The following is a 57,671-nucleotide window of genomic DNA, read 5'->3' as shown; positions in this document are numbered from 1 at the left end:
GTCGCGTCGAACACGGCGTCCAGCCGGTTGGACGCGGTCTCGTCCGCGCCCATGATGCGGAAATTGGACGGGTTGGCCCGGACGACGTCGCGGAGGAAGACCCCGAGCCGCCGGGTCGGCTCGGTGACCGCCGTGCCGGGCGCCTCCACCGGGACGGCGTAGTCGCGGAAGTCGGGCAGGACCAGCGGTTTCAGCAGCAGCCCGCCGTTGGCGTGCGGGTTCGCGCTCATCCGCCGCCCGCCCTCGGGGGCCTGCGCGCGGACCTCCTCGACCGGGCGGCCCGCGGCGTCGAACAGCTCGTCCGGACGGTACGACCGCAGCCACTCCTCAAGCTGTGCGAGGTGCTCGGGGTCGTCGCGGACGCCCGACAGCGGCACCTGGTGGGCGCGCCAGGTGTTCTCGACCGGGAGGCCGTCGACCTCCTTCGGGCCCGTCCAGCCCTTCGGGGTCCGCAGGACGATCATCGGCCAGCGCCGCCGCCCCGCCGTCCGGCCGGAGCGGGCGCCCTGCTGGATCTCGGCGATCTCGTCCAGCGCCTGGTCGAGCGCGGCGGCCATCTTGTGGTGCATGGACGCGGGGTCGTCCCCGCTCACCAGGAACGGCCGGTACCCGTACCCGTCGAGGAGCTGGACGAGCTCCTCCTCTGGGATCCGCGCCAGCACCGTCGGGTTCGCGATCTTGTATCCGTTGAGGTGCAGGACGGGCAGGACCGCGCCGTCCTTCACCGGGTCCAGGAACTTGCCGGAATGCCAGCTCGCCGCGAGCGGGCCGGTCTCGGCCTCCCCGTCCCCGACGATGCACGCCACCACCAGATCCGGATTGTCGAAGGCCGCGCCGAAGGCGTGCGCGAGCGAATAGCCGAGCTCGCCGCCCTCGTGAATGGAGCCGGGCGTCTCCGGCGCGACATGGCTCGGGATCCCGCCGGGGAACGAGAACTGCCGGAACAGGCGGCGCATGCCCGCCTCGTCGTACGACACGTCCGGGTAGACCTCGCTGTAGGTCCCCTCAAGCCACGCGTTCGCGACCGCCGCCGGACCGCCGTGCCCCGGGCCCATGACGTAGATCATGTCCAGGTCGCGCTTCTTGATCACCCGGTTGAGGTGCGCGTAGCAGAAGTTCAGGCCGGGCGTCGTGCCCCAGTGGCCGAGCAGGCGCGGCTTGATGTCGTCGCGCGTGAGCGGCTCGCGGAGCAGCGGGTTGCCGAGGAGGTAGATCTGGCCCACCGAAAGGTAGTTCGCGGCTCGCCAGTACGTGTCGATCCGTCGCGTTTCTTCGTCGGTCACGACGTATGCACGTCCCCGCGATCGGCGGTCTCAACCGTCCGGCGAGGGCGACGGAGCCACGGCGGCGTGGGTGCGCCTTACGCCGCCGTGGCTCGCTCCCCACCTGGTCGAGGACGTCACCGGTTACAGGGGCGGTCGCCGCGCCGAGCGGCGGCGCGGCCTCCGCCCCGCCCCCCAGCGAACCGGTGGGAGCGTCTCACTAGGTGCGTTGAAGCCTGCCGCCTACCGGCGCGTAGGTATCGGGGTCCGGGCGTGCGGTCGACCGGCGGTCGAGTCCGTGCGACGATCGGCTCACGCTCCGCGACGAGCGGGCGACACAGCGCGACCGGCGGCCCGCCCGCCGGGGCGCCCGTCCGGACCGGGCGTTCTGTCATGCTACGCAGCACAGCCAGGTCGTACACAGGGTCGTATACAAGCGTCGTATACAAGGGTCGTACACAGGGAGATGGCATGGGCGGGTTCTTCACCGGCCGGACGCTGACGGAGCTCGGCCGCGCGCTGCGGTCCGGGGACGAGTCGGCGGCCGGGCTCCTCGCGGGCGCGCTGGAGTCGGTCGATCCGGAGCTGAACGCCTTCGTGACCGTCGACTGCGCGGGGGCGGAGGCGGCGGCGCGGCGGGCGGACGGGGAACTCGCGTCCGGCGCCGACCGGGGCCCGCTGCACGGGATCCCCGTCGCGGTGAAGGACATCATCGACGTCGCCGGGCTGCCGACCGGCATGGGCTCCGCGCACTTCGCCGGGCACGTCGCCGACGCCGACGCCGACTGCGTCCGGCTGCTGCGCGACGCGGGCGCGGTGATCGTCGGCAAGACCGGCACGCACGAGTTCGCCTACGGGGGCAGCGGCGACGTGACGGTGGACGGGCCCGTCCGCAACCCCCACGACCGGGAGCGGATGTCCGGCGGGTCGAGCAGCGGCAGCGCCGTCGCGGTCGCGGCGGGGACCGTTCCGCTCGCCCTCGGCACCGACACCGGCGGGTCGGTGCGGATCCCGGCGGCGTTCTGCGGGATCGCCGGGTTCAAGCCCGCCTTCGGCTCCATCCCGACCGGCGGGGTGTTCCCGCTGTCGACGTCCTTCGACCACGTCGGCCTCCTCGCCGGGTCGGCGGACGACTGCCGCGTCGCCTATGAGGCGCTCGTCGCCCCCATCGACCCGGTGTCGGACGGCGGGCGCGTCGCCTGGATCGAGCCGCAGGCCATCGACCCCGAGGTGGAGGCGGCCGTCCGGGCGCTGTTCCCGGACGCGCCGTCCGAGACGCTCGACTTCGCCGAGCTGCGGCGGGTCTTCCGCTTCATCCAGGACAGCGAGGCGTACGACGTCCACGCCGAGCGCGTCGCCGAGGCGCCGGAGCTGTACCAGCCGCCGACGCTCGAACGGCTCCGGCGCGCGGCCGAGACGCCCGGCTGGCGGTACGTGCGGGCGTTCCGGGAGCGGGACGCGTTCGCCCGCCAGGTCGAGGGGCTGCTCGACCGCTACGACCTGCTCGCCATGCCGACCTTGCCGATCACCGCGCCGAAGATCGGCGAAACGGAGGGGCCGCTCGGACCGCACGTCCCGACGCTGGTCAGCCTCACCTGCGCGTGGAACGTCCTCGGGCTGCCCGCGCTGAGCGTCCCCGCCGGGACGGTCGGCGGCCTCCCGGTCGGCGCGCAGCTCGTCACCCGGCGCGGCGCCGAGAGCCTCCTCTTCGCCGCCGCCGCCCGCCTGACGGTGGTCACGGGCTGACGGTGGTCACGGGCTGACGGTGTCGAGGAGGATCTCGGTGACGAGGGCGGGCGGCACGTCCGTCCTCGACGCGATCCGGACGACCTGGCGCGCCGCCTCCGCCGGACGGGACGCGACGACCCCGGACGCGGCGCGGATCGCGGTCAGCCGCTCCTCCGGCGTGCCGAGCGTCCCGCCCGCGCGGGTGAGCGCGGCGTCGACGACCGCGTCCATCAGTGGTGCGCGGGCGCGGAGCGCCCGGAGGAGGGCCGCGCGCCCCTCCGCCCGGAGGACGTCGGCCGGGTCGCGTCCGAGGGGCAGCGCCGCCAGCTCGACCGGCCCGCCGACGCGGGCGAGCCGCTCCCAGGCGCGAACGGCGCCGGACCGTCCGGCCGGGTCGCCGTCCAGCGCGACGAGGACGCCCGCCCGGTCGAGGTCGGCGGTGTCGGCGAGCGCGCCGAGCTGCGCCGAGGTGAGCGCGAGCCCGCAGGTCGCGACGGCCGCGTACTCGGTGGGGCCCGCGAGCGTCACCGCGATCGCGTCCAGCGGTCCTTCGACCACCACCGGGCGCGCCCCCGCCGCGAGCCGGTCGCGCGCCTCGTGCAGCCCGTACAGCAGTTCGCCCTTGTGGAAGAGGGACGTGTCCGGGCCGTTGAGGTACTTGGGGCCGGGGGCGCGGTCACGGCGGCGTCCGATGAAGCCCGCGACCGCGCCGTCCACGGTGCGGATCGCGAACACCGCGCGGTCGCGGAACGTGTCGCGCACGCGCCCGGCCGGGTCGCGGCGGGCGAGCCCGGCCGCGACGATCGCGTCCTCGGTGTGGCCGCGCGTCCGCAGGTGCTCGGTGAGGGCGCGCCGCCCGGCGGGCGCGTACCCGATCCGCCAGCGCGCCTGCACGCCCGGCGGGAAGCCGCGTTCGGCCAGGTAGGCGGGCACCCAGCTCCCGCCGAGGGCGGCGCGGAAGAAGCGCTCGGCGTCGGCGGTGATCCCGTCCCGCGACGCTCCCGACGCCCGGCCGTACACGCGGCGCGCCGTCCGCAGGATGCGGTCGCCCAGGCCGGGCCCGGCCCAGAACGCGCGGTCCGGGAAGGCGGGCATCTCCGGTTCGAGGCCGAGCCAGGACGCGACGAGAAACGCTACCGAGTCGGCCTCCACCCGCCGGACCACCCCGCCCGTCTCAGGGGGTGCGGGGGGTCGTCCCCCCGCAGGAGACTCGCCCGGGGCGTTCACCGTCAGCGCCGCGACGTGGCGTTCGGCGCCGGGCGGCGGCGGGCCGGGCGCGGGGAGCGGCAGGCCCTCGGTCTGCGTCACGTCGAACACGGCGCGCGGCGCGCCCGTCCGGCCGAGGACGCGGATGCCCGTCTCGCCCTTCCTGACCTGGCGTCCCGCCGACCGCCACTCCTCGTAGGAGCGGACGTCGGCCGCGCCCCGCCACTGCGCGCCGATCAGCAGGATGCCGGTGTAGTCGTGGCGGCGGCCGTGCACCGCCGCCTGGTCGAGCCAGCGGGACCAGGGGAGCGTCCCGTCCCGGAGCCGGGCCGTCTCCCGGTCGGCGACACCGCGCAGCAGCCGCTCGTCGCGGCCCATGGAAGCCTCCTCGCCGTCGGCGGGCGGGGAAGCCATCTCAGGTCATACCCAGTCAGAGGTACAAACCGAAGAATTCCTCCGGGTGTTCGAGCAGCGGCGGCAGGTCCTCGGCGGTGAGGGTGATCAGTTCCCTCTTCGTCGGCGGCTTGACGGGCTTGCCGCCCTTGCCCTGCGGGGTGATCCGCTTCGCCGCGACGGCGACGGACGCGACCCGGTCGGCCTGGTTCGCGACGGCCACGTCCAGCATGTTGCGCATCAGCCGGCCGTTGCCGAACGACGGGCCGCGCGGGGCGCGGCGCAGCATCGCGCGCAGGACGTCCTCGGTGCCGTCCGCGAGCCGGAACCCGTCCGCGGCGGCGAGCTGCCCGAACACGGTGATCAGCTCGTCGTCGGAGTAGTCCGGGAAGTGGATCTGCTTCGGGAACCGCGAGTCGAGGCCCGGGTTGGCGGCGAGGAACTCGGCCATCTCCTGCTGGTAGCCCGCGACGATCACCACGAGGTCGTCGCGGTGGTCCTCCATCAGCTTGACCAGCTCGGCGATCGCCTCGTGCCCGTAGTCGCCCTTCAGCGGCGACTGCGTCAGCGTGTACGCCTCGTCGATGAACAGGACGCCGCCGAGCGCCCGCTCCACCAGGCGGCGGGTGCGCGGCGCGGTCTGCCCGATGTACTCGCCGACGAGGTGCGCGCGGGACGCCTCCACCAGATGCCCGGACGACAGCACCCCGAGCCGCTTGTAGATGCGTCCGAGCAGCCGCGCCACCATCGTCTTGCCGGTGCCGGGGTTGCCGGTGAACACCATGTGCCGGGTCGGCGGCGTGATCCGCAGCCCGGACTCGGCGCGCAGCCGCGCCGCGTGCGTCCCCGCGACGAGCAGCGCGATCTCGTGCTTGACCGTGTCGAGCCCGGTGAGGTCGTGCAGCTCGGCGAGCGGGTTCCCGGCGGCGCGGGACGTGTCGAGCGTCTCCGGGATGTCCTGCTTGCGGACGACCAGCTCGGCCGTGCCGTTCTTCGCGGCCCGCTCCGCCGCGACCGCGACGACCTGGTCGGCGAGGTGCGGCGCGAGCCGGGCGTTGCGGAGCGTCTGCATCGGCGGCGTCGCGGCGAGCAGCTCGCCCGCCGCGGCCACGGCCTGCCGGGTGGCGCGGGCGCCGCGCGCGTCCAGCGCCCGGCGGAACAGCTCCGCGTGCCCCTCGGCGGTGAACGGGTGCGTCCGCACGACCCGGAACCGGTGCGGCAGGACGGGGTTGATCTCGCGGATCCGCTCGTCCCCGCCCGTGTCGCACAGCGCCACGAGGTGCAGGTCGGGGTGGACGGCGAGCAGCCGGTGCAGCTCGGCGGCGATGGCCTCGCCGTTGCCGGGGTCGGTGACGATGCCGTCCAGGCCCTCGATGACGAGCAGCCGGTCGCCCGCGCAGTCGCGGGCGTCGGCGTGCAGCTTCGCGACCGCGTCCGACAGGCGCTGGCCGGTGAACAGGTTGTCCGACACCCAGTGCGGGTCGCGGCCGAGGGACAGCGCCTTCGCCAGCTCCTGCGCCGCGTCCCGCTTGCCGGTGCCGTCCGGGCCCGCGACCAGCAGCCGGACCGGCGCGTCGCCGCGGGTCAGCTCGTCCAGCGCGGCGACCAGCTCGGCCTGCTCCACCAGCGACGTCGCGATCTCCGATCGGCCGCCCCGCTCGGGACGGGCCTCGGCGGCGTCCGCCGGGACGCTCTTCAACGTCTCGGTCAGCGGGTTCACGACCCGGCGGCGCGGCGCGTACAGGCGGCGCAGGTCGGTCTGGAACTGGCCGACCGGGATCCACTCGGCCTTCGGGAACCACGGGTCGCCCGGCAGCCCCTGCACGATCGCGATGAACCGCATCGCCATGTCGAGCCAGCCCCGGCAGGCGTCCGCGGCCCCGGCGACCAGCGCGCGGACGAGCCACGCCCGCGTCCGCTCCTGCCACGCGCCCGGCTTGAACCCGCGCCGCTCGGCCGGGAACCGGCGCTGCAGCTCGCGGTAGCGGTCCTCGCCGAGCGCGACCGACAGCTCCGCCGGGACGTGCTCCATGCTCCCCTGCAGGAGGAGCTGGCTCAGGTGGACCTCGGCGTTCTCGTCCCTCGGCGCCGCCTCCATCAGGTGCTCGAAGGACGACAGCAGCCCCCCGCACACCCACTCCAGGTAGCCGACCGGGCCGAGCAGCTCCGGCACCGCCGTGACGATGTCGTCGCCCGCGTGCGCGTGCCAGTTCTCCCGCAGCTCCATCTTCGGCAGGTTGACGTCGCAGGTCGGCGGGTCGTCGTAGAGGCGCAGCAGCGCCTTGCGGCGCTCCTCCAGCGGCTCGATGCCCTCCAGCGCGGCCAGGCAGTCGCGGGCCAGCTCGATCGCGAGCTCCCGCTCGGGCGCCTCGATCAGCCAGTCGACCGGTGGCCGCCATCGGCCGCCGGGCGCGTCCCAGCGCGTCATCCGGGTGCTGAGCGGGCCCGGGTTCACGAGGTGGCCGTGCAGCAGCCGCTCGGGGAGCTGCGAGTACGAGCCCGCCTTGATCGCGCCGCCGCCCGGCAGGAACGCGAGGATCCCGAAGATCTCGGCCGTGACCAGCGACGCGGGCAGGGTGAGGAGCTTGTGCTCGTCGGTGGTCAGGTCGGCGGCGCGCGGGTCGGCCGCGAGCCCGTCGATCCGCGCCGAGATCTCCTCGAACAGGCCGTCGGGGACGCGCCACGGACCGTACGAGTAGACGTCGAGCACCGGCTCGTCGGTGAGCAGTAGCTCCAGATGCTCCGGCAGCCGCAAAGAAGTCTCCCAAGGACGATCAAAGACGGGGTACAGCCTACGTTTCCGGAGCAGGTGCCGGGTCGACGGCACGGCCAATCGCCGGTATCGGTCTGCCGGGTTCGTGCTATGGAGCGTTACGGACCGCGCAAAGTCTCCACGGCGAGCCGCGCGGCCGTCCCGATCACGGCGTCGGCCTGCGGCAGGACGGCGATCGGCAGCAGCGAGCGGGTGAACACGGCGACGGCGTAGCGGCCGCCGTCCGGGTACTCGACGACGCCGACCTCGTTGCGGAGCGTCGGCAATGTACCGGTCTTGCCGCTCACGAGGACGTCGTCGTAGGGGAACCCGGACGACAGCCGGTGCGGCCACACCTGGAGCCCGAACACGCGGCGCATCGCGGCGCAGCCCTCGGCGGGCGCGGCCTCGTCCCGCCAGATCAGCGACAGCAGGCGGGTCATGTCGCGGGGGGTGCTGCGGCTCGTCCGGAGCGGGTCGAGGACGCGGAGCCCTTCGCGGACGCCCGGCTCGTCCAGCCGCGCCCACACTTCGCCGAAGGTGGCCGCGCCCGCGTCGGCGAGGAGGGACTCGTGCAGCTCGCGGCCGCTGACCTCCACGACCGTGCCCGGCAGGCCGAGCGCCTCGGCGGTCGCGTTGACCGCGCCGCGGCCGACCCTGTCCAGGACGACGTCGGCGGCGGCGTTGTCGCTCACGGTGATCATCAGGAAGGTGAGGTCGCGGAGGGACATGCGGACCTCGTCCAGCATCCCCGACACCCCCGTGGGCCCGGCGGTGCGGTCCTCGGGACGGAGGGTGACCTGCTCGGACGGGTCGAGCAGGCCGGACGCCGCCTGCCGGTGGAACGCGACGAGCAGCGGCACCTTGAACACCGACGCGAGCACCACCGGCTCATCGGCCCCGACCGACACCTCCCGCCCGGTGTCGACGTCCACGGCGTGCAGCCACCCGGCGACCCCGGCCGCCCCGAACTCGTCCTCGATCCGCTCGTTCACGTCGCTCATGCGAGGAACCCGGAAGAGGGGCGCGGGACGACGCGGCGGGCGGGGGCGGCGTCCAGCGGGGTCATGCCCGCCTCGCGGCGCAGGACGGCCGTCGCGACGGCGGTGAAGTCGGCGATCGCGCGGGCGTGCTCGGGGTCGCGGGCACGCCGCCACGCGCACGACGTCCGCCAGGCGAGCGGCTCGCCCACGAGCGGACGCCACGCCGTCCCGGCCGGGACGTCGGCGCGGGGGACGAGCGCCACCGCCGTCCCGGCGAGGACGAGCCCGAGCGCGAACTCCGGGTGCCGCGCCTCGTGGACGGCGCCCGGCGCGTACCCGTGCCTGCGGCAGCTCGCCAGCAGCTCGTCGTGCGCGCCGGGCGCCTCCGCACGCGGCGGCAGGACGAGGTCGCGCCCGGCGAGGTCGGCGAGATGCACCTCGGGGGACGCGGCGAGGTCGGAACCGGCGGGCAGCAGGACGCCGAGCGGGCGGCCGAGCATCGGGCCGAGCTCCAGGTCGCGGGAGTCGCACGGGTGCCGCACGACCGCCGCGTCCAGCGCGCCCTCCGCCAGCGCGCGGACCTGCTCGGCCGTCCCCGCCTCGCGCAGGTCGAGCCGCACGTCCGGGCGGCGCGCCCGGAACGCGGCGATCAGCGCGGCGACGATCGGCCCGCCGAGGTCGCTCGGCACGCCCGCCCGCACGGCGCGGGACTCGCCGAGCCGGGCGCGCTCGGCGACGGAGTAGACGCGGTCCACGCGGGTGAGGATGTCACGGGCCTCGTCCAGCAGGAGGCGTCCGGGCGCGGTCAGCTCGACCTTCCGGCTCGACCGGTCGAACAGCCGGACGCCGAGCTCCCGCTCCAGCCGCTTGATCCGCTGGCTCAGCGGCGGCTGGGCCATGCCGAGGCGCTCCGCCGCGCGGCCGAAGTGCAGCTCCTCCGCGACCATGACGAAGCACCGCAGATGCCCCACGACGTTCACGAGCAGCGATGATATCGAAACGGATATTCATCCGACATAGATATGAATCTTGGACATTTCACGCCGAGCCTGGTCTCCTTGTGCACTCAATCAAGGGGGACCCCTCGTCCGGAGGGGGAAGGGAGAACCGACGATGCGCCGATCCCGTGTGATCGCCGCCGTCGCCGCCGCGGCGGCGGTCGTGCTCGTGGGGGCGGGGGCGGTGTGGTTCCTGCGCGGCGGCGACGACCCGAAGGACACCGCGCGGCGCTACCTCGCGGCCTGGACGAGAGCCGACCACGCCGCGATGAGGGCGCTGACCGACCGTCCGCCCGCCGACTTCGAGCAACGGCTCGCGCGTCAGCGCGACGACCTCGGCCTGACCGGCCAGCGCTACACCGTGGCCTCGGTCGGCAAGGTCGAGGACGGCGCGGCGGGCGGCGCCTACACCGCCGAGCTGACGCTCGCCGGGAACCGCACCTGGACCTATCAGGGGTCGCTCCCGTTCGTGAAGCGGGACGGGAAGTGGCGCGTCCGGTGGTCGCCGGAGCTGCTGTACCCGGGGCTGAAGGAGGGCGAGCGGCTGCGCTCCGCCCGCGCCTGGCCCGACCGGGCGGCCGTCCTCGCGGCCGACGGCAGCGACCTGAGCACCTCGCCGTCCGGGTCCGCGCAGCAGGTCGCCGGGCCGGTCGGGCCCGCGTCCGCGGAGGCCGCGAAGCGGCTCGGCCCGCCCTACCAGAAGGGCGACCCGGTCGGGCTGGACGGCCTCCAGCGGCAGTACGAGCGACGCCTCGCCGGGACCCCGGCCCTCGCCGTGCAGATCGTCGGCGCGGACGGCACGCCGGTGAAGACGCTCAAGCGGTTCGGCGGCGCCGAAGGAAAGCCGCTCCAGACCACCATCGACCCGAAGGCGCAGGCGGCGGCGGGCAAGGCCCTCGGCGCGGCGAGCAAGCCCGCCGCGATGGTCGCGCTGCGGCCGTCCACCGGGGAGATCCTCGCCGTGGCGAACAAGCCCGGCGGCTACAACCGGGCGCTGATGGGCCAGTACGCGCCCGGCTCGACGTTCAAGGTCGTCACGGCGGCGGCGCTCGTCGCGGGCGGCATGGACGCGCGCACCAAGGTCGCCTGCCCGGCCACGACCACGGTCGGCGGCCGCTCGTTCCACAACTACAAGCACGAGGACTTCGGGACGATCCCGCTCCGCGAGGCGTTCGCGCACTCCTGCAACACGACGTTCGCGCGCCTCGCCGTGGACAGGCTCGGGGAGAAGCGGCTCGCGCAGGTCGCCGCCCAGTTCGGCTTCAACGCGCCGATCATCGCCGGGACGCCCGCCGTGCGCGCCGCGTTCCCCGCGAACAAGGACGACACCGCGTTCGCCGCCGCGTCCTTCGGCCAGGGCCGGGTGCTGACCAGCCCGCTCAACATGGCGGCCGTCGCCGCCGCGGCGGCGGACGGCACCTGGCGCTCGCCCCGCCTCGTCGCCGCCGCCGACGCCGCGCGGGCCGCCGACGCGGGCGGCCGCCGGCCCGAGCCGCCGAAGAAGCTCGAACCGGCCGTCGAGCGGGCCCTGCACACGCTGATGCCCGCCGTGGTCAGCGAGGGGACGGCGTCCGGCGTGTCGTTCCCGCCCGGGACGGCGGGCAAGACCGGCACCGCCGAGTTCGGGCAGGGCGACAACCCGCCCACGCACGCCTGGTTCATCGGCTACCGGAAGGACGTCGCGTTCGCCGTCATCGTCGAGGGCGGCGGGACGGGCGCGGAGGCCGCCGCGCCCATCGCCGCGAACTTCCTGAAGGGGCTCTGAGGCATCAGTCGCCGAGGCCGTCCGCGAGGATGCGGGCGGTCTCGGCGACGGCCTTCTCGTCGGCCTCGGCGTCCGCGCGCGGCCGCGTCGTCAGCACCGCCATGACCAGCGGCGCGGCGCCGGGCCTGGGCCACGCGACCGCTACGTCGACGGCGTTGCCGTAGACGCCCGCCGTGCCGGTCTTGTCGCCGACCGTCCAGGTCTTCGGCAGCCCGGCGCGGATGCGCTCGCCCCCGGTCACCGTCGCCTTCAGCCAGCCGACGAGCCGGGTGCGGTCGGGCGGGGCGAGCGCGTCGCCGACCGCCAGGGCCCGCAGGTCACCGGCCCACGCGGCGGGCGTCGTGGTGTCGCGCGGCTCGCCCGGCCGCCAGTGGTTCAGGCCGGGCTCGGCGCGGTCGCTCCTGCTGGACGCGTCGCCCAGCGACCGGAGGAACGCGGTCAGGCCGGGCGGGCCGCCGATCAGCTTCAGCACCAGGTTCCCGGCCGTGTTGTCGCTCCGGGTGATCGTCGCGTGGCACAGGTCGGCGACGGTCATGCCCGTGCCGACGTGCTTCTCCGTCACCGGCGAGAAATCGGCCAGGTCGCTCTTCTCGTAGCGGATGACGCGGTCCATCAGCGCCGGGTCGGAGTCGCGCGCCTTCCGCAGGACCGCGCCGCAGGCCATCGCCTTGAACGACGACGCGAACGGGAACCGCTCGCCGCCCCGGTAGGAGACGGAACGCCCCGTGCCGGTGTCGACGGCGTACGCGCCGACGCGCACGCCGCGGGCCTTCTCCAGCGCGCGGAGCCGCGCCGCGACCTTCCCCTGAGCCGCTGTGGGACCGCTCTTCTCGGACGCGCCGCTCCGCGGCTCCGGGGAGGCGTCGGACGCCGTCCCGCCGCACCCGGTGAGGACGGCGAGCGCGAGGACGGAGGCGCCGAACGACGTCCGGAGCCCGGGAGCGAGTCTCGTCATGCCGGAGAGCAGACCAGGACGGGCGAGGTCATGTCCAATATTGATATCGGGCGCGCTCGATAGGCGTCCCGATATGGATGCCGTTCGACCTGCGCCGACGCGGGGTCACAGCCAGTCGCGCCACTTGAAGATCAGGTACAGGCCGACGCTGCACACGACGATGACGACCGTGCTCGCCACGAACCCCGTGTGGTTCGAGAACCCCGGATACGGGACGTTCTGCCCGTAGAAGCCGGTGACGGCCGTCGGCACCGCGATGATCGCCGCCCAGCTCGTCACCTTCTTCATCACCTCGTTCATCCGGTTGCCCTGGAGCGCCAGCCGCGTGTCGAGCAGGTCGGCGACGAGGTCGCGGAGGCCGTCCGTCCACTCCGCGACGCGGAGGGTGTGGTCGTAGACGTCCTGGAGGTAGGGGACGAGCTTCGGATCGACCAGGCGGTTGTCGCGGCGCAGGAGGGAGTTCAGGACCTCGCGCATCGGCAGCGCGATCCGGCGCAGCCTGGCGAGGTTCCGGCGGAGCTGGTAGCTGCGGTGCTGGATCTCCTTGACCGGGAACTCGTCGCCGAACACCAGGTCCTCGACGGTGTCGGCCTCCTCGTCCAGCGCCTGGACGGCCGCCAGTTGCTGGTCGACGACGAGGTCCAGCATCCCGTACAGCAGGAACGCGGCGCCGGCGCCGTCGAGGTCGGCGGCGGGGCTCTCGTCCCAGCGGCGGATGAGCGCGTCGACGTCCAGGCCGCCGTCCTGCCGGACCGTGACCAGCGCGCCCTTGGCCACGAACGCCGACAGCTCACGCAGCGTCATTTCGGCGCCGTGGACCATCGGGACGTACATGTTGACGAACATGTAGCCGTCGTAGCGGTCGAGCTTCGTCCGCTCGTGCCGGGAGACGGCGTCCTCCACCGCGACGTGGTCGAGGCCCAGTTCGTCGCTGATCACGCGGAGGTCGTCCTGGCGGGGGCCGCACAGGTCGAGCCAGACGACCGTGCCGTCCTGCTCCAGGTAGTCGCTGACCTCGGTGACCGGGAAGCCCTCCGCCACGACCTCCCCGCCGCGCCACGCCCGCGTCCGCGGCGGCGCGGTCCCGATCCGGTTCTCCGGATGCGCCTCGATGTCGGTCTCGGACGGATGAGATCCCATGCGCCGCTGTATACCCGACCCACTACGCGAACGGGACGCGGACCGCCTGATCCGGCGGGATGCACCCCAACACGGACGCGGTCAGCCGGAGGGCGGTGCGGTCGAGTCGCGGGGGACCAGCTCGCCGGGCAGGACGCGGGGGGCGGGGCGGCGGCCGGAGAGGAGGTCGAGCAGCGCCGTCATGCCCTGCGCGCCGAGTTCCTCGGCGGGCAGCCGGACGGTCGTCAGCTCCGGCTCCAGCGCGGTCGCGAGCAGGACGTCGTCGAAGCCGGTCACCGACAGGTCGCCGGGGACGTCCAGGCCGCGCGCCCGCGCCGCCTTGTACGCGCCCGCCGCGATCAGGTCGTCGTCGCAGACCAGCGCGGTCGGCCGGTCGGCACGGTCCAGCAGCCGCCCGGCCGCGTTCTTGGCGGAGGTGACGTCGATCGCGCACATCGACCGGCTCAGCGTCCCGCCCGGCACGGCCGCGACGGCGGCGGCGAGGGCGCGGGCCCGCGCGCGGAACGTCCACTGGTCGACGGCGGCGGCGACGTGCCCGATCCGGCGGTGGCCGAGTCCGGCCAGATGTTCGGCGATGGCCCGCATCCCCTCGGCGACGCCGAAGTCCACCGTGGGGATGCCGCCGTCGGGAGCGCTGGGGCCGCTGTCCAGCATGACGGCGGGCGTCTCCCGGAACCTGGCCAGCGCCTCCACCGCCATCGAGGACGCGAGGACGCCGTCGATCGCCTCGTCCGGCGACGCGAACGGGCCGTCCGGCGGGGTGTAGGACGGCGGGCCCGGGCAGACCTCCCCGGCCGGGCCGTGCGCGTCGTCCGGCCAGGTGGCGACGACCACGCCGAACCCGTGCCGGGCCGCGACCCGCGCCGCGCCCGTGTAGACGGGGCCGAAGAACGGCGCGGTCAGCGTCGGGACCATCAGCAGGACGGTCCGCGTGGTGCCCAGCCGCAGGTTCCGGGCCGCCAGGTTCGGCCGGTAGCCGAGCCGCTCCGCCGCGCTGCGGACGCTGCGCGCGGTGGCGGGGGAGACCCGGCCCGTCCACTTGCCGCCCAGCACGAGCGAGACCGTGGACTGCGAGACGCCCGCCTCCTGGGCCACGTCCTTGCTGGTCGGACGGCCGACTGCGGACACCTGCGCCTCCTCGGGACCGATCGTGGACAAACTCAGACTAGATCGCGGCGCCGTGAAGTGGTACGTATGACCTCAAGGCGGAGTAATACGTATGACTTGATCGTGGAAGTCGGGGGCGCGATGCGCGGTTATGTCGTCTTCCTGCGGAGGCCGTACGCGGGGAGGCTGCTCGGGGCCACCCTGCTCGGCCGCCTCCCCAACGGGATGGGGATGCTCGCCGTCGTGCTGCACATCCGGTCGGACGGCGGCGGCTACCCCCTCGCCGGGACGCTCGCCGCGATCCTCGGCCTGGCCACGGCGGCGGGGCAGCCCGTCCTCGGCCGCGCGATGGACCGGCTCGGCCAGCCCCGCGTGCTGATCCCGGCCGCGTGTGCGTCCGCCGCCGGGTTCGCCGCGCTGGCCGCGACCGGGGCCGACCCGCTGCCGTTCGCCGTCGCCGCCGTGATCGCCGCCGGGTTCGCGACCCCGCCGCTGGAGGCCGGGCTGCGCGCGCTCTGGCCGGACGTCCTGGACGGCCCCGACCAGGTCGACGCCGCCTACGCCCTCGACGCCGCCGCGCAGGAGCTCCTCTTCACCGTGGGGCCGCTGCTCGTCGTCGCGGCGGCCGTCGCGAACACCGAGACCGCGCTGCTGCTCACCGGCGCGCTCGGCATCGCCGGGACGCTGATCGTCGCGCTGTCCGGGCCGTCGCGGCGGTGGCGGGGCGAGCCGCGCGCGTCCGACTGGGCCGGGCCGCTGCGCTCACCGGGGCTGCGGGTGCTGCTGCTGTCGCTCGCCTGCGCCGGGATCGCGCTCGGCGTCTACGCGGTCGCCGTCGTCGCCTACGCCGAGCGGCAGGACAGCGAGGTCGCGTCCGGGCTGCTGCTCGCCTGCATGGCGGGCGGCGCGCTGACCGGCGGGATCGTGTACGGCGCGCGGAGCTGGGCGGGCGCGCCGCACCGGCGGCTGCCGTGGCTGATGGCGGCGCTCGCCGCCGGGTACGTGCCGCTCGTCCTCGCGCCGGGGCTCGCGGTCATGGCGGTGCTGGCGTTCGCCTCGGGCGTGTTCCTCGCGCCCGTGCTGGCGTGCAGCTTCACGCTCGTCGACCGGCTCGCCCCGAGCGGGACGGTCACCGAGGCGTTCGCGTGGGTCGTCGCGGCGGTCGGCGCGGGCGGGTCGCTCGGCTCGTTCGTCTCCGGCGTCGGCCAGGACGTGGCGGGCGTCCCCGGCGCGTTCGCGGGCGCGGGCGCGGGCGGCCTCCTCGCCCTGACCCTCTGCCTCCTAGGCGGCCGAACCTTCCACCCCACCTCCGTCAACGCCGAAGCCCCCGCCTAACCTCACCGCTCAACCCCAAGCCCGCTCAACCTCGCGCGCTCAAGCCCGCGCCCAGTGGTACCGGACCCGTGGGGTGGCTGGGGTGGGGTCAGACCCAGGATTTGAACCAGATGCGTTCTTGCCACTCTGTGTACGGGATCGTCTGGGCGGCCAGGATCGGGTAGAAGTAGGCGAAGTTCGCCAGGACCACCAGCAGGAACGCGCCCGCGGCGGCGGCGCCTATCAGGCGGCGCAGGCTCGCGGTCTGCTGGGCCGCGTGGGCGCCGCCCGGTTCGTAGGGGTCCGGGCCGTACGACGGGACGGGGGCGTTCGGGTAGGAGTCGTGGGCCCCCCGGCCCGGACGCAGGGCATGCGCGCCCGCCGCCCCGGCGGGGGCCGGTCCTATCAGGTAGCCGAGCACCAGCACGATCGCGAGCACCATGAACGGGATCAGCGGCGTCGCGTAGAACAGGAACATCGTCCGCTCGGAGAACGCGGACGGGAACCACGTCAGCCACCCGGCGAGGAAGCCGACCAGGATCGCCCCGGCCCGCCAGTCGCGCAGCATGAGCCAGATGCCCGCGACGACGACCAGCGCGATCAGCGCGCCCCACCACAGCGCGGGCGTGCCGATCCCGAGGATCTCGCGGGAGCAGCGCCTGCCCGCGCCGCAGGCGTCCGCGGGCTGGGTGTAGAAGAACGCGACCGGGCGCCGCAGGATCGGCCAGTCCCACGGCCACGACTGGTACGGGTGCTTGTCGTCCAGGCCGGTGTGGAAGTCGAGCATCTGCTTGTGGTAGCGCCACAGGTCGGGCATGGCCTCGAACGGGCGCCACAGCATGCTGCCGGACGCCTGGCCGCGCCCCCACCCGCCGGGCTTGAAGATCCACCCCCACCAGGTGACGAGGTAGGTCACGAGGCTCACCACGACGAGCTGGACGAACGCGGGCACCGCCTCCAGCAGCATCGTCCCGGCGAACGGCGCCCTGACCCCGGCCGCGCGCCGCGCGCCGTAGTCCCACAGGACGACCATCAGCCCGAACGCCGCGATGTAGAAGACGCCCGTCCACTTGGTGGCGCAGGCGAGGCCGAGGCAGATGCCCGCGCCGTACCGCCAGCCGTGCGCGAGGAACGGCCCGTACTTCTGTGGGGGGACGACCCGCCACGCCCCCCGGAACGGCCCGTGCACCGACCTGTCGCCGCCTTCGATCCGCTCGGCGAGGATGCGCCGGGACCGCTCGCGGTCGTTCACCAGGCACGCGAATCCGGCGAGGATCCAGAACATGACGAAGATGTCGAGCAGCGCGGCCCGGCTGGTGACGAACTGGAGGCCGTCCAGGGCGAGCAGGAGCCCGGCGGCGCAGCCGAGGAGCGTCGAGCCGGTCATCTTCCGCGCGACCCGGCACAGGATCAGCACCGACAGCGTCCCGGCGACGGCGGGCACGAACCGCCATCCGAACGGCGTCGCGCCGAACGCCCATTCGCCGAGCGCGATCATCCATTTGCCGAAGGGCGGGTGCGCGACGAACGCGGGCCCGTCCCCCCAGATGTTCGCGTGCTGGTCGGCGATCAGCATCTTGTCGGCGTTCTGGACGGTGTTGTGCTCCCATCCGAACTTCAGCAGGGCCAGCGCGTCCTTCGCGTAGTAGGTCTCGTCGAAGACCACCGCGTTCGGCGACCCGAGCCGGTGAAAGCGCAGGTAGCCGGCGAAGAGCGTCACGAGCAGCGGGCCGAGCCAGCCGAGCAGGGGACTGCCGGGGAGCGCGGGCGCGAGCCATTCCCGCAGCGGGGGAGGCCGTCGCCGCGAGCCGGGCGCCGCCGCGGGAGCGAGATCCGTCGTCGCCATCTTGCGAGCATATTTGCATTTCCCCCCTCCTTCGGGCCTTGGCGGCCTTTCCCAGGTGAGGGCGCTGGAACAATGGGGCGCGTGATGGGGACCCTCTTGCTCGCGGCCGCGCCGATCGGACGGGCCGACGACGCGTCCGTCCGGCTGCGGGACGCGCTCGCCGCCGCCCCGGTGATCGCCGCCGAGGACACCCGGCGGCTCCGCCGGCTCGCCGCCGACCTCGGCGTGCCGCTCGCCGGGAAGGTCGTCTCCTACCACGACGCGAACGAGCGGACGCGGACCGCCGGGCTGGTCGCCGAGCTGCTCGCCGGACGGGACGTCCTCGTGATCACCGACGCGGGCATGCCCGGCGTGTCGGACCCCGGGTACCGGCTCGTCCAGGCGGCGGTCGCCGAGGGCGCGCCGGTGACGGTGCTGCCCGGGCCGTCCGCCGTCACGACCGCGCTGGTCGCGTCCGGCCTGCCCACCGACCGGTTCTGCTTCGAGGGGTTCCCGCCGCGCAAGCCGGGGGAGCGGGCCCGGCGGCTCGGCGCGCTCGCCGACGAGCCGCGCACGATGGTGTTCTTCGAGTCCCCCCGCCGCCTCGACTCCACCCTCGCCGCGATGGCGGACGCGTTCGGCGCGGACCGTCCGGCCGCCGTCTGCCGGGAGCTGACCAAGACCTACGAGGAGATCCGCCGCGGGACGCTCGCCGACCTGGCCGCCTGGGCCGCGGACGGCGTGCTCGGCGAGATCACCGTCGTCGTCGGCGGCGCGCCCGAGCGGGCGGGCCTCACCGACCCCGCCGACCTGGCCGCCGCCGTCGCCGCCAGGGAGGACGCCGGAACCCCCCGGAAGCAGGCGATCTCGGAGGTCGCGAAGGAGAACGGGGCGCCGAAGCGGGCGGTGTACGACGCGGTCCTGAAGGCCAGGAAATAGTCACCGGCATCGGAAAGGTCCGACCGGTTCTTTCGGGGAATAAGAGGCATCGGTGCGCCTCGGCGAGACGCATCATGGGTAGTGGGTGGACTTCATCGGAAGGGGGTGACAGCCGTGCGCGACACATGGTCGAGCCACGAATCCTGGGTCTTCGAGTGCCTGAACTGCACGACTACCTGGGACGAGGAGCTGGAGGTCCGGCACTGCGGGGACGGGCACGGCAACGAGGCCGTCATCTACGAGTTCGGCGGCCAGCCCTGCACCACGCCCTGGATGGATCGTTCCTGCCCGAAGTGCCAGAGCCAGAACGTCAAGGCGCGGTCGGCGAGCAGGCGCAGGCGGAGCGAGGCGCCGAAGGCGAACGGCAACGGCGACGTGGCGATGGTGTACCACCTCCGCCGCATGCACGCCTGGTGACGGCCACCGGCGGCCGGCGGCCGGCGGCCGACCGGGCGACCGGCGGGCGGAGCGGGTGAGCCGCCGGGCGGGCCGCTAGGCCGGGACCTCCGCCGTGTCGCGCGGCGCGGGGCTCTCCGGGGCGGGGGCGTCCGCCCGCTCCGGATCGTCGCCGCGCCGGCGGAGGCGGCGCGTCCAGCCCCTGACCGTCGCGCGCGACGCGGGCCGGAACGCGATCCCGGCCGCGAGCGCCGCGAGCGGGACGGCGGGCAGCACGTACCGGTAGTCGAACTCGGCGGTGGCGGCGGGCGCGAGCAGCAGCCCGGTCGCGAGCGTCCAGGGCAGCAGCGCCTCGCCGCCGAACCGCCGCCACATCGCGGCGAGCCCGGCGAGGCCGACCAGCAGGACGACGCCGAGCATCGTCCCGCGCAGGTAGAACACGTCCTGGTAGCCGCGGGCGACCCCGGCGAACGGCTCGACGACCCGGGTGCGGGCGTCGCCGCGCTCGTACGCCCTGGCCTCGGCGGACGCGATCGAGTTGCCGTCCATGTGCCAGTCGGGCAGCGGCCTGCTCGTCGTGCGGAACTCGTACTGCGCGTACGTCGCCGGGTCGGGGAAGACCGTCCGGTCCCAGCGGAAGACGCGGAAGAAGTCGTGCGCGACGACGCCGAGGTAGTCGAGCGGCTGCGCGATGATCGCGCGTTTGGCGTAGTCGCTGGCGAGGGCGTTGTTGTCGGGGCTGAACCGCGTCCCGGTGTAGCGGTTCAGCGGGGACTGGACGCTCCAGATGCCGAACTGGGACGTCTTCAGCCGGTTCTCCGGCTCGGTGCACAGCGGGTACTCGCTGACCGGGAGGTCCTTCATCTGGTGGCAGTCGGCGAACTTGTAGACCCGCGCGTACAGGAAGATCCCGTTGCTCTCGGTGAGCGCGAACTTGCCGCTTTCGGCCTTGTACCAGCCCATGTAGCCGATCACCGGCAGCATGCACGCCGCCAGCGTGACCGCGAGCAGCCGCCAGCCGCTGCGCCGGATCAGCATGTAGACGAGCACGCCGACCAGCACCGGCATCCCGACCGAGCGGGTCAGCCACGCCATCCCGACGAGCAGCCCGACCGCCGCCGCGATCTTCCAGGACGGCCGGTCCCGCCACAGCAGCAGCGTGACCGCGCTCATCACGAGGAAGGTGAACATCGTGTCGGACAGGACGAGGTGTTCGAGCTGGAGCTGGTAGGCGTCCAGCAGGACGGGCGCGGCGGCGAGCGCGGCGCCCCAGCCGGGCAGCCGGAACCGGCGGCGCAGCAGCGCGTAGATCATCACGCCCATGCCGAGGCCCATGAGGTGCTGGAGGCCCGCGACGAGCGCGAAGCTGTGGAACGGCTTCAGGAACCACAGCAGGAACGCGTAGCCGTCCGGTCGCAGCGGGTGCGGGTACGGGTCGGTCGCGACGTGGAGGTAGTCGAAGCTGTCGTTGAAGAACATCACCGGCTGGTAGCCGAGCATCGCGACCACGCGGACGAGCGCGGCTGTGGTGATGATCACACTGAACGCGGGGTGGCGGCGGGCGAGGGCCCAGAGGCCGCGTCCGCGTCGGCCGCGCCGCGAACCGGTGGACTCGTCCGGTCCGGCGGCGTCCGCGGACGCGTCTTCCGTCAGTTCGTCATTTTTCGGACGTGCTTCGGTATCGGGTTCCGGGCCGTCGGCAAATACCTCGTCCGGATCCGGGGCGGTGGTCGTCCCGCCGGGCGTGTCGCGCGTGGTCGCAGAGTCGCCCGCCACTGCCGTACCTCCCCTTCCGCGCCGGGCCCCCGGCCCCGCGGCGCCGCCGCCCCCGGTGACACCGAGGTCCCCGTCCCAGCGCGGTTCGCGTTCTCCGGCCAGCGTCACAGCAGACCCACCCCTTCCGGGCCGCCGTGCCCGTATGCTTGACGTCCTAGCCTGCCGCCCGCGACCGTGGCGGTGAGTGCCTTTCGGTTGCAACTGCGCAACACGATACGGGTGCTCTTGACGAGAGCGACCATCATTACCCGTCCCCGGCAGGCATCATGAACGATGACGGGCCGCCGCGCGGAAGAACCGAGACAAACGGACAGCCCCGCAGACGGTCACGAGGGGTAACGAAGGAGATCGCGTGGAACTCTCCGTAGTGATGCCGTGCCTGAACGAGGCCGAGACGGTCGCGACGTGCGTCCGCAAGACGGTCGGCTTCTTCGAGGAGAAGGGCATCGACGGCGAGGTCGTCATCGCCGACAACGGCAGCACCGACGGCAGCCAGCAGCTCGCCCGGGACGCGGGGGCGCGCGTCGTCCCCGTGGTCGACAAGGGGTACGGCAACGCGCTGATGGGCGGCATCCGCGCCGCGCGCGGCCGGTACGTCGCGATGGGCGACGCCGACGACTCCTACGACTTCACCACGCTCGGCCCGTTCCTGGACGAGCTGCGCGACGGCGCCGACCTCGTCATGGGCAACCGGTTCAAGGGCGGCATCGCCGACGGCGCCATGCCGCCGCTGCACCGCTACCTCGGCAACCCGGTGCTGAGCTTCGTCGGGCGGCTGTTCTTCGGCAGCAAGATCGGCGACTTCCACTGCGGGCTGCGCGCCTTCGACCGGGACGCGATCCTGCGCCTCGGCCTGCAGACCGGCGGCATGGAGTTCGCCAGCGAGATGGTCGTCAAGGCGACCCTGCAGGGCTACGACATCCGCGAGGTGCCGACCACCCTGTCCCCGGACGGGCGGTCGCGTCCTCCGCACCTGAACACCTGGCGTGACGGTTGGCGTCATCTCCGCTTCCTCATGCTCTTCAGCCCCCGGTGGCTGTTCCTCATCCCGGGCCTCGTATTCATGACGCTCGGACTGCTCGCCGGGATCGCACTCTCCACCGGTCCGGTCACCGTCGGGGAGATCGCGTTCGACGTCGACACGCTCGTCGGGGCGGGCGCCGCGCTGGTCATCGGCTTCCAGGCGGTGCTGTTCGCGCTGCTCACCAAGGTGTACGCGATGCAGGAGGGGTTCCTCCCGCACGACCGCCGGGTCCAGAAGGTCATCGACTGGTGGAGCCTCGAACGCGGGCTGCTGCTCGGCGGGCTGCTCGCCGTCGCCGGTCTCGGCGGGCTCGTCGCGTCGCTGCTGCACTGGCGGGTCAACAGCTTCGGCGAACTCGACCCGCGGCACTCGCTGCGCATCGTCGTCCCGGCCGCGACCGCGCTGGTGATGAGCCTCCAGGCGATCTTCGCGTCGCTGTTCGTCAGCATCCTCGGCATCCGCCGCCGCCAGCACCCGCCGCTCACCGACGCGGCCGAGGAGGCCGCGGGCGTGGTGGACGCCGCCGCCCGCAAGGCCGCCAAGGACGGCGCCGCCAAGGACGGCGCGGGCCAGGACGGCGCGGGCAAGGACGGCGGGAAGGTCGCCGCGGGCAACGTGGACGCGGCGGCGGCCGAGCGCGACGGCGAGGACGGCACGTCAGAGGGCTGATCACCGGCGAGCCCCGGACCCGCCGTCCGGCGGCACTGTGACAGTCTTGACCGGCAATGGATCATCGCTCTCAGCCCGCCCGCGCCCGGGAAGCCGCACGCAGATGAGCACGCGCATCCCGGCGGGCTCCGACACCCCGCCCCTGGGCGTCGCACGCCCGCCGGTCGCCGTTCCGGACCGGGACGCCCCGCCACCGCGCCGCCGCGGCGGCGGCCGCTGGACCTGGCTGTTCGTGCTCGGCTGGCTGGCGCAGGTCGCCGTCCGGCTGTGGCTCGGGTCGGGGCAGGCGGTGCCGGTCGCGACGCCGGACGAGTCCGGCTACCTGTTCGCGGCCCGCGTCCTGACCGGCGGCCCCGACGCGGACATGTCCTACGGGACGGTCTACCGGGGCGGCTACCCGCTCCTGCTGACCCCGGCGTTCTGGCTCACCGACGACCCGGTGTCGGTGTACCGGTTCGCGCTGGTCGTCAACGCGCTGCTCAGCGCGGCGATGCTGCCGCTGGCGTTCCTGCTGCTGCGCCTGCTCCAGGTGCGCGGGCGCTGGGCGTACGTCTTCGCGCACGTGACGGTCGCGCTGCCGTGCGTGCTGTTCTACTCCGAGTTCGCGCTGACCGACGCGATCCTGCCGGTGATCCTGGTGGGCTGGCTGCTGCTCGTCCACCGCTGGCTGACCGCGCCGCCCCCGGACGGGCGGGACGCGGCCGTCCGGGTCCACCTCGCCGGAGCGGGGGCGTCGCTGCTCGTCGCGTACGCCTACGCCTGCCATTCGCGGGGCGCGGTGCTGCTCGTCGCGCACGGCGCGCTGGTCGCGGCCGCGGTGGCGTGCCGGTGGCGGTCCTGGCGCGCGGCGGCGCTCGCGCTGCTCACCGCCGCCGCGGGCACGGCGGGCGCGATGCTGCTGAACGCGTCGCTGCTGCCGCACATGTACCCGGCGGGCGACAACAATCTGAGCGGGAACGTCGTCCAGCGGCTCTCCGACGCGCGGGGCTGGGCGTGGATGCTGTCGCTCGGCACCGGCCAGGTCTGGTACCAGTCGGTCGCCACCGGCGGCGTCGCGGCGATCGGGCTGGTCGCGGTGGCGTACGCCGCCGTCCGGCCGGGCGGGGCGCTGGCGTGCCCGGCCGGGCGGACGCGCGCGCTCGCCCTCGCGGTCGTCGGGATCGTCGCGGCCATCGCGCTCGCCACGTCGGCGGCGCTGCCCGTCGAGTACCGGGTCGGCAACTACGTCTACGGCCGCTACCTCGCCACCATCACGCCGGTGCTGTTCGCGGTGGGCGTCGCGGTGCTGCTGCGCGGCGCCGGACGGGTCCCGGCGGCGGCCGCCGCGGCGGCGGCGCTGACGGTCGGGGCGGCGTGCGTCGTCCAGTGGTACGCGGGCGACCTGCTCACCCAGTACACCTACACGGGCTACGACTTCCCCGAGACGTCGTTCCTCACCTGGGACTGGACGTCCTTCCGGCTGTGGCACGCCACGCTGACGGGCCTCGCGCTGCTCGCGGCGGCGGTCGCGGCCGTCCGGCTGCGGCGGCGCGGCCCGCTGCTGCTCGCGGTGGTGCTGACGGCGGTCGCGCTCGGCATGAGCGTCACCGCGACGGAGCGGATCGCGCGTCCGCTGGTACGGGACGAGACCGCGCACACCGACATCCGCGAGAGCGTCGACCTGAGGGCGCAGCGGTCCATCGCGGTCGACTGGAACGTCCCGTGGACGATCCGGCTGTCCCACTACTACTGGGCCTGGTGGAGCGACGGCAGCGTGTTCGACGCCCGCTGGACGCCCCCGCCCCAGAACGTCGACCTGGTGGTGCTGGCCTGGCCGAAGGACCTTCCGGCCGAGCGGTCCTGGCCCGCGGGCGCGCCGCCCGGCTGGCACGTCGTCGACAGCCGCCGCACGATCGAGGGCGACTGGGTCGCCTGGACCCGCTCCTAGCCCCTAGCCCTCGGGCGGGAGCGGCGGCGGGTTCCAGAGCTGCAGGACGCCGTCCGACGACCGCCACATCAGCCGCCACCCCTGCGCGGGCGACGGCCGCCAGCCGCCGCCGATCTGCGACTCCATGCCGCGCCAGCGCGTGTAGAGCATCGGGCCCTCGGTCGCGTCGCGCGGCACCTGGCCGAGGTAGTGCGGGAAGTCGCGGATCTCGCCGCGCCAGACCGGGTCGCCCCACACGTCCCGCGTGTAGAAGGTGAGGGTCTGCGCGAGCCGCCGGTCCGCGCAGATCAGCGTGATGTCGCGGTGCCCGGCGAGGTAGCCGCGCAGCTGCCGCCACGCGTCGTCGCGCGGCAGGTCGGGGACGGCCCGGACGGCCGCCGTCGCGTACGTCGCGCCGAGCGCGACCGCGACCACCGGGACGACCAGCGTCCGGAGCCGGAGCCGGGACGGCAGCATCCGCGCCATCAGGGTCAGCGACCCGAACCCGCCCGCGAGCAGCGCGGGCAGCACCGCGAACCAGTACCGCTGGAGCCAGGCCCGCAGCGAGATGTCGTTCGGGTCGAGGACGCCGGAGAACAGCGTCAGCGGCACGGCGAGCGCGAGGAACCACACGAGGACGAGCGCGAGGCGCCGGTCGCGGGTGACGGCCCAGCCGGCGATCGTCAGCCCGAGCGCGGCGGTGAACACGAGGCCGAGCGGGTTCCAGTCGTGCATGGCGCGCAGGAACGAGCGGGCGGCGAGCTCGCGGGTCACGTAGTCGCGGGACTGGCCGCCGTGCTCGGCGGCGGACATCAGCCCGGCGAGCGGGCTGCCCCACACGAGCTGGTTGTGCGCGAAGCTGGCGAGCAGGATCGCGAGCATCGGCGCGCCGACCGTGACGTTGCGCCGCCACGGGATGCGCAGCAGCGCCAGGTAGACGGGGATGGGCAGGAACAGGAACGCCAGGAACTCGCGGACGAGGAACGACGCGCCGAGGAACGTTCCGGCGGCGAGCAGCATGCGGGTCTGGGCCCGTCCGGTGCGGCGGCTCGCGACGACGAGGCCCGCCATGCCGATCGCGAACAGCCCGGCGCCGGGCATGTCCGGCAGCATGACCCCGGTCGACCAGGTGATCTCGTGGCCGAACGGGTTCGTCATGGTGAAGAACGGGTGGACGATCAGGACGCCCGCCGACAGCAGGCCCGCCACGTCCCCGAACAGCGACCGGACGACCAGGTACGTCCCGACGAAGAACGCGCAGCCGCCGAGCGCGGCGACGGTGAAGTAGGCGGCCTGGCCGTCCCCGAGGAGCTCCTGGACGAGCCGCGCCGGAAGCACCAGCCCGATGCGGGTGACCTGGTGCGGGACCTCGTCGAACGGCCACTGGGTGAGCGGGATGTCGGGCCAGTCGCGGGCGGCGAGCCACACGTAGTAGGAGTCGAAGTACAGCGGCGGCGTCATCAGCACGGACTGGGCGGTCACGGCCGCGACCGCGACGAGCAGGGACAGCCACACCACGCGCCGCGTCCGCCGTACCCGGCCGAGGACCGCGCCGAGGAACGCGCCGAGCGGGCGGCCTTTCGGCCCCGGCCCGGCGCCGGTCTCCGGCGCGCCGACGACCGCCTGGTCGGACGTGGTCTGGGCCATGCCTGGGCTCCCCGCCTCCGCTGCTCTCGCGCGACCACCGACCGTGGTGCCCGCACCGCTCTCCGCTCGTCCCCGCGACGCCGGACAGGTTACTCCGCGCGAGCGCGCACCGCCCGGCGGGCGACGTCGGCCCGGCGGGCGATGTCGCCCAGGTCGGCGGCGAAGGCGCGGACCCGGGCGGTCTCGTGGTCGCGGCGCCAGACGAGCTCCAGCGTGGAGTCGGGCAGGCCGGTCACCGGCACGTAGGTGACGGGCCCCCGGTCGTGGTCCTCGGCGGTGGCCCGGCACAGCAGCATCAGCGCCCGTCCGGCCGCCGCCAGCGCGAGCCCCTCCTGGAGGGTGCCGACCACCGGCCCGGCCCCGATCGGACGGCCCCCGGGCGTGACCGACGGGGAGAAGCTCTCCCGCCAGTAGTCCGGCGCCGAGCCGCCGACCCGGACCAGCGCCCGCCCGGCCAGCTCCTCGGCCGCCAGCGAGTCGCGCGCGGCCAGCGGATCCCGCACCGACAGCGCCACCGTCTGCGGCTCCCGCGAGAAGGTCGCGCCGACGACCAGGTCGTCCTCCAGGACGGGGCCGAGCACGATCGCGGCGTCGAGGCCGCCGTCCCGCAGCGCCCCGAACGGGTCGTGCAGCGGCACCTCGGCCAGCTCGACGACGCAGGCCGGATACCGCTCCTGGAACCGCGCCACGGCTTCGGTCACCTGGTCGTTCGCCGTGCACTGGAAGCCCAGCCGCAGCGTCCCCTCGACGCCGCGCGCGGCGCGGCGCGCCTCGTCGACCGCCCGGTGCAGCCCGTCGTAGGCCGGACGCAGGCTCCGCCGGAACTCCTCCCCGAGCGGGGTGAGCCGGACGCGGCGGCTCGTCCGCTCCACCAGCCGGGCCCCGACGCGGGCCTCCAGTGAGCGGAGCAGCTGGCTGACCCTGCCCTGCGAGACGTACAGCCGTTCACCGGTGCGTCCGAAATGCAGTTCCTCGGCCAGGACGAGGAAGGCTTCGAGTTCGCGCAGTTCCAGACCGGGCATCCCGCCTCCGTGATCGATGAGCGCCTAATCGATGAGCGACACTGATGAGCGTCACTAATGCAGCGGTGAGCGGCCCGCCGTTGTTCCGGCCGCCCCGCCGCCGTTGACTCGGACCATGAGAAACACGACCTCCTCGGACGGCGGCGGCCCCGCCGCGTGGGCGGCGGTCGCGTCCGTCGCCGCCGCCACGTTCACCGTCGTCACCTCCGAGATGCTCCCGGTGGGCCTGCTCACCCCGATCGGGCGGACGCTCGGCGTCAGCGAGGGCGTCGCCGGGCTGGCCCTCACGGTCACCGGCCTCGTCGCCGCCGTGGCCGCGCCGCTGATCGTCCCCGCGCTGCGCCGGGCGGACCGGCGGCCCGTCGTGGTGGGGCTGCTGCTGACGCTCGCCCTCGGGAACGCCGTCGCGGCCTGGTCGCCGAACGCCTGGGCGCTGATGGCCGGGCGCGTCCTCGTCGGCGCGGGCATGGGCGGGGTGTGGGCGCTGGCCGCGTCGCTGGCGGCGCGGCTCGTCCCCGAGCGGTCCAGGGGCGCCGCCATCGCGGTCGCGTTCAGCGGCGTCGCGGTCGCGTCGGTGCTGGGCGTGCCCGCCGGGACGCTGCTCGGCGAGGCGGCGGGCTGGCGCGCGGCGTTCGCGGCGGCCGGCGGGTTCGCCGTCGTCCTCGCGGCGGTCATGGCGGTGCTGCTGCCGCCGCTGCCCGTGGAACGATCCACGAACCTGCGGGGCCTGGCCGGGCTCGCCGCCGAACCGCGCGTCCGCGCGGGCCTGGTCGCGACCGCGCTGCTGGTCGGCGGCCATTTCGCCGCGTACACCTACGTCCGTCCCGTGCTGGAGGACGTCTCCGGCGCGGACGCCGGGCAGATCGGCGTCCTGCTCCTCGGGTACGGCGTCGCGGGCGTCGCCGGGAACTTCGCGAGCGGCGCCCGGGCCGTCCGCTCGCCCCGCGCGACCCTGCTGGTGCTCGGCGCGGCGCTGGCCGTGACGGTGCTGCTCGTCCCGCTGCTCGGCCGGTCCCTCGGCGGCGGCGCGGCCCTGCTGGCGCTCTGGGGCCTCGCCTACGGCGGCGTGTCGGTGACCGTGCAGAACTGGCTGCTTGCGGCGGCCCCGCACGCCGAGGAGGCGGCCTCCGGACTGCTCGTCGCCGTCTTCAACGCGGCGATCGCGCTCGGCGCCCTGCTGGGCGGGCGCGCCGCCGACGGCCTCGGCACCGTCTCGGTCATGTGGCTCGCCGGGCTCCTGGCGGCGGCGGCCGTCGTCCAGGTCGTCCTGGCGCCCGCGCCCGCGCGGGCGACCGGGCGGGCGACCGAGCGGGAGGCCGGGGCGCCGAGCGTCGCGAGATCAGGCGCGGACGCCGACGGGCGTTGATCGCGTCGGGGCCTTATCCGGTGCCGGGGGCGGCGCCGCGCGACTACCCTTGATTGCATGTCCTCGTCAAGCCGTCACATCTTGACCGCGCCCGCCTGGCCGTACGCCAACGGGCCCCGTCACATCGGGCACGTCTCCGGTTTCGCGCTGCCCGCCGACATGTTCAGCCGCTACCAGCGGATGGCGGGCAACCAGGTCCTGATGGTCAGCGGCACCGACGAGCACGGCACCCCGATCCAGGTGCAGGCCGACAAGGAGGGCGTCACCGCCCGCGAGCTGGCCGACCGGTACAACGGCGTGATCGCCGAAGACCTGCACGGCCTCGGGATGTCCTACGACCTGTTCACCCGGACGACGACGCTGAACCACTACGCGGTCGTCCAGGAGATCTTCAAGGGCCTGTACGACAACGGCTACATCTTCCCGCAGAAGACGATGGGCGCGATCTCGCCGTCCACCGGCCGGACGCTCCCCGACCGCTACATCGAGGGCACCTGCCCGATCTGCGGGTACGACGGGGCGCGCGGCGACCAGTGCGACAACTGCGGCAACCAGCTCGACCCGGTCGACCTGATAAACCCCGTGTCGCGGATCAACGGGGAGACGCCGAAGTTCGTCGAGACCGAGCACTTCATGCTCGACCTGCCCGCGTTCACCGACGTCCTCGGCCGGTACCTGCGCGGCAAGCAGAACGGCGCGCTCGCCTGGCGGCCGAACGTGCTGAAGTTCGCGCTGAACCTGCTGGACGACATGCAGCCCCGCGCGATCAGCCGCGACCTCGACTGGGGCGTGCCGATCCCGCTGGACGGCTGGCGCGACAACCCGGCGAAGAAGCTGTACGTGTGGTTCGACGCGGTGATCGGCTACTTCTCGGCGTCGGTCGAGTGGGCCCGCAGGCAGGGCGACCCGGAGGCGTGGCGCGCCTGGTGGCAGGACCCGGACGCCCTGTCCTACTACTTCATGGGCAAGGACAACATCGTCTTCCACGCCGAGATCTGGCCCGCGATGCTGCTCGGCTACAGCGGCCAGGGCGACAAGGGCGGCACGCCGGGCTCGCTCGGCGCGCTGAACGTCCCGAGCGAGGTCGTGTCGTCGGAGTTCCTGACGATGGAGGGCAGGAAGTTCTCCTCGTCCCGCCAGGTCGTCATCTACGTGCAGGACTTCCTCGCCCGCTACGACGTGGACGCCCTGCGCTACTACATCGCGGTCGCCGGTCCCGAGAACCAGGACACCGACTTCACCTGGGCGGAGTTCGTCCGGCGCAACAACGACGAGCTGGTCGCCGCGTGGGGCAACCTCGTCAACCGGTCGGTGAACATGGCGGCGAAGAACTTCGGCGCGATCCCGGAGGCGGGCGAGCTCACCGACGCCGACCGGGCGCTGCTGGAGCGCAGCCGCCGCGCGTTCCCGGCCGTGGGCGCCGAGCTCGAACGGTCCCGGTTCAAGAACTCGATCACCGAGGCGCTGGACGTCGTCCGCGACGCGAACAAGTACCTGTCCGACCAGGCGCCCTGGAAGCTGAAGGACGACCCGGCCCGCGTGAAGTCGATCCTGCACACCGCGCTGCAGGTCGTCGACGACGCCAAGACGCTGCTGACGCCGTTCCTGCCGCGCTCGTCGCAGAAGGTGTACGAGATGCTCGGCGGGGAAGGCGTGTGGAGCGGCATGCCGGAACTGAAGACGGTCTCCGAGGAGGGCGGGCCCGACTACCGCGTCCTCACCGGCGACTACGCGACCGAGGCGCGCTGGGAGTCGGTGCCGATCAAGCCGGGCGTGCCGCTGGCCAAGCCCGTCCCGCTGTTCAAGAAGCTCGACTCGTCCGTGGTGGACGAGGAGCTCGCCCGGCTGGAGAACACGTGAGCCGAGACGCCGACGGGCAGGCCTCCAGGTCCTACCCGCCGCTTCCAGAGCGCCTGCCCGTCGACGTCTTCGACAGCCACTGCCATCTCGACGTCGTCGAGACGCCGGTGGACGAGCAGCTCAAGTCCGCGAAGGCGGCCGGGGTCACGCGGATCGTGACGATCGGCTGCGACCTGCCGTCGTCGCGCTTCGCGGTGGACGCGGCCGCCGAGTTCGACGACGTGTACGCGGCGGTCGCGATCCACCCGAACGAGACGACCGGGATCTCCGACGCCGTCCTGAACGACGTCGCGCTGCTGGCCGCGCACCCGAAGGTCCGCGCGATCGGCGAGACCGGCCTCGACTACTACCGCGACTGGGCGCCGAAGGACGACCAGCACCGCGCGTTCCGCGGCCACATCGAGATCGCCAAGCGGACCGGCAAGGCCCTCGTCATCCACGACCGGGACGCCCACGACGACGTCCTCCGCGTCCTCGCCGAGGAGGGCGCCCCGGAGACGGTCGTGTTCCACTGCTACTCGGGCGACGCCCGGATGGCGGAGACGTGCGCCGAGCACGGCTACCTGATGAGCTTCGCGGGCAACGTCACGTTCAAGAACGCCGAGCCGCTCCGGGACGCGCTGCGCGTCGCGCCGCTCGACCTCCTCCTGGTGGAGACGGACGCGCCGTTCCTGACGCCGATCCCGCACCGGGGCAAGCCGAACGCGTCGTACCTGATCCCGCACACCGTCCGCGCCATGGCCGAGGTCAAGGGCGTGGACGTGGCGGAGCTGTGCGCGGCGATCGCCGCGAACGGGGAGCGCGCCTTCGGCCCCTGGTGACGCCGGTACCGCCCGGGGCGGGGGCGGCGGATGTGGGCGATGCGGTGGCGGAGGCACGACGGGTGGCCTTAATGTCTGGCCTCTGAGCGGGCGCCCCCGAGCCCGGCCCCCCTGGAGGAACCCCCGTGCCTCGCCATCACGCGCGCCGATCGTCCGCGCCCTCCGCCGTCCTTCTCGTCGCCGCCCTCCTCGCGGCCGGCTGCGGGGGAGGGGGCGGCTCGACCGGGCCGCAGAAGGCCGCCGCCGCGGACGCGCCCCGCACCAGCGCCGCGCCGCGCAAGATCGTGATCGTGGTGGACGGCAGGCGGACGGAGGCGATGACCACCGGGACGACCGTCCGGCAGGTGCTCGACCAGGCCCGGGTCGCGCTCGGCCCGCACGACCTCGTCAAGCCGCTCGCCGACCAGCCGCCCGGCGACGTCGTCTACGTGCTGCGGCTGCTGTCGGCGCCGAAGCTCGCGATGGTCAAGGTGCCGCAGAAGACGGTCCGCAAGAACAGCTCGTCCGTCCCGCCGTGGAGCGAGAAGGTGCTGCGGGAGGGGCGTCCCGGCGTGCTGATCGTGCAGTGGGCGTACGTCCGGCGGAAGGGCAAGAAGGTCAAGAAGGTCATCGCGAAGCGGGTGAAGAGCAGGCCCGTCACGCGGGTCCTCGCGGTCGGGCCGAAGTCGGCGGGGTCCGGCGCGGCGGCCCGGCTGAACTGGACGGCGCTGGCCCGCTGCGAGTCCCACAACAACCCGAAGGCCGTGAACCCGGCCGGGTACTACGGGCTCTACCAGTTCTCGCTGGCGTCGTGGGCGTCGGTCGGCGGCAAGGGCAAGCCGTCGGACGCGCCCGCGGCGGAGCAGACCTACCGGGCTCAGATGCTCTACAACAAGGTCAACGGCCGCTGGCAGGGGCAGTGGCCGAACTGCGGAAGCAACCTGTTCTCCTAGCTGGGACAATCGGGGCGTGGGGGATTCACGAGGGCTGCTCGGCCCCGCCGACGTGCGGGAGCTCGCGGCGCGGCTCGGCATCAGGCCGACGAAGACGCTCGGGCAGAACTTCGTCATCGACGCGAACACGGTGCGGCGGATCGTCCGGACGGCGAGCCTCGATCCGGACGACGTCGTGGTCGAGGTGGGGCCGGGGCTCGGGTCGCTGACCCTGGCGCTGCTGCCGGAGGCGCGCCGGGTCGTCGCCGTGGAGATCGATGCCGCGCTCGCCGCCGAGCTGCCCGGCACGGTCGCCGCGCGGGCCCCCGACCTCGCCGGACGCCTGGACGTCGTGCACGCCGACGCGATGCGCGTCGAGGGGGTGCCAGGCCCGGCGCCCACGGCGCTCGTCGCGAACCTGCCCTACAACGTGGCGGTGCCGGTCGTCCTGCACCTGCTGGCCGTGCTGCCGTCGCTGCGGACGGCGCTCGTCATGGTCCAGGCGGAGGTCGCCGACCGGATGGTCGCCCGGCCCGGCGGCCGGATCTACGGCGTGCCGTCGGTGAAGCTCGCCTGGTACGGGGAGGCGCGCCGCGCGGGCGCGGTCGGCCGGGCCGTGTTCTGGCCGGCGCCGAACGTCGACTCGGGGCTCGTGGCGTTCACCCGCCGCGAGCCGCCGCCGACGAAGGCGTCCCGCGCGGAGGTGTTCGCCGTGGTGGACGCCGCGTTCGCGCAGCGCCGCAAGACGCTGCGGGCGGCGCTCGCGGGCTGGGCCGGGTCCCCGGCGGCGGCGGAGGACGCCGTGCGCGCCGCCGGAGTCGACCCGAGGGCCAGGGGCGAAGCGCTGGACGTGGCCGCCTTCGCCAGAATTGCCGAGTATGGTCCAACACGCCGGGGAGATCGGCTCCCACTCCCCTGAGGCGTGCACGGGGTGCGGGCTGCCGCCTGCCCGGGGAGATGGACTCACACCAGGACGACCGGAGGTCGATGTGAAGGCGCGTTCGCGGACGGCGCGGGCGAGGTTGCCGATCGTGGGGACGGCGCTCCTCGCCACCGCGGCGGTGGTCGCGACGGTGGCGGCGGGCTGCGGGGGCGGCGCGGGCGCCGCGCCCAAGATCACGACGACGGCGCGGGCCGGGGTGGCGCCCGTCCCGCCGAAGGACGGGGCGTACTTCGGGGCCTGGGTGCCGCCGGAGCGCGGCGGCAAGCCGTCCGGGTCGCCCTCGGGCACGGGGACGGGCACGCCGTCGGGGTCGGGTGCGCCGTCGGGGTCGGGTGCGCCGTCGGGGTCGGCGACGCCCGGGAAGGACGCCGGGAAGCCGGGCATGGGGCCGGTCGCCGACTTCGAGCGCGAGCTCGGACGGCGGCTCGACATCGTGCAGAGCTACCGCTCCTGGACGGCCGACTTCCCCGCCGGACTGGACCGGTCCGCCGCCGACGGCAACCGCTACCTGCTGCTGACCTGGGCGGGCGCCGACACGCGCAAGATCGTCCGGGGCGAGTACGACGACCTCGTCGCGCGCCGCGCCCGCGCGATCAAGGCGCTCGGGAAGCCGGTGTTCCTGCGCTGGTCGCGGGACATGGACACGGCGTCGGCCCGCAAGCGCGTCCACTCCGCCGAGGACTTCGTCGCCGCCTGGAAGCACCTGCGGACGATCTTCAAGCGGCAGGGCGTCGACAACGTCGCCTGGGTGTGGTGCCCCACCGCCCGCGGCTTCGGCGGCGCGCACGCGGGCTCCTACTACCCGGGCGACGACCAGGTCGACTGGATCTGCGCGGACGTCCCGCCGCGCGGCGACGCCGAGTACCGCGACCTGTCGGAGGAGCTGAAGCTGTTCCTGCAGTGGTCCCGCGACCGGCACAAGCCGATCATGATCGCCGAGTTCGGGGTGCCCGCGGCCTACGGGGAGCGGCGCGCCGAATGGCTCAGGGAGGCGTCCAAGACCCTCCAGGACCCGCAGGTCAAGGCCGTCGTCTACTTCAACTCGAACGAGCTGGCCGCGAACGCCAGGGACAAGCGGCGCGCGCTCGCGGTGACCGGCGACAAGCACGCCCTCTCGGCGCTGCGCGGGCTCGCGACGACGCCCTACTTCAACCCGCGCAACCTGCCGGTGACGAGCGGCGGCTGATCGCCTGCGCGTCCGGGGTCCGGAATGGCCGTAGGGTTTTTACCGTGAGCGCAGTGACCGTACGCGTCCCCGCCAAGGTCAACCTCCAGCTCGGCGTGGGACCGATCCGCGACGACGGCTACCACGACCTCGTCAACGTGTTCCACGCCGTGTCGCTGTTCGACGAGGTGACCGTCGAACCCGCGGCGGCGCCCGAGGTGCGGGTGCAGGCCGCCCCCTACTCGCGGGTGTCGGTCGCGGACGTCCCCGCCGACCAGGACAACCTCGCCGCCCGGGCGGCGAGGCTCGTCGCCGGGCGGCTCGGCGTGGACGCCCACGCCGCGATCCGCATCCGCAAGGCCATCCCGGTCGCGGGCGGCATGGCGGGCGGCAGCGCCGACGCCGCCGCCGCGCTGGTCGCCTGCGCCCGGCTGTGGGACGACCGGGACGAGCCCGTCCTCGACCGCGCGAGCCTCGTCGAGCTCGGCGCGGAGCTCGGCAGCGACGTGCCGTTCGCCGTCCTCGGCGGGACGGCCGTCGGCGTCGGCCGCGGCGAGCGGCTCACCCCGGCGCTGACCCGCGGCACCTTCCACTGGGTGTTCGCCACGGCGGACGGCGGGCTGTCCACGCCCGCCGTGTACGCCGAGTGCGACCGCCTCCGCGCGGAGGAGGGCACGGAAGCCGGGGGAGCCCCGGCGGCGCGGGTGTCGGAGCCGCTGATGACGGCGCTCGCGACCGGCGACGCGAAGGGGCTCGGCGCGGCCCTCGCGAACGACCTGCAGCCCGCCGCGCTGGCGCTGCGCCCCTCGCTCGGCCGGGTGCTGGACGCGGGCCGCGAGCTCGGCGCGGTCGGCGCGCTCGTGTCCGGATCCGGCCCCACGTGCGCGTTCCTCGCCGAAGACGAGGAGGACGCCGCCGACCTCGCCGAGGCCCTCGACGGCGCGGGCGTGGCGGCCCAGGTACTGCGCGCTTACGGCCCGGTCCCCGGCGCGACCGTGGTGTGACCGGGCCCGGATCGGGGTCTTGACGGCTTCTATTAGGAAGCTTCCCTAATAGAAAACTCCGAATCCGCTCGTCACACAAGCCAACCTGGTACACAATCAACGCGTCTTGTAACTGTGACACCGATTCCGTCCCGCGTTGATCCCCCCGGCGAGGTGGAGCGATGACGTACCTGTCCGTGCTGCTGGGCCTCGTGGCGGTCGCGATGATGCTGACGCTCGCGCTGCAGGCCGTCCGCCGCGACCGCGAGCTGCGCCGCGACGCGCCGGAGAACGTCGTGTCGGGGGAGCCCGCCGGGCGGTAGGCTCGCCGCGCGCCTCTCGGCGTCCGAACCGCCCCGTTCCTCCCGCTGCGAGGTCCCCCGTTGTCGACGACCTCTTCAGGACCCCCGTTGCTGCTGCTCCTCCTGGGCGCCTTCTTCCTGCTCGGCGTCGCCGCGCTCGTGGTGATCATCCTCGTGGTCGCGAACCGGCAGAAGCGGACCGCCCCGCCCGGCTACGGCCAGCCCGGCTACGGACCGCCCGGGAACCCGCCGCCCGGATACGGGCCTCCGGGGAACCCGCCGCCCGGCTACGGCCCGCCGCAGCCGGGATACGGCCCGCCCCCGCAGGGCCAGTCCGGCCCCCAGCCTCCGCAGGGGCCGCAGCCTCCGCAGGACCCGCCGTCCGGGCGGCAGGGGCCGCCGCCGCCCGCCTGACGGCGTCCGGATCATCCGCTCTCCGGGGCCAATAGGCTTGGGGGCGTCGTGAATCTCGTGAACCTTGAGAACGTCGCCAAGTCGTACGGGCCGTCGCCGCTGCTCGACGCCGTGTCCCTCGGGCTGGACGAGGGCGACCGCGTCGGCGTCGTCGGCCGCAACGGCGGCGGCAAGAGCACCCTCGTGTCCGTCCTCGCGCGGGAGACCGAGCCCGACGCCGGGCGCGTCACCCACGCGCGCGGCCTGCGCCTCGGCCTGCTGTCCCAGCGGGACGAGTTCCCCGGCGCGGCGACCGTCCGGTCCGTCGTGCTGGGCGACCGGGCCGAGCACGAGTGGGCGGGCGACGTGCGCGTCCGCGACGTCCTCGGCGGCCTGCTCGCCGACCTCGACCTGGACGCGCCGCTCGCGGGCATGTCCGGCGGGGAGCGCCGCCGGGTCGCGCTGGCCCGGCTCCTCGTCCCCGAGTCCGACCTCCTGCTGCTGGACGAGCCCACCAACCACCTCGACATCGAGGCGATCGACTGGCTCGCCCGCCACCTCAAGGGGCGCAAGGCCGCGCTGCTCGTCGTCACCCACGACCGCTGGTTCCTGGACGAGGTCACCGACCGCACCTGGGAGGTCGTCGACGGCCAGGTCGAGCGCTACGAGGGCGGCTACTCCGCCTACGTCCTCGCGAAGGCCGAGCGCGCCAGGATCGCCGCCGCCACCGAGGCCAAGCGGCAGAACCTCCTCCGCAAGGAGCTGGCGTGGCTGCGCCGCGGCCCGCAGGCCCGCACGTCCAAGCCGAAGTTCCGGGTGGACGCCGCGCAGGCCCTCATCGCCGACGAGCCCCCGGCGCGCGACTCGGTCGAGCTGACCCGGTTCGCGACCGCGCGGCTCGGCAAGACCGTCTTCGAGGTGGAGGACGCGACCGTCGAGGTCGGCGACCCCGCCCGCGCGATCTTCGAGCGGATGACCTGGCGGCTCGGCCCCGGCGACCGCGTCGGCCTGGTCGGCGTCAACGGCAGCGGCAAGAGCACCCTGCTGCGCCTGCTGGACGGCTCCGTCCGCCCGGCGGCGGGACGGGTGGTGCGCGGCAAGACCGTCCAGCTCGCGCATCTGACGCAGAACCTCGAAGACCTCGACCCGTCCCGGCGCGTCCTGGAGTCGGTGGAGGAGATCCGCCGCCGGATCACGGTCGGCAAGCGCGAGTGGACGGCGAGCCAGCTCCTCGAACGCCTCGGCTTCCCCGGCGACCGGCAGTGGACGCCGGTCGGCGACCTGTCCGGCGGCGAGCGACGGCGGCTGCAGGTGCTGCGCCTGCTGATGGGCGAGCCGAACGTCCTCCTGCTGGACGAGCCCACCAACGACCTCGACATCGAGACGCTCACCGAGGTCGAGGACATCCTGGACGGCTGGCCCGGCACCCTCGTCGTCGTCAGCCACGACCGGTACTTCCTGGAGCGCGTCACCGACCACGTGGTCGCGCTGCTCGGCGACGGGCGCGTGTCGATGCTGCCCGGCGGCGTCGACGAGTACCTGGAGCGCCGGGCCGCCGGCCGGGCCCCGAAGCCAGCCGCCGCCGCGCGTCCCGAACGGGCCGCCGCGCCCGCCGAGGCGCCGAAGCCGAAGGGCGGGCAGGAGTGGAAGGCCCGCAAGGAGCTGGACCGGCTCGAACGGCGGCTGGAGAAGCTCGCCGCGCAGGAGACCGAGCTGCACGAGAAGCTCGCCGCGCACGCCACCGACTACGCCAAGCTCCAGGAGCTGGACGCCCGCCTCAAGGAGATCCAGGCCGAGGCCGCCTCCGTCGAGGAGGAGTGGCTGATGCTCGCCGAGGACATCGGCTAGGGGCCCGGGGCGGGGTCAGAGGTCGAACGGGACGAGCAGCGTCCGCAGCAGGTCGGCGAGGACGGCGCGCTGCTCCGGGCTGAGGCTGTCGAGGATGGCCTGCTCCCGGTCGAGGAGGTCGGCGAACGCCGCGTCCACCCGCGTCTCGCCGGCGGCGGTGAGGCGGACCTGGACACCGCGCTTGTCCTGCGGGTCGGGATGCCGCTCGACGAGCCCGGCCGCGGCGAGCCGGTCGATGCGGTTCGTCATCGTCCCGGACGTGACGAGCGTCGCGCGCAGCAGCTGCCCCGGGCTGAGCTGGTAGGGCGCTCCGGCCCTGCGCAGCGCGGTGAGGACGTCGAACTCCCACGACTCCAGGTCGTGGTCGGCGAACACCGCCCGGCGGGCGCGGTCGAGGTGCCGGGCCAGCCGGGACACGCGGCTCAGCACCTGCAGAGGCCGTACGTCGAGGTCCGGCCGCTCGGCCTCCCACGCCTCGACCAAACTGTCGACCTCGTCCCGCATGCCGACACCTTACCCGTCTTGGTATTCCGAGGAGGGAGGGTGATCGGCCGCTGGACCAGGCGTCCGGAGCGGGCGCCCGGCACGGCGTCCGGATCAGGCGTCCGGGACGCCGACCGCGCTGCCGATCCGCCGGGCCGCGTCCGCCGCCTGCCGGAACCCCTCGCGGTACACCGCCGCCCAGCGGGTGAGGTCGCCGACGTTCGCGCCGAACGCCTCAAGGGCCGCCTCGTCCGGGACGATCCGGACGTCCGCCCCCGCGCCGCCGCCCGACGGCCGCGGCATCGGCTCCACCAGCACGACCCGGCCCGCGCCCGCCGCGAGGTGCGCGTTGGAGCCGCCGCCGAACGCGCCGTCCATGTAGGGGCGGCCGCCGATGAGGACCGGCTCGGCGTAGCCGGGGGCGGCGCTGCTCGCGGCGACGGCGGCGGTCAGCGGGACGCCGCTGGCCGCGTCCCACACGACGGGCGTGCCGGACTCGACGTCCACGCCGGTGACGAGGAGGCGCGCGGCGGGCCACTCGTCCGTGCCGATCAGGAACCGCATGCCCGCCCGGTGCTGCTCGGCGGGGAGCGCCGTCGCCGCCAGGGCGAGCCTGCCGATCCGGCGCCTGATCTCGTCCGGCTCCAGGTCGGCGGAGCCGCCGAGCGCGAGCGCCTCCGCCATCGCCGAGCCGTCCGGGGCCGGCCGGGGCGTGTCGCGGGGCGGCAGCTCGGCGAGGGCGTCGAGGTCGCGGCCGGTCGTGATCAGCGCCCCGGCGATCGCGCCCGCCGACGTCCCGACGATCAGGTCGGCGGCGGCGGGGTCGAGGCCCGCCCGCCGCAGCCCGGCGGCGAGGCCGGTCAGCCATGCCGTCCCGACCGGGCCGCCCGGCCCGAGCACGAGCGCCCACCCGTCCCGCTCCCCGCGCTCCGTCGCGCCGCTGTCCGTCATGCCGTCGAGCCTAGGAAGCGTCCGCGATCCGGCGCATCTGTCGGGCGGCTGAAAAAGATCTCACTTCTTGACTTCACACTATGGCGGCGACGATGATGTCTCTTGACATCGAGATAAATACGGCGGACGGGGAGGACGATGGGCCGGACGACGAGCACAGTGTGGGACCCCGCGCAGTACGGGGCCTTCGGCGGCGAGCGCGGACGGGCCTTCCAGGAGCTGGTCGGCCGCCTCACCGGCCCGGCGCCGTCCCGCGTCGCCGACCTCGGCTGCGGCAGCGGCGAGCTCACCGCCACCCTCGCCGCCCGCTGGCCGGACGCCGTCATCGACGCCGTGGACGGCTCGCCCGAGATGATCGCCGAGGCCCGCGCGCACGAGATCCCCGGACGGCTCTCCTTCCGCGTCGGGGACGTCGTGGCCTGGCGGCCGGACGGCCCGCTCGACCTGATCGTCAGCAACGCCGTCCTGCACTGGGTGCCTGAGCACCACGGGCTGCTGGTCAGGTGGGCCGACGCGCTCAACCCCGGCGGCAGGCTCGCCTTCCAGGTCCCCGGCAACTTCGGCGCGCCCAGCCACGTCCTGCTCCGCGACCTGTGCCGGTCGGAGCGGTGGCGGGACAGGCTCGGCGAGTTCGCCCTGGAGCCGCCCGTCCTCGGCCCGGCCGGGTACCTCGACCTGCTGTCCCGTCCCGGGTTCACGGTGGACGCCTGGGAGACCACCTACATGCAGGTGCTCCAGGGGGACGACCCCGTCCTGGAGTGGGTGAAGGGGACGACGCTGCGTCCCGTCCTGTCCGCCCTCGGCCCGGACGAGACCGACGAGTTCCTCGCCGAATACCGGGACCTGCTCAGGCGCGCCTACCCCACCGCCCCGTACGGCACGGTGTTCCCGTTCCGGCGCGTCTTCGTGATCGCGACCCGGGCCTGACCGCTCAGCCCCCGGCGGCGAGCAGCCGGAGCCGCCCGGGATTCACCATGATCGCGTTGAGCACCGGGATCACCGTCAGCGCCAGCACGTAGAGCCCGCCGCCCAGCGACTCGTCCGGCAGGGTGAACAGCAGGAAGATCAGCAGCGCCGTGCACGCGAAGTAGCCCGCGGCCGTCGCGAGCCACCAGCGGTGCCGGTGCCGCAGCCCGATGTAGAGGAACGACGCCCACGGCAGGAAGCCGATCGAGAGCGTCGGCAGTATCCACAGGCTGTGCCTGAGCTTCCAGCCCATGCTCCGGGACGGCGCCGTCTCGGGGAGGTGGTGGTGCCGCCGCGGGACCCCAGGCTGCGGGTGACCGCCGTAGGGCGCGGGACGCCCGCCGCTCCACGGCGGCGGCGTCATGGTCGGGGGAGGCCCGCCCGGCCGCGAGACCGCCACTGTCGCGTGCGCGGGCACGGCTTGGTGCGCGGGCACGGCCTGAGGCGCGGGTGCGGGCGCTGGCGCGGGCCGCGGCGCGGGCGGGGCCGGGCGCGGCGTCGTCAGCCGCACCAGCGCCCGCGCGTACAGGTGGACGCCGCCCGTCGCCGCGGCCGCCGGGACGATCCCGGCGAGCGCCCCCGCCCCGAACGTGAACGGCAGCAGCCCGTCGAACACCTCGCGCGCCCCGGCCGGACGCTGCAGCGGGTCCTTGCCGAGCAGCCGCCGCACGACCGACTCCAACTGCTCCGGCACGTCGGGCCGCCCGAGCGGGTCGGGCGGCTGCTGGAGGTGCAGGTAGTTGAGCGTGTGCGGGGACGTCGCCTCGAAGACCGGGCGCCCGGCGAGCATCTCGTACAGGACGCAGCCAAGCGCGTAGAGGTCGCTGTGCGGGATCGCCCGCTCGCCGCGCAACTGCTCAGGGGCCATGTAGGCGAGCGTCCCGATGGTCTCGCCGGTCTTCGTGATCCGCGGGACGCCCGCCGCGTCCAGCACGGTCGCCACGCCGAAGTCGAGGACCTTCGCCATGCCGTCCCGCGTCACCATCAGGTTCTGCGGCTTCAGGTCGCGGTGCACCAGCCCGCGGTCGTGCGCGACGGCGAGCACGGCGCACACCTGCGCGGCGATCGCGGCGGCCCACGGGACGGGCAGCGGCCCCTCCTCAGCGATCAGGTCGCCGACCGTGTACCCCTCGATCAGCTCCATCACGAGGAACAGCCCGCCGTCGTAGGAGCCCGCGTCGTGCACCGCCGGGACGCCGGGATGCTGCAGGCCCGCCGTGATCGACGCCTCCCGCGCGAACCGGCGGACCAGCTCGTCCGGGTCGGTCCGGGCGGCGAGGTGCTCGGCGGTGAGCAGCTTCACCGCGACCCGCCGGTCGAGCTGGCGGTCCACGCCCTCCCAGACCTGGCCCATGCCGCCCCGGCCGAGCGGGACGGTCAGCGCGTAGCGGCCCGCGAGCGTCCCCGGTGTCATGCGTCCCCCTCCGGTCCGTCCGGACCCCTTCGGACCTGTTCGGACCCCGCGTCCGCCCCCGGCGCGCGGTCGGTCCGAGCCGTATTCTGGCGCACCGCCAGGAAGTTCAGGAACCTGGCGGCCGGAGGCGGCCCGCCGCCCGGACGATCGGCGACCGCGCCGCGCGCGGGGATTCTTGACATCAAGATTCGGATCCGGGCATGCTGTGTCTCGATGTCGAGAGACACCGTGCGCGAGCACGCGGGCGCGCGCGGGACCGACATCCGCAGACGGGATGCCGCCCGGCCCCGCCGAGGGAGTGACTCGTTTCCCCTGCGGTGCGCCACCTCGGACGGGCCGACCGGTGTCCGGCACATCCCGGTTTCGCGACCCGAAGCCGGCGACCCCTGGCCGGTGGCCGCCCAGAAGAACTCCGGGCGGCCACCGGTTGTCAGCCCGGCGGGCCGCCTCAGGACGACGTGTCCGTCGCGATCTCGGTGTCCCGGCGGCTCCGGCGCTGCGCCTTCTGCGCCCGCTCGGCCTTGGCCGCCGCCTTCTCCTCGGCCTTCTCCGCCTTCGCGGCGGCCTTCTCCGCGCGCTTCTCCTGCCGCTCCAGCTCCTTGCGGCGGCGGCGCGGGTCGAGCGACGGCCGCGGCTCCAGCCCCGAAAGCCCGTTCCACGCGAGGTTCACCACGTGCGCGGCGACCTCCTCCCGGCGCGGCTTGCGGACGTCCAGCCACCACTGGCCCGTCAGCGCCACCATCCCGACGAGGCTCTGCGCGTACAGCGGCGCGAACTTGTCGTCGTAGCCGTGCCGGTCGAACTCCTGCGCGAGGACGTACTCCACCTCGCCCGCGATCTCGCTCAGCAGGCTCGCGTAGCTGCCGGTGCCCGTCCCGCCGTGCGAGTCGCGGACGAGGATCCGGAACCCGTCCGGGTTCTCCTCGATGTACTCCAGCAGCGCGAGCGCGGCCTTCTCCAGCTTGCCGCGGTAGTGGATCGCCGAGTTCAGCGCCTCCGTGACGAGGCCGAGCAGCCGCTCGAACTCCCGGTCGACGACGACCGCGTACAGCCCCTCCTTGCCGCCGAAGTGCTCGTACACCACGGGCTTGGAGACGCCCGCCGCCGACGCGATCTCCTCCACCGACGTACCGTCCAGGCCGCGCTCGGCGAACAGCGTCCGCCCGATGGTGAGGAGCTGCTCGCGGCGTTCCTTACCGGTCATCCGCTTTCTGCGGGTCCTGGGAGCGGGTTCTGTCACGGGACCAATTGTGGCGGTCATACCGCCTGGTTCGTGCGCTTCGCCGCCAGCCTGTCGCTGTTCGGCCACCGCACGTCGTAGGCCAGACCGGTCTTCTCCAGCGCCCAGATGATCCGCGCGCTGATGTCGACCTGCCCCTTCAGCACGCCGTGCCGCGCGCACGTCGGGTCGGAGTGGTGGAGGTTGTGCCACGACTCGCCGAGCGACGGGATGGCGAGCCACCACACGTTGCGGGACTTGTCGCGGACCTCGAAGTCCTCCTTGCCGAACGTGTGGCAGATCGAGTTGATCGACCACGTCACATGGTGGACGAGCGTGATCCGGACGAACCCCGCCCAGAACAGCGCGGTCAGGAAGCCCGCCCACGACATCGTCACCATCCCGCCGATCACCGCCGGGAGCAGGAACGACACCGCCACCAGGCCGGGGAACGCGAGGTGGATGCGGCGGATGTCGCGGTCGTTCAGCAGGTCCTTCGCGAACCGGTGCTTGGACGTCCGGTTGGCGTCGAACAGCCACCCGTAGTGCGCCCACGCCAGGCCCTTCGTCAGCGCCTTCCAGTCGTCGCCGAAGCGCCACGGCGAATGGGGGTCGAGCTCCTTGTCCGAGTGCTTGTGGTGCCGCCGGTGGTCGGCGACCCACGTGATGACCGGGCCCTCGATCGCCATGCTCCCGGCCAGCGCCAGGAAGATCTTCAGCGGGCGGCGCGCCTTGAACGAGCCGTGCGTGAAGTGCCGGTGGTAGCCGACCGTGACCCCTCCGGCGGACAGCACGTAGAACACCGCCATCAGCGCCACGTCCGTCCAGCCGAGGAACCGTCCCCAGGCCAGCGGGACGGCCGCGAACAGCGCCAGGAACGGGACGCCGGTGAACACCGCGACCAGCACGCGCTCGGCGTTGCCCCGTGGCTGCGGCGCGATCTCCGGGCGCCGCTCGGCGCGAGGCTGGCCCAAGGCCGGGGCCGTGGTCATGCGTCATCACTCCCTGCGGGTCGGAGTCGCTTACCTACGCCAACGTAAGCTACGGAACCGTAAGTTGACAGGGGCAGACGGTAAATTCGGGGGGAATCTGCCCCATGAGCCACAAAACACTCAAGTGACGGACGGGCCACGCCCCCCGCGAGAGAATGGCGAGATGCCCCTCACCCAGGAGGAACGCGCGACCCTGGCCAAAGGCTCCCTCACCGGCCTCTCCGTCGGCGACGCCTTCGGCGACCAGTTCTTCGTCCTCGCCAACCGGCGCCTCTCCGCCGAGACCGACGCGCCGCCCGCCCCGTGGAGCTGGTCGGACGACACGGAGATGGCGTGCTCCGTCGTGGACGTCCTAAACCGGCGCGGGGAAGTCGACCAGGATCTGCTGGCGGAGTCGTTCGCCGCGCGGATGGACGTCGGACGCCGCTACGGCGCGGGCGCGTACGAGCTGCTGACCCGGATCCAGAACGGGGACCACTGGCACCGCGCCTCCCGCGAGCTGTTCGACGGGCGCGGCTCCTACGGCAACGGAGCCGCGATGCGGATCGCCCCGCTCGGCGCCTTCTTCAGCGACGACCCGGCCCGCGCGGCGGAGCAGGCCGCCCTGTCGGCCGAGGTGACGCACGCGAATCCGGAGGGCGTCGCGGGCGCCGTCGCGGTGGCCGCCGCGACGGCGCACGCCGCGGCCGGGCGGGGCGCGAGGATCGCGCCGCGGGAGCTCATCGAGGCCGCCCTGGAGTGGACGACGACGGGGGAGTACGTGCGGCGCGGCCTGCGGCGCGCCCTCCGGCTGCTCGGCAAGTCCCCGCGCGACGCGGCGTACGAGCTCGGGAACGGCAACCGGATCTCGGCGCAGGACACCGTCCCCTACGTCCTGTGGGCCGCGGCGACCCGGCTGACCGACTACGAGGCGGCCGTCCGGGCGTGCGTCGCGGTCGGCGGCGACATGGACACGACGGCCGCCATGACCGGCGGCATCGTCGCCGCCCATCTCGGTCCGGAGGCCGTCCCGGCGGCCTGGCTGGCGGCGCGCGAGCCGCTGCCGGACTGGCTCGTCCTTCCGGAAGCGGCGTCGTAGCCGGTCGCGGCGGGCGGCCGGGCGCGGGGCCGGGCGGGGCGGATACGGCGGGAGAAATCTGACGGGTGTCGGTATCGTGGTGGCCGGTCGGTTCCGGTCTCCGCGTGATCCGTCCGTTTCAATCCGGCGTGGTGTAATCGGCAGCACAAGGGTTTTTGGTGCCCTTAGACAAGGTTCGAGTCCTTGCGCCGGAGCTGTCGTGGATGTCCGTCCTTGGGACGCGGGTGGGCGGTGGGGGTGACAGGGCGGGGGCGGGCGGTATCCTGCCCGTGTCGGGTGCGTCCGGCCTGGATACGGCGTGATGTCGCAGGTGGGCGCGTCCATAACCGATCCCGTCCGCGATGCCGAGGAGCCTCCTTGTGAGCGCTGCGAGCCGCCCGGCCGCCGTCATCGTCCTCGCCGCGGGCGAGGGCACCCGGATGAAGTCCCGTACCTCCAAGGTGCTCCACGAGCTGTGCGGGCGCAGCATGCTCGGCCATGTGCTGGCCGCCGCCCGCGAGCTGGAGCCCGAGCGGCTCGTCGTGGTCGTCGGGCACCGGCGCGAAGAGGTCGCCGCGCACCTCGCCGAGGCGGGGCCGGACGCCGAGACGGCCGTCCAGGAACCGCGGAACGGGACGGGCCACGCCGTCCGGATGGCGCTGGAGCAGACCGGCGCCCTCGACGGCACCGTGGTGGTCACCAACGGCGACGTCCCCCTGCTGCGCGGCGAGACGCTGCGGGCGCTCGTCCGGACGCACGAGGACGAGGGCAACGCCGCGACCGTCCTCACGACCGAGATGCCGGACGCGACCGGTTACGGCCGCATGGTCCGCGCCGCCGACGGCGCCGTCGAGGCGATCGTCGAGCACAAGGACGCGACCCCCGAGCAGCTCGCGATCAAAGAGATCAACGTGGGCATGTACGCGTTCGACGGCGCGCTGCTGGCGGACGCGCTCAAGCGCGTGACCACCGACAACGCCAAGGGCGAGGAGTACCTCACCGACGTCGTCGCGATCGTGCGGGCCGACGGCCACCGCGCGGGCGCGCACCTCGCGGCCGACTGGGTCGAGACGCAGGGCGTGAACGACAAGGTCCAGCTCGCGCAGGCGCGCCGCCAGCTCAACGACCGGATCCTCGAAGCGCACATGCGGGCCGGCGTCACGGTCGTCGACCCGGCGAGCACGTGGGTCGACGTGGACGTCACCGCCGAGCCCGACGCCGAGATCCACCCTGGGACGCAGCTCCACGGCCGTACGCACCTCGGAGAGGGCGCGCGGGTCGGCCCGAACTGCACGCTGACCGACACGACGGTCGGCGCGGACGCGACCGTGGTCAACGCGGTGTGCGTGGAGGCGGAGATCGGCCCGGAGGCGTCGGTCGGCCCGTTCGCCTACCTGCGGCCGGGGACGCGGCTGGCCCGCAAAGGCAAGATCGGAACCTACGTCGAGACGAAGAACGCCGACATCGGGGAGGGCACGAAGGTCCCGCACCTCACCTACGTGGGCGACGCGGAGATCGGCGAGCACTCCAACATCGGCGCCAGCTCGGTGTTCGTGAACTACGACGGCGTGCAGAAGCGGCGCAGCGTCATCGGGTCCCATGTGCGGACGGGCAGCGACAACATGTTCGTCGCGCCGGTGACGGTGGGCGACGGCGCCTACACGGCCGCGGGGTCGGTGATCGTCCAGGACGTCCCGCCGGGGGCGATGGCGGTCGCGCGCGCGCGGCAGCGGAACGTGGAGGGGTGGGTCGAGCGGAAGCGTCCGGGGACGCCGTCCGCGGAGGCGGCCCGCCGCGCCCAGGAGGCTCAGGAGGCCCACGAGGCCGAGGGGGCCCATGCGGAGGACGCGCCGTAACGGCCGCGTCCGGGTGAGGACTGCCCCGCCGTCCGGGCGGGGATGGGGAGGACATCGGCGTCCTTCCGCGAACAACAGAGCGACCCGTGCGCCGGACATTCGTGGTGCGCGGGCGGTGGGGACACAGACCCACGTGAATTCACGCCATTGAGGGGGAGTTGTCAGAGGTGAGTGGGATCAAGGCGAGCGGCCAGAAGAAGCTGATGCTCTTCACCGGCCGCGCCGACCCGGACCTGGCCAGGGAAGTTGCCGACAACCTCCAAGTCGACCTCACGCCGACGTCCGCGTACGACTTCGCGAACGGTGAGACGTTCGTGCGGTTCCTGGAGTCCGTCCGCGGCTCCGACGCCTTCGTGATCCAGAGCCACACGGCTCCCATCAACCAGTGGATCATGGAGCAGCTGATCATGGTGGACGCGTTGAAGCGCGCGTCCGCGAAGCGGATCACCGTCGTCGCGCCGTTCTTCGGGTACGCGCGGCAGGACAAGAAGCACCGCGGCCGGGAGCCGATCTCGGCGCGGCTGATGGCCGACCTGTTCAAGACGGCGGGCGCGGACCGGCTGATCACGGTCGATCTGCACACCGCGCAGATCCAGGGCTTCTTCGACGGCCCGGTGGACCACCTGTTCGCGCTCGACCTGCTCGCGCACCACTTCGAGAGCAGGCTCGACACCTCGCAGGTGACGGTCGTCGCGCCGGACGCGGGCCGGGTGCGGGTGACCGAGCGGTGGTCGGACCGGCTCGGCGGCGTGCCGATGGCGATCATCCACAAGAAGCGCGACCCGGACGTCGCGAACGAGGTGAAGGTGTTCGACGTCGTCGGCGAGGTCGCGGGCCGCACCTGCGTCGTGGTGGACGACATGATCGACACCGGCGGCACGATCGTGAAGGCGGCGGACGCGCTGTTCGACCACGGCGCGAGCCGGGTCGTGGTCGCGGCCACGCACGGCGTGCTGTCCGGCCCGGCCGTGGACCGGTTGAAGAATTCCCGCGTCTCCGAGGTGGTGCTGACGAACACGCTCCCGATCCCCGAGGAGAAGCAGTTCGACAAGTTGACGGTCCTCTCCATCGCTCCCCTCATCGCCCGCGCCATCAACGAGGTCTTCTCGGACGGCTCCGTCACCAGCCTGTTCGGCGGGCAGAGCTAGGCCCCCCGCGCGTCGCCCCCGCGCGACCGCGGCACGCCCGCCGCGAGGCGTGGCCGGCCGCCGCCCGGAACGGGGCCGCTCGCGGTCCGGGGCACGGGTTGGGGCGTGTCTTCGATCGGCTAGACTTGGGCGACCCGCGTCCGCTCCAGGTCGTCCAGTGCGTGCCGTGCCGGTACCGCGCTCCCTGGAGAACGCAAAGAATCTTCAAGTCGCCCGCCCCCAAGTCGGCGTGCGAGGATCACAACCGTCCGTAACGGACGTCCGGACGCCCCGGACGGCCGTGGATCGCAGAATGAGGAGTTTTCGCCGTGTCCGAGGTACGCATCGCCGCCGAGCCGCGCACCGAGTTCGGTAAGGGTGCCGCGCGGCGCACCCGCCGGGCCGGCAGGGTGCCCGCCGTCCTCTACGGTCACGGCACCGACCCCCAGCACATCTCGCTGCCCGGCCATGACCTGATGCTGGCGCTCAAGACGCCCAACGTGCTGCTCACCATCGAGGGCCTGAGCGGCGGCACCGAGCTGGCGCTGCCGAAGGACGTCCAGCGCGACCCGATCAAGGGCTTCCTGGAGCACGTCGACCTGCTGCTGGTGAAGCGCGGCGAGAAGGTCGTCGTGTCCCTGCCGATCCAGCTCGTCGGCGACGTGGTGGCGGGCGGCCAGGTCGCGCAGACCGAGGTGGAGATCTCCGTCGAGACGGAGGCCACGCACATCCCCGAGTCCGTCGAGCTGGACATCAGCGGCCTGGAGATCGACAGCCAGGTCCTCGCGAAGGACCTGCGGCTCCCGTCGGGGACGACGCTGGCCGCCGACGAGGACGTCCTGATCCTCCAGATCACCGACGCCAGCGTGTCCGCCGAGCGCGAGGAGCCGGCGGAGGGCGCCGAGGCCGCGGGCGAGGGCGCCGAGGGCGAGGGCGAGGCCCCCGCCGAGTAGGCGGCCGGGCGGTCCGGGCGCGGTCGCGCGGCGACGCGGCCGTCCGGGCGAGGACGCGGCATGTTCGTTCACGGCATGTTCTTTCACGGCCCCGCGGGTGCGCACCCGCGGGGCCGTGCCCGTCGCGCGACCCCGTGGTGGGGAGGAGTTCGGTGAGCGCGGATCTCTGGCTGGTCGTCGGCCTCGGCAACCCCGGGCCGTCGTACGCGAAGAACCGGCACAACGCGGGGTTCATGGTGCTGGACGTCCTGGCCGCGCGCGTCGGCGGCAGGTTCAAGTCGCACCGGGCCAGGGCGGACGTCCTGGAGGGACGGCTCGCGGGCGCGCGGGCGGTGCTCGCGAAGCCGCGGTCGTTCATGAACGAGTCGGGCGGCCCGGTGAAGGGGCTGTGCGACTTCTACAAGGCGCCGGTGGAGCGGCTCGTCGTCGTCCACGACGAGCTGGACATCCCGTTCGGCGCGATCCGGCTGAAGCAGGGCGGCGGTGACAACGGTCACAACGGGCTGCGGTCGATCACGAAGTCGCTCGGGACGCGCGAGTACCCGCGGGTCAGGTTCGGGGTGGGCCGCCCGCCGGGGCGGATGGACCCGGCGGCGTTCGTCCTGAAGGACTTCTCCGCCGCCGAGCGCAAGGACCTCGACCTGGAGGTGGACCGGGCCGCGGACGCCGTCGAGGCGCTGATCTCCGACGGGCTCGGCGCGGCGCAGAACGTCTTCCACGCGAGCTGACCCCGCCGCGCGGATCGAACGCCCGCCGCGCGGATCGAACGTTCGGGGCGGGGGTCGAATGGACGTCCACAGAGAGTGAAAAAGGTCGTCCACGCAGGCTGAACGCCCTTCAGAAGGGTGGCCGGATCCGGCCAGCGCAGCGGAGCGCGACGACGCCGACGCGGACCGGCGCAACCGTGTTTTCGTGCGCTTCTCGCCTTGTATGCCGGTGATCTCGGGCCGGTACCGGCCTCGTGGTGGCCTGACCATGGCAAAGCGGCCATAGGATGCAGCTCAAATGAGGTTCAAGATGCATGTGAACCTCAGGCGACGTTCAACCGTCTTCGGTGTGAATCGCGCTGACGGGGCGCGCGTTACAGGGGATTGGTGAGAGGTGTATATGGCCGTCGTTGACAAGGTGCAGGCCGAGTCATCGACCAGCCATGAGCAGCGCCGTCCGTCGTTCCAGAGCTGGAGCGGATCCTACCGGCGGGTGGCCGGATACCTGGACTTCCTCAGCATGCTGATGGCCGGTGTGATCGCGTTCGTGCTCCGGTTCCCGGGCGTCCCGACCGATCTGAACGCGCCGTACGTGGCGCTGACCGTCGCGCTCCCGATCGTGTGGGTGCCGACGCTGATGCTGTGCCGGGCCTACCAGCCGCGGTACGTCGGCGTCGGGTACGAGGAGTTCCACCGCGTGCTGCGGGCCGGGTTCATCCTCACCGCGACCGTCGCGATCGTCGCGTACGCGACCAAGACCGAGGTGGCGCGCGGCTACGTGGTGATGGCGCTGCCGCTCGGAACGGTCCTCGCCCTGCTCGCGCGCTACCGGCTGCGCAAGTGGCTGCACCGCAAGCGCTGGAACGGCGAGTGTATGCGCCGCGTCGTCGCCGTCGGGCACCGCACGTCGGTGGCCGACCTGATCCGCGAGCTGCAGAAGAAGCGCTACCACGGGATGGACATCGTCGCCGTGTGCCTGCCGCCCGCGCTCGCGTCCGGCGACGACGCGGTGGCCGAGGTGGAGGGCGTCCCGGTGCTCGGCGACTTCGCGCAGGCGGCGGCGGTGGCCGACCGCGTCGCGGCCGACTCGGTCGCGGTGCTCGCCTGCCCGGAGATGGACGGCGTGGCCCTGCGCAGGCTGGCGTGGCAGATCGAGCGCAACGACGTCGAGCTGGTGGTCGCGCCCGCGCTGATGGACGTGACCGGCCCGCGGATCTCGATCCGCCCGGTGTCCGGACTGCCGCTGCTGCACGTCGAGCACCCCGAGCTGGACGGCGGCCGCAAGGTCTTCAAGGGCCTGTTCGACCGGGTCGCGGCGCTCGTCGGGATCCTCGCGCTGAGCCCGCTGCTCGCGCTGGTCGCGGTCCTGATCAAGTTCTCCGGCGAGGGCGGCCCGGTGCTGTTCCGGCAGACCCGGGTCGGGCGCGGCGGCCGCGAGTTCACCGTGCTGAAGTTCCGCACGATGGTCCCGGACGCCGAGGCCCGCCGCCTCGAACTGCTGCAGCACAACGAGAACGACGGCGTGCTGTTCAAGATCCGCGCCGACCCGCGGGTGACCCGGGTGGGCCGCTGGCTGCGCCGCTACTCGCTCGACGAGCTGCCGCAGCTGTTCAACGTGCTGCGCGGCGACATGTCGCTGGTGGGGCCGCGTCCGCCGCTGCCGGAGGAGGTCGCCCAGTACGGCGGCGACGTGTACCGGCGGCTGGTCGTGAAGCCGGGCCTCACCGGCCTCTGGCAGGTGAGCGGCAGGTCCGACCTGACGTGGGAGGAGTCCGTCCGGCTCGACCTGCGCTACGTCGACAACTGGACGCTCGCCCTCGACCTCCAGATCATGTGGAAGACCTGGTCGGCGGTCTTCCGCGGCTCCGGCGCGTACTGAGACCGGCGGGCCGGAGCGGCCCGACCGGGGCGCCGGAGCGGCCCGATCGGGCGGCGCCCGCGGGGGCGTACCCTGACGCGGGCGCGGCGCGCCCGGACGCGCATGAGAAAGTGGATCGGACAGAACGAGCCGAATCGGGAATGTGATCGACGGATGACGGTGGATGCGGCCGCGGACGACCACGAGCTGGCGGCGGACCTCGCCGGCACGGCGGGTCGGCTGCTGCTGGACGTGCGGGACGAGGTGGGCTTCGCCGACGCGCGGGCCCTCAAGGACGCGGGCGACCTGCGGTCGCACGAGTACCTCATGGCGGCGCTGGCCGAGCGCTGTCCCGGCGACGCCGTCCTGTCGGAGGAGGGCCGGTCCGCGGCCGCGGGCAAGCGGACGGGCGGCGGCGAGCGCGCCCCGACCCGCAACACCGCCGACGCCGAGCGGCTCACCGCAGACCGCGTCTGGATCATCGACCCGCTGGACGGCACCCGCGAGTTCTCCGAGGAGGGCCGCCGCGACTGGGCGGTGCACGTGGCGCTGTGGCGGCGCGACCCGTCCGGCGGCGGACGGCTCGCCGCCGGGGCCGTGGCGCTCCCGGCGCAGGGCCTGATCCTGCGCACCGACGCCACCGGCGGCGCGTCGCTGGTGCGGGCCGACGCGGGCGACCCCGACCCGGTGACCGCCGGGTCGCGCCGGGCGCGCGGGGTGCTGCCCCGCGAGGTGCCGCTGCACGTCCCGGCCCCGGACGCGGGCAAGCTGCGCGTCGCGGTGAGCCGTACGCGGCCGCCGGAGTTCGTCCAGCGGATGGCGGACCAGATAGACCTCGATGTCGAGATGGTGCCGATCGGGTCGGCGGGGGCGAAGATCTCCGCGGTCCTGCTCGGCGAGGTGGACGCCTACGTCCACGCGGGCGGGCAGTACGAGTGGGACTCGGCCGCCCCGGCGGCGGTGGCCCTCGCGGCGGGGGCGCACGCGTCCCGCGTCGACGGGGCCGCGCTGGAGTACAACCGGGAGGACCCGCGGCTCCCGGATATCCTGGTGTGCCATCCGTTGTCGGCGTCGACGCTGCTGACCGGCATCGGGAGTGTGTCCGGCGCGTTGCCCTGACCCTTCCCGCCCGAGGGCGGGATTTCTCCGCGGCGGCCGGGCGTTCGATCCGGAGGGGACGTCCGTCCCGCGGCCACTCGGTTGCATCTGCCAGTACAGCGTGAAAGAGCCCACACCATGCCTCAGACGACGCAGCGTTGTGATTACCTGCTGTCCCAGTTGGACGTGCTCGAAGCCGAGTCGATCCACATCTTCCGCGAGGTCGCGGCGGAGTTCGAGCGGCCGGTGCTGCTGTTCTCCGGCGGCAAGGACAGCATCGTCATGCTGCGGCTGGCGCAGAAGGCGTTCTGGCCCGCCCCGATCCCGTTCCCGGTGATGCACGTCGACACCGGGCACAACTTCCCCGAGGTGATCGAGTTCCGCGACCGGATGGTCGCCGACGTCGGCGTGCGCCTGGTGGTCGCGTCGGTGCAGGAGTCGATCGACAGCGGCCGCGTGGTGGAGCAGAAGGGGCGCCGGGCGTCCCGGAACCGGTTGCAGACGACGACGCTGCTGGACGCGATCGAGGAGCACCAGTTCGACGCCGCGTTCGGCGGCGCGCGCCGCGACGAGGAGAAGGCCCGCGCCAAGGAGCGCGTGGTGTCGTTCCGCGACGAGTTCGGCCAGTGGGACCCGAAGAACCAGCGTCCCGAGCTGTGGAACCTGTTCAACACGAAGATCGTGCAGGGTGAGCACGTGCGCGTGTTCCCGCTGTCGAACTGGACCGAGCTCGACATCTGGGACTACGTCCGCCGCGAGGAGCTGGCGCTCCCGCCGATCTACTTCGCGCACACCCGCCGCGTGTTCGAGCGCGACGGCCTGCTCCTGGACGCCGAGACCGGGTTCGCCAACCGCGGCGAGGACGAGCCGGAGTTCGAGGCCACGGTCCGCTACCGGACGGTCGGCGACGCGTCCTGCACGGGCGCGGTGAAGTCGGCGGCCGAGAGCCTCGAAGAGGTCATCGAGGAGATCGCCGCGACCCGGGTGACCGAGCGCGGGCAGACCCGCGCCGACGACCGCACCAGCGAGGCCGCCATGGAGGACCGCAAGAAGGAGGGTTACTTCTAATGGCCGCGACCCAGCCCGCAGGCGAGGCCCAGTCCTTCGGCAGGACGCCGTCCGGCAAGAGCATGGACCTGCTGCGCTTCGCCACCGCCGGGAGCGTCGACGACGGCAAGTCCACGCTGATCGGCCGCCTGCTGTTCGACTCCAAGTCGATCTTCGAGGACCAGCTGGAGTCGGTCGAGCGCACGAGCGCCGACCGCGGCGAGGAGTACACCAACCTCGCGCTGCTGACCGACGGCCTGCGCGCCGAGCGCGAGCAGGGCATCACCATCGACGTCGCCTACCGGTACTTCGCGACGCCGCGCCGCAAGTTCATCATCGCCGACACGCCCGGCCACATCCAGTACACCCGCAACATGGTGACGGGCGCGTCCACGGCCGACCTGGCGATCATCCTGGTGGACGCCCGCAAGGGCATCCTGGAGCAGTCGCGGCGGCACGCGTTCCTGACCACGCTGCTCCAGGTGCCGCACCTGGTCGTCGCGGTCAACAAGATGGACCTCGTCGACTACGACCGCGGCGTGTACGAGCGGATCGTGGACGAGTTCACCGCGTTCGCCTCCAAGCTGGAGGTGACCGACCTGACCTTCATCCCGATCTCGGCGCTGCACGGCGACAACGTCGTCGAGCGCAGCGTCAACATGACGTGGTACGAGGGGTCGTCGCTGCTGCACCACCTGGAGCACGTCCACATCGCGTCCGACCGGAACCTGATCGACGTGCGGTTCCCGGTGCAGTACGTGATCCGCCCGCACGCGTCCACCGACCCCGACCTGCACGACTATCGGGGGTACGCGGGGCAGGTCGCGGGCGGGGTGCTGAAGCCGGGCGACGAGGTGGTGCACCTGCCGTCCGGGCTGACCACGACGATCACCCACATCGACGGGCCGCGCGGCCCGGTCGCCGAGGCGTACGCGCCGATGTCGGTGACGCTGCGCCTCGCCGACGACATCGACATCTCCCGCGGCGACATGATCGCCCGGCCGCACAACCGGCCGGAGGTCGCGCAGGACATCGACGCCATGGTGTGCTGGATGACCCCCGACCGGACCCTCACGCCGCGCGCCAAGCTGGTGATCAAGCACACCACGCGGACCGCCAAGGCCGTCGTGAAGGACCTGCACTACCGGCTGGACATCAACACCCTGCACCGCGACGAGGAGGCGACCGGTCTCGGGCTGAACGAGATCGGCCGGGTCTCGCTGCGCGTCACCCAGCCGCTGTTCGTCGACGACTACGGCCGCAACCGGCTGACCGGCGGCTTCATCCTGATCGACGAGGCCACCAACAACACCGTCGGCGCCGGAATGATCACCGGCGCGCGCTGAGCCGGGGCGCCGCGGGACGCCGTCCCGCGGCGCGCTCCGGCGGCATCCCCTCCAGCTCCCGGTCCGTCCCCTCGGTTCCCCTCGATAGCAAGGCAGGCCATCGATGCCCCCTTCCGTCGGCGTCGTCCTCCCGACGCACAACCGGCCGGAGCTGCTGCGCCGCGCGCTGGAGTCGGTCCTCGCCCAGGAGTACGACGGCGACCTGCGCGCCGTCGTCGTGTTCGACCGGGCCGAGCCGGACGCCTCGCTCGCCGGGGACCGCGTCGAGGTGATCGCCAACACCCGGACGCCGGGCCTCGCGGGCGCCCGCAACACCGGCATCCGGCACCTCGGCACCGACCTCGTCGCGTTCTGCGACGACGACGACGCGTGGCTGCCCGGCAAGCTCGCCGCCCAGGTGAAGGCGCTGGAGGCCGAACCGGACGCGGTGCTGTGCAGCGCGGGCATCCTCATCGACTTCGACGGGCGCGAGCTGCCGCGCCTCGCCGGGACGACGAGCGTCACCTACGACGCCCTCATCAAGGACCGGATGATGAGCGTCCACTCGTCCACCTACGTGGCGCGCCGCGAGCCGCTGATCGAGATCGGCATGGTGGACGAGACGATCCCCGGCAGCCAGGGCGAGGACTGGGACCTCGCGCTCCGCGCCGCCCGCCGCCACCCGGTCGTGAACGTCGACGAGCCGCTCGTCCGCGTGCTGTGGGGGCTGACGTCGTACTACGCGCAGGCGTGGGAGACGAAGGTCGCCGCGCTCGAATGGTTCCTGGAGCACTACCCGGAGATCGGCCGCGAGCCGGGCGCGGCGGGCCGCGTCTACGGGCAGCTCGCGTTCGGCTGCGCCACGGTCGGGCGGCGGCGGGACGCGCTGCGCTGGTCGGCCCGCGCGCTGCGCGCGAACCCGGCCGAGCGGCGGGTGCCGTTCGCGCTGGCGGTCGCGTCCGGGGTGGTGTCCGGCAAGCGGGTCCTGCTCGCCCTGCACACCCGCGGCCGCGGAATCTGACCGATGCCTGCCGTTTCCCCGCTTCCACCACCTTTTCCCATGTCGCGCCGCTAGTGTCCCGGCTACCGCCCCCGCGACCGCCAAGGCCGTCCAGTGTTAGAAGGAGCCCTCCCGTGCACATCTCCGCCCGCCGCCTCGCCGCGTCCGGGACGCTCGCGCTGGCGCTCACGCCCGCGCTCGCGCTGACCGCCGTCCCCGCGCACGCGCAGGTCGACCTCGACGCGGTCGCCGAGGGCATCACCGAGAGCGGCTACTACGTCGACTCGCACGCGAAGTACTACCAGTCGGACGGCGCGCAGGAACTGCTCCGCACGGCGCAGGGACGGTCCGTCGCGGTGTTCATCGCGATCGTCCCGGCGGGGAACGACCCGGCGGCGATCCTCAAGCAGCTTCCCGGGCTGATGCACCGCAAGGGGACGTACGCGGTGCTGGCGGGCGACCAGTTGAAGGTGTCGTCGAACGCGCTGCCGGACGCGCAGGTGAAGTCCGCCTACACGAAGGCCGTCGCGGGCGCGAAGGGCAAGCCCGACCTGGCGCTGCTCCACTTCGTCCGGACGCTGCCCGAGTCGAAGTACGCGCCGCCGAAGTCCGGCAAGCCCGGCAACAACGGCAAGCCCGCGCCGCAGACGCAGACGCAGCAGGAGGAGCGGACGCTCGCGCAGTCGCAGCCGACCGGCCCCGCCACCGGGTCGAAGGCCGCCACCGCGAAGGACGACGGCGGCTCGGCGATGCCGTTCGTGCTGGGCGGCGGCGGCCTCGTCGTCGTCGCGGCGGCGGCGGGCGGGTTCCTGCTGATGCGGAAGCGGTCGGCGAAGCCCGCGACGGCGGGGGCGCCGGCCGGGGGCGGGGAGCCGCTCGTGCCGCCCGCGCAGCCCGCGGCCGACCCGGGCGAGGCGCGGGCCGAGGCGGCCAAGCCCGAGCCGCCCAAGGACGCCTGAGCGTCCTGCGGAGGGAATCAGGGCGTTAGGGGGTCAGGGCGTTCGGGGGGCCACGAGCAGGATCAGGTGGCGTTCCCCGGCGCCCGCGGACACGCTCTTCCCGGGCGCGCCGCCGAGCGAGGTGACGACCCGGCCGGGGCGGCTGCGCGCCGCCCGCCGTCCGGAGCCGAGCTGGCCGCTGCCGCCCGCGCCCCAGGTCAGCGGCGTCCCGTCGGTGAGGATCGCCGCGCCGTAGGCCTCGCCCGCGAACACCTGCGCCGCGCCGCGGAGCTTGCCGTCGCCGTCCTCGTCGACCACGTGGACGGGCGACGTGCGCAGCGTCAGCGTCCCGTCGCCGAGCTGCCCGGCGGTGTTGTTCCCCCACGCGACGACCGTGCCGTCCTTGCGGAGCGCGTAGTTGTTCTTCTCCGCCGCGGCGAGCGCGATGACGCCGCCGAGGCGGCCCTCGCCCGCCACGCCCGACACGAGCGTCGGGGTGAGCCGGTCCTCGCGCGTCCCGTCGCCGAGCTGGCCGAGGTCGTTGTGGCCCCACGCGGCGACCCGCCCGTCGGCCAGCAGCGCCAGGCCGTGCTGCCCGCCGACCGCGACGCGGACGACGCCGCCCAGCCGCCCGGAGCCGTCCAGGCCGCGGACGGGCACCGGCAGCGCCCGGTCCTCGCGGGTGCCGTCGCCGAGCATGCCGTAGGTGTTGGCGCCCCACGCGAGCACCTGCCCGTTGGCGCGCAGCGCCAGCTCGGTGCGCCCGTCGGCGGCGATCGCCGTGATCCCGCCGAGCGGACGCTCCCCGTCCGGGGACTTCACGGTCGTCGGGTAGGGCGGGCTCTCGCGCTCGCCCGTGCCGCGCTGGCCGGACGCCCCGACGCCCCACGTCACGACGGTGCCGTCGCGGCGCAGCGCCATGGAGAAGTCGGTGTTGGCGCTGACGGCGACGACGTCGCCGAGCTGCCCGTCCTGCCCGTCCGGCGCGAGGACGGGCACCGGGACGCGGCTGTCGCGGGTCGTCCCGTCGCCGAGCTGCCCGTGGTCGTTGGCGCCCCACGCGACGACCGTCCCGTCGCCCTTCACGGCGAGCGAGTGCCGCCCGCCGCCCGCGACCGCGCGGACGCCGTCCAGGCCGACCGGGGCGAGGTTCGGGTCCCTGCCCGGGCCCGGACGGCCCAGCTGGCCGTTCTCGTTGAGGCCGCTCGTCCAGACGGCGCCGGCCGGGCCGCCCGCCGAACCGGCGGCGGGCGGCGCGGACGCGGGCCGGGACTCGGCGGG

At 73.8% G+C, this 57,671-nt stretch carries 47 protein-coding genes and 1 tRNA gene (1 of these 48 running past the window's edge); 30 read left to right on the top strand and 18 right to left on the bottom strand.

Features of this window, described 5'->3' with window-relative positions:
* A protein-coding gene (locus ACH01S_RS37110) for a phosphoketolase family protein (protein ID WP_067903542.1) crosses the window boundary here: on the bottom strand, window positions 1-1,283 show its 5' portion. It extends 1,060 nt beyond the left edge of the window; the window shows 1,283 of its 2,343 coding nt (coding positions 1-1,283); the start codon lies at window positions 1,281-1,283; the stop codon falls past the left edge of the window.
* Window positions 1,284-1,733: 450 nt separating this feature from the next.
* Here ACH01S_RS37110 and ACH01S_RS37105 point away from each other — a divergent pair, with 450 nt between their 5' ends.
* On the top strand, window positions 1,734-3,008 hold the full coding sequence (locus ACH01S_RS37105) for an amidase (RefSeq protein ID WP_067903540.1): 1,275 nt from the start codon (window positions 1,734-1,736) through the stop codon (window positions 3,006-3,008).
* A gap of 6 nt (window positions 3,009-3,014) precedes the next feature.
* Here ACH01S_RS37105 and ACH01S_RS37100 read toward each other — a convergent pair whose 3' ends face one another.
* From ACH01S_RS37100 to ACH01S_RS37085, 4 genes are all read right to left on the bottom strand, one after another.
* Window positions 3,015-4,574, bottom strand: coding sequence for a toprim domain-containing protein (locus tag ACH01S_RS37100; RefSeq protein WP_067903537.1), 1,560 nt, complete (start codon window positions 4,572-4,574; stop codon window positions 3,015-3,017).
* Between the two features lie 52 nt (window positions 4,575-4,626).
* Window positions 4,627-7,344 (bottom strand): AAA family ATPase, encoded by a 2,718-nt coding sequence (locus ACH01S_RS37095; RefSeq protein WP_067903534.1) that lies wholly within the window; start codon window positions 7,342-7,344, stop codon window positions 4,627-4,629.
* 116 nt (window positions 7,345-7,460) lie between these two features.
* Window positions 7,461-8,345 (bottom strand): serine hydrolase, encoded by an 885-nt coding sequence (locus ACH01S_RS37090; RefSeq protein WP_067903531.1) that lies wholly within the window; start codon window positions 8,343-8,345, stop codon window positions 7,461-7,463.
* Complete coding sequence (locus ACH01S_RS37085; RefSeq protein WP_067903528.1) at window positions 8,342-9,304, bottom strand: LysR family transcriptional regulator; 963 nt, start codon at window positions 9,302-9,304, stop codon at window positions 8,342-8,344. Before ACH01S_RS37085 ends, ACH01S_RS37090 begins: the two co-directional genes overlap by 4 nt.
* 133 nt (window positions 9,305-9,437) lie before the next feature.
* Here ACH01S_RS37085 and ACH01S_RS37080 point away from each other — a divergent pair, with 133 nt between their 5' ends.
* Window positions 9,438-11,087, top strand: coding sequence for a penicillin-binding transpeptidase domain-containing protein (locus tag ACH01S_RS37080; protein WP_067903524.1), 1,650 nt, complete (start codon window positions 9,438-9,440; stop codon window positions 11,085-11,087).
* Between the two features lie 4 nt (window positions 11,088-11,091).
* Here ACH01S_RS37080 and bla read toward each other — a convergent pair whose 3' ends face one another.
* The 3 genes from bla to ACH01S_RS37065 form a co-directional block, all read right to left on the bottom strand.
* Window positions 11,092-12,042 (bottom strand): class A beta-lactamase, encoded by a 951-nt coding sequence (bla, locus tag ACH01S_RS37075; RefSeq protein ID WP_067903521.1) that lies wholly within the window; start codon window positions 12,040-12,042, stop codon window positions 11,092-11,094.
* Window positions 12,043-12,147: 105 nt separating this feature from the next.
* Window positions 12,148-13,182, bottom strand: a complete 1,035-nt coding sequence (locus ACH01S_RS37070) for a magnesium transporter CorA family protein (protein WP_083981570.1) — start codon at window positions 13,180-13,182, stop codon at window positions 12,148-12,150.
* Window positions 13,183-13,263: 81 nt separating this feature from the next.
* Window positions 13,264-14,310, bottom strand: coding sequence for a LacI family DNA-binding transcriptional regulator (locus tag ACH01S_RS37065; protein WP_067903518.1), 1,047 nt, complete (start codon window positions 14,308-14,310; stop codon window positions 13,264-13,266).
* A 102-nt stretch (window positions 14,311-14,412) separates the two neighbouring features.
* Here ACH01S_RS37065 and ACH01S_RS37060 point away from each other — a divergent pair, with 102 nt between their 5' ends.
* Window positions 14,413-15,624, top strand: a complete 1,212-nt coding sequence (locus ACH01S_RS37060) for an MFS transporter (protein ID WP_246236610.1) — start codon at window positions 14,413-14,415, stop codon at window positions 15,622-15,624.
* 88 nt (window positions 15,625-15,712) lie between these two features.
* On the opposite strand, the gene ACH01S_RS37055 is transcribed toward ACH01S_RS37060, so the two are convergent.
* A complete protein-coding gene (locus ACH01S_RS37055) occupies window positions 15,713-17,449 on the bottom strand; it encodes a dolichyl-phosphate-mannose--protein mannosyltransferase (protein WP_067903514.1) in 1,737 nt (578 codons plus the stop codon).
* A gap of 84 nt (window positions 17,450-17,533) precedes the next feature.
* Between ACH01S_RS37055 and rsmI the strand changes: the two genes are divergently transcribed.
* A complete protein-coding gene (gene rsmI / locus ACH01S_RS37050) occupies window positions 17,534-18,367 on the top strand; it encodes a 16S rRNA (cytidine(1402)-2'-O)-methyltransferase (protein WP_246236612.1) in 834 nt (277 codons plus the stop codon).
* Window positions 18,368-18,481: 114 nt separating this feature from the next.
* Window positions 18,482-18,784: a hypothetical protein gene (locus ACH01S_RS37045; protein ID WP_067903507.1), complete on the top strand. Its 303-nt coding sequence runs from the start codon at window positions 18,482-18,484 to the stop codon at window positions 18,782-18,784.
* A 75-nt stretch (window positions 18,785-18,859) separates the two neighbouring features.
* On the opposite strand, the gene ACH01S_RS37040 is transcribed toward ACH01S_RS37045, so the two are convergent.
* Window positions 18,860-20,539: a hypothetical protein gene (locus tag ACH01S_RS37040; protein WP_246236614.1), complete on the bottom strand. Its 1,680-nt coding sequence runs from the start codon at window positions 20,537-20,539 to the stop codon at window positions 18,860-18,862.
* 352 nt (window positions 20,540-20,891) lie between these two features.
* On the opposite strand from ACH01S_RS37040, the gene ACH01S_RS37035 reads away from it, so the two are divergent.
* Window positions 20,892-22,232, top strand: a complete 1,341-nt coding sequence (locus ACH01S_RS37035) for a glycosyltransferase family 2 protein (protein ID WP_246236616.1) — start codon at window positions 20,892-20,894, stop codon at window positions 22,230-22,232.
* A 103-nt stretch (window positions 22,233-22,335) separates the two neighbouring features.
* Entirely contained in the window at window positions 22,336-24,159 is a 1,824-nt protein-coding gene (locus ACH01S_RS37030; protein ID WP_067903503.1) for a hypothetical protein, read from the top strand.
* Between the two features lie 3 nt (window positions 24,160-24,162).
* Here the strand turns inward: ACH01S_RS37030 and ACH01S_RS37025 are convergent, their stop codons facing one another.
* Together ACH01S_RS37025 and ACH01S_RS37020 are read right to left on the bottom strand one after the other, a co-directional pair.
* Entirely contained in the window at window positions 24,163-25,785 is a 1,623-nt protein-coding gene (locus ACH01S_RS37025; protein WP_083981568.1) for an ArnT family glycosyltransferase, read from the bottom strand.
* A gap of 89 nt (window positions 25,786-25,874) precedes the next feature.
* The gene (locus tag ACH01S_RS37020) at window positions 25,875-26,807 is read right to left on the bottom strand and encodes a LysR family transcriptional regulator (RefSeq protein ID WP_067903500.1); all 933 of its coding nucleotides are present in this window, start codon (window positions 26,805-26,807) and stop codon (window positions 25,875-25,877) included.
* Window positions 26,808-26,922: 115 nt separating this feature from the next.
* Here ACH01S_RS37020 and ACH01S_RS37015 point away from each other — a divergent pair, with 115 nt between their 5' ends.
* From ACH01S_RS37015 to ACH01S_RS36975, 10 genes are all read left to right on the top strand, one after another.
* Window positions 26,923-28,173 carry an MFS transporter gene (locus ACH01S_RS37015; RefSeq protein ID WP_067903497.1) on the top strand — a complete coding sequence of 417 codons (1,251 nt, stop codon included), beginning with the start codon at window positions 26,923-26,925 and terminating at the stop codon, window positions 28,171-28,173.
* A gap of 57 nt (window positions 28,174-28,230) precedes the next feature.
* Complete coding sequence (metG, locus tag ACH01S_RS37010; protein WP_067903495.1) at window positions 28,231-30,033, top strand: methionine--tRNA ligase; 1,803 nt, start codon at window positions 28,231-28,233, stop codon at window positions 30,031-30,033.
* The gene (locus tag ACH01S_RS37005) at window positions 30,030-30,854 is read left to right on the top strand and encodes a TatD family hydrolase (RefSeq protein WP_067903491.1); all 825 of its coding nucleotides are present in this window, start codon (window positions 30,030-30,032) and stop codon (window positions 30,852-30,854) included. Before metG ends, ACH01S_RS37005 begins: the two co-directional genes overlap by 4 nt.
* A gap of 125 nt (window positions 30,855-30,979) precedes the next feature.
* Window positions 30,980-31,786: a transglycosylase family protein gene (locus tag ACH01S_RS46590; protein ID WP_067903488.1), complete on the top strand. Its 807-nt coding sequence runs from the start codon at window positions 30,980-30,982 to the stop codon at window positions 31,784-31,786.
* Window positions 31,787-31,802: 16 nt separating this feature from the next.
* A complete protein-coding gene (gene rsmA / locus ACH01S_RS36995) occupies window positions 31,803-32,684 on the top strand; it encodes a 16S rRNA (adenine(1518)-N(6)/adenine(1519)-N(6))-dimethyltransferase RsmA (protein WP_067903485.1) in 882 nt (293 codons plus the stop codon).
* 112 nt (window positions 32,685-32,796) lie between these two features.
* Window positions 32,797-33,894 carry a glycoside hydrolase family 26 protein gene (locus tag ACH01S_RS36990; RefSeq protein WP_148344307.1) on the top strand — a complete coding sequence of 366 codons (1,098 nt, stop codon included), beginning with the start codon at window positions 32,797-32,799 and terminating at the stop codon, window positions 33,892-33,894.
* 53 nt (window positions 33,895-33,947) lie between these two features.
* Window positions 33,948-34,877, top strand: a complete 930-nt coding sequence (locus ACH01S_RS36985; RefSeq protein ID WP_083981567.1) for a 4-(cytidine 5'-diphospho)-2-C-methyl-D-erythritol kinase — start codon at window positions 33,948-33,950, stop codon at window positions 34,875-34,877.
* Window positions 34,878-35,038: 161 nt separating this feature from the next.
* Window positions 35,039-35,179: a hypothetical protein gene (locus ACH01S_RS44115; protein WP_157406354.1), complete on the top strand. Its 141-nt coding sequence runs from the start codon at window positions 35,039-35,041 to the stop codon at window positions 35,177-35,179.
* Window positions 35,180-35,266: 87 nt separating this feature from the next.
* Window positions 35,267-35,572 (top strand): hypothetical protein, encoded by a 306-nt coding sequence (locus ACH01S_RS36980; protein WP_067903480.1) that lies wholly within the window; start codon window positions 35,267-35,269, stop codon window positions 35,570-35,572.
* A 48-nt stretch (window positions 35,573-35,620) separates the two neighbouring features.
* On the top strand, window positions 35,621-37,399 hold the full coding sequence (locus ACH01S_RS36975; RefSeq protein WP_067903477.1) for an ABC-F family ATP-binding cassette domain-containing protein: 1,779 nt from the start codon (window positions 35,621-35,623) through the stop codon (window positions 37,397-37,399).
* Window positions 37,400-37,414: 15 nt separating this feature from the next.
* Here ACH01S_RS36975 and ACH01S_RS36970 read toward each other — a convergent pair whose 3' ends face one another.
* Window positions 37,415-37,903 carry a MarR family winged helix-turn-helix transcriptional regulator gene (locus ACH01S_RS36970; RefSeq protein ID WP_067903474.1) on the bottom strand — a complete coding sequence of 163 codons (489 nt, stop codon included), beginning with the start codon at window positions 37,901-37,903 and terminating at the stop codon, window positions 37,415-37,417.
* A gap of 93 nt (window positions 37,904-37,996) precedes the next feature.
* Window positions 37,997-38,833 (bottom strand): patatin-like phospholipase family protein, encoded by an 837-nt coding sequence (locus ACH01S_RS36965; RefSeq protein WP_067903471.1) that lies wholly within the window; start codon window positions 38,831-38,833, stop codon window positions 37,997-37,999.
* A 138-nt stretch (window positions 38,834-38,971) separates the two neighbouring features.
* Between ACH01S_RS36965 and ACH01S_RS36960 the strand changes: the two genes are divergently transcribed.
* Window positions 38,972-39,760, top strand: coding sequence for a trans-aconitate 2-methyltransferase (locus ACH01S_RS36960; protein WP_067903468.1), 789 nt, complete (start codon window positions 38,972-38,974; stop codon window positions 39,758-39,760).
* Window positions 39,761-39,764: 4 nt separating this feature from the next.
* Here ACH01S_RS36960 and ACH01S_RS36955 read toward each other — a convergent pair whose 3' ends face one another.
* The 3 genes from ACH01S_RS36955 to ACH01S_RS36945 all read right to left on the bottom strand — a co-directional run bounded on the left by ACH01S_RS36955 (window position 39,765) and on the right by ACH01S_RS36945 (window position 43,424).
* Complete coding sequence (locus ACH01S_RS36955; RefSeq protein ID WP_067903465.1) at window positions 39,765-41,213, bottom strand: serine/threonine-protein kinase; 1,449 nt, start codon at window positions 41,211-41,213, stop codon at window positions 39,765-39,767.
* Between the two features lie 448 nt (window positions 41,214-41,661).
* The gene (locus ACH01S_RS36950; protein ID WP_083981566.1) at window positions 41,662-42,417 is read right to left on the bottom strand and encodes a TetR/AcrR family transcriptional regulator; all 756 of its coding nucleotides are present in this window, start codon (window positions 42,415-42,417) and stop codon (window positions 41,662-41,664) included.
* Window positions 42,418-42,470: 53 nt separating this feature from the next.
* Entirely contained in the window at window positions 42,471-43,424 is a 954-nt protein-coding gene (locus ACH01S_RS36945; RefSeq protein ID WP_067903459.1) for an acyl-CoA desaturase, read from the bottom strand.
* Between the two features lie 163 nt (window positions 43,425-43,587).
* Between ACH01S_RS36945 and ACH01S_RS36940 the strand changes: the two genes are divergently transcribed.
* The 12 genes from ACH01S_RS36940 to ACH01S_RS36885 all read left to right on the top strand — a co-directional run bounded on the left by ACH01S_RS36940 (window position 43,588) and on the right by ACH01S_RS36885 (window position 56,411).
* Window positions 43,588-44,502, top strand: coding sequence for an ADP-ribosylglycohydrolase family protein (locus tag ACH01S_RS36940; protein ID WP_067903456.1), 915 nt, complete (start codon window positions 43,588-43,590; stop codon window positions 44,500-44,502).
* 122 nt (window positions 44,503-44,624) lie between these two features.
* Window positions 44,625-44,696, top strand: a tRNA-Gln gene (locus ACH01S_RS36935).
* A gap of 165 nt (window positions 44,697-44,861) precedes the next feature.
* Window positions 44,862-46,337, top strand: a complete 1,476-nt coding sequence (gene glmU, locus ACH01S_RS36930; protein ID WP_255220378.1) for a bifunctional UDP-N-acetylglucosamine diphosphorylase/glucosamine-1-phosphate N-acetyltransferase GlmU — start codon at window positions 44,862-44,864, stop codon at window positions 46,335-46,337.
* Window positions 46,338-46,504: 167 nt separating this feature from the next.
* On the top strand, window positions 46,505-47,485 hold the full coding sequence (locus tag ACH01S_RS36925; RefSeq protein WP_083981565.1) for a ribose-phosphate diphosphokinase: 981 nt from the start codon (window positions 46,505-46,507) through the stop codon (window positions 47,483-47,485).
* 308 nt (window positions 47,486-47,793) lie between these two features.
* Window positions 47,794-48,417 (top strand): 50S ribosomal protein L25/general stress protein Ctc, encoded by a 624-nt coding sequence (locus ACH01S_RS36920; protein ID WP_067903447.1) that lies wholly within the window; start codon window positions 47,794-47,796, stop codon window positions 48,415-48,417.
* A gap of 152 nt (window positions 48,418-48,569) precedes the next feature.
* Window positions 48,570-49,145, top strand: a complete 576-nt coding sequence (pth, locus tag ACH01S_RS36915) for an aminoacyl-tRNA hydrolase (RefSeq protein ID WP_067903444.1) — start codon at window positions 48,570-48,572, stop codon at window positions 49,143-49,145.
* Window positions 49,146-49,524: 379 nt separating this feature from the next.
* A complete protein-coding gene (locus ACH01S_RS36910; RefSeq protein ID WP_067903442.1) occupies window positions 49,525-51,003 on the top strand; it encodes a sugar transferase in 1,479 nt (492 codons plus the stop codon).
* Window positions 51,004-51,156: 153 nt separating this feature from the next.
* Window positions 51,157-52,101, top strand: a complete 945-nt coding sequence (locus ACH01S_RS36905) for a 3'(2'),5'-bisphosphate nucleotidase CysQ (protein ID WP_169809420.1) — start codon at window positions 51,157-51,159, stop codon at window positions 52,099-52,101.
* A 117-nt stretch (window positions 52,102-52,218) separates the two neighbouring features.
* Window positions 52,219-53,148, top strand: a complete 930-nt coding sequence (gene cysD / locus ACH01S_RS36900) for a sulfate adenylyltransferase subunit CysD (protein ID WP_067903439.1) — start codon at window positions 52,219-52,221, stop codon at window positions 53,146-53,148.
* Window positions 53,149-53,210: 62 nt separating this feature from the next.
* Window positions 53,211-54,473 (top strand): sulfate adenylyltransferase subunit 1, encoded by a 1,263-nt coding sequence (locus ACH01S_RS36895; protein ID WP_148344353.1) that lies wholly within the window; start codon window positions 53,211-53,213, stop codon window positions 54,471-54,473.
* Between the two features lie 103 nt (window positions 54,474-54,576).
* Window positions 54,577-55,473, top strand: coding sequence for a glycosyltransferase family 2 protein (locus ACH01S_RS36890; RefSeq protein ID WP_067903434.1), 897 nt, complete (start codon window positions 54,577-54,579; stop codon window positions 55,471-55,473).
* A 113-nt stretch (window positions 55,474-55,586) separates the two neighbouring features.
* The gene (locus ACH01S_RS36885; protein ID WP_067903431.1) at window positions 55,587-56,411 is read left to right on the top strand and encodes a hypothetical protein; all 825 of its coding nucleotides are present in this window, start codon (window positions 55,587-55,589) and stop codon (window positions 56,409-56,411) included.
* A 33-nt stretch (window positions 56,412-56,444) separates the two neighbouring features.
* Here ACH01S_RS36885 and ACH01S_RS36880 read toward each other — a convergent pair.
* Window positions 56,445-57,671, bottom strand: a 1,227-nt coding sequence (locus tag ACH01S_RS36880) for an RCC1 domain-containing protein (protein WP_067903429.1), incomplete at its 5' end; no start/stop codon positions are given.

Source organism: Actinomadura chibensis NBRC 106107 (genome assembly GCF_001552135.1).
Lineage (GTDB): Bacteria > Actinomycetota > Actinomycetes > Streptosporangiales > Streptosporangiaceae > Spirillospora > Spirillospora chibensis.
Note: the sequence above shows the minus strand (reverse complement) of the source record. Positions and strands in the feature narration are given on the sequence as shown.

Bases quoted from the DNA above. Each gene is read 5' to 3' on its own strand.
- ACH01S_RS36955 (WP_067903465.1), bottom strand. From the start codon at position 41,213: ATGACACCGGGGACGCTCGCGGGCCGCTACGCGCTGACCGTCCCGCTC.
- ACH01S_RS36895 (WP_148344353.1), top strand. From the start codon at position 53,211: ATGGACCTGCTGCGCTTCGCCACCGCCGGGAGCGTCGACGACGGCAAG.
- ACH01S_RS37030 (WP_067903503.1), top strand. From the start codon at position 22,336: ATGAGCACGCGCATCCCGGCGGGCTCCGACACCCCGCCCCTGGGCGTC.
- ACH01S_RS36945 (WP_067903459.1), bottom strand. From the start codon at position 43,424: ATGACCACGGCCCCGGCCTTGGGCCAGCCTCGCGCCGAGCGGCGCCCG.
- ACH01S_RS37020 (WP_067903500.1), bottom strand. From the start codon at position 26,807: ATGCCCGGTCTGGAACTGCGCGAACTCGAAGCCTTCCTCGTCCTGGCC.
- ACH01S_RS44115 (WP_157406354.1), top strand. From the start codon at position 35,039: ATGACGTACCTGTCCGTGCTGCTGGGCCTCGTGGCGGTCGCGATGATG.
- ACH01S_RS37090 (WP_067903531.1), bottom strand. From the start codon at position 8,345: ATGAGCGACGTGAACGAGCGGATCGAGGACGAGTTCGGGGCGGCCGGG.
- ACH01S_RS37055 (WP_067903514.1), bottom strand. From the start codon at position 17,449: ATGGCGACGACGGATCTCGCTCCCGCGGCGGCGCCCGGCTCGCGGCGA.
- ACH01S_RS37015 (WP_067903497.1), top strand. From the start codon at position 26,923: ATGAGAAACACGACCTCCTCGGACGGCGGCGGCCCCGCCGCGTGGGCG.
- ACH01S_RS36950 (WP_083981566.1), bottom strand. From the start codon at position 42,417: ATGACCGGTAAGGAACGCCGCGAGCAGCTCCTCACCATCGGGCGGACG.
- cysD (WP_067903439.1), top strand. From the start codon at position 52,219: ATGCCTCAGACGACGCAGCGTTGTGATTACCTGCTGTCCCAGTTGGAC.
- rsmI (WP_246236612.1), top strand. From the start codon at position 17,534: ATGGGGACCCTCTTGCTCGCGGCCGCGCCGATCGGACGGGCCGACGAC.
- metG (WP_067903495.1), top strand. From the start codon at position 28,231: ATGTCCTCGTCAAGCCGTCACATCTTGACCGCGCCCGCCTGGCCGTAC.
- ACH01S_RS37080 (WP_067903524.1), top strand. From the start codon at position 9,438: ATGCGCCGATCCCGTGTGATCGCCGCCGTCGCCGCCGCGGCGGCGGTC.
- ACH01S_RS36890 (WP_067903434.1), top strand. From the start codon at position 54,577: ATGCCCCCTTCCGTCGGCGTCGTCCTCCCGACGCACAACCGGCCGGAG.
- ACH01S_RS36905 (WP_169809420.1), top strand. From the start codon at position 51,157: ATGACGGTGGATGCGGCCGCGGACGACCACGAGCTGGCGGCGGACCTC.
- bla (WP_067903521.1), bottom strand. From the start codon at position 12,042: ATGACGAGACTCGCTCCCGGGCTCCGGACGTCGTTCGGCGCCTCCGTC.
- ACH01S_RS36940 (WP_067903456.1), top strand. From the start codon at position 43,588: ATGCCCCTCACCCAGGAGGAACGCGCGACCCTGGCCAAAGGCTCCCTC.
- ACH01S_RS36965 (WP_067903471.1), bottom strand. From the start codon at position 38,833: ATGACGGACAGCGGCGCGACGGAGCGCGGGGAGCGGGACGGGTGGGCG.
- ACH01S_RS36960 (WP_067903468.1), top strand. From the start codon at position 38,972: ATGGGCCGGACGACGAGCACAGTGTGGGACCCCGCGCAGTACGGGGCC.
- ACH01S_RS36970 (WP_067903474.1), bottom strand. From the start codon at position 37,903: ATGCGGGACGAGGTCGACAGTTTGGTCGAGGCGTGGGAGGCCGAGCGG.
- ACH01S_RS37105 (WP_067903540.1), top strand. From the start codon at position 1,734: ATGGGCGGGTTCTTCACCGGCCGGACGCTGACGGAGCTCGGCCGCGCG.
- ACH01S_RS37025 (WP_083981568.1), bottom strand. From the start codon at position 25,785: ATGGCCCAGACCACGTCCGACCAGGCGGTCGTCGGCGCGCCGGAGACC.
- ACH01S_RS36910 (WP_067903442.1), top strand. From the start codon at position 49,525: ATGGCCGTCGTTGACAAGGTGCAGGCCGAGTCATCGACCAGCCATGAG.
- ACH01S_RS37070 (WP_083981570.1), bottom strand. From the start codon at position 13,182: ATGGGATCTCATCCGTCCGAGACCGACATCGAGGCGCATCCGGAGAAC.
- ACH01S_RS37100 (WP_067903537.1), bottom strand. From the start codon at position 4,574: ATGGGCCGCGACGAGCGGCTGCTGCGCGGTGTCGCCGACCGGGAGACG.